At 71.0% G+C, this 49,503-nt stretch carries 40 protein-coding genes; 28 read left to right on the top strand and 12 right to left on the bottom strand.

The window, feature by feature from the left end; all coding sequences use genetic code 11:
* The first annotated feature begins 220 nt into the window (after nucleotides 1-220).
* The 21 genes from mqnC to AB0K10_RS26895 all read left to right on the top strand — a co-directional run bounded on the left by mqnC (nucleotide 221) and on the right by AB0K10_RS26895 (nucleotide 24,490).
* Nucleotides 221-1,411: a cyclic dehypoxanthinyl futalosine synthase gene (mqnC, locus tag AB0K10_RS26995; RefSeq protein ID WP_363687927.1), complete on the top strand. Its 1,191-nt coding sequence runs from the start codon at nucleotides 221-223 to the stop codon at nucleotides 1,409-1,411.
* Between the two features lie 297 nt (nucleotides 1,412-1,708).
* Nucleotides 1,709-2,896, top strand: a complete 1,188-nt coding sequence (locus tag AB0K10_RS26990; protein ID WP_363687926.1) for a cell wall anchor protein — start codon at nucleotides 1,709-1,711, stop codon at nucleotides 2,894-2,896.
* A 202-nt stretch (nucleotides 2,897-3,098) separates the two neighbouring features.
* Nucleotides 3,099-4,340: an LPXTG cell wall anchor domain-containing protein gene (locus tag AB0K10_RS26985; RefSeq protein ID WP_363687924.1), complete on the top strand. Its 1,242-nt coding sequence runs from the start codon at nucleotides 3,099-3,101 to the stop codon at nucleotides 4,338-4,340.
* Between the two features lie 135 nt (nucleotides 4,341-4,475).
* Complete coding sequence (locus tag AB0K10_RS26980) at nucleotides 4,476-5,186, top strand: demethylmenaquinone methyltransferase (protein ID WP_039907192.1); 711 nt, start codon at nucleotides 4,476-4,478, stop codon at nucleotides 5,184-5,186.
* A 58-nt stretch (nucleotides 5,187-5,244) separates the two neighbouring features.
* On the top strand, nucleotides 5,245-5,469 hold the full coding sequence (locus tag AB0K10_RS26975; RefSeq protein WP_363687922.1) for a hypothetical protein: 225 nt from the start codon (nucleotides 5,245-5,247) through the stop codon (nucleotides 5,467-5,469).
* Nucleotides 5,470-5,607: 138 nt separating this feature from the next.
* Nucleotides 5,608-6,885, top strand: coding sequence for a geranylgeranyl reductase family protein (locus AB0K10_RS26970; RefSeq protein WP_234584654.1), 1,278 nt, complete (start codon nucleotides 5,608-5,610; stop codon nucleotides 6,883-6,885).
* A 134-nt stretch (nucleotides 6,886-7,019) separates the two neighbouring features.
* Entirely contained in the window at nucleotides 7,020-7,385 is a 366-nt protein-coding gene (locus AB0K10_RS26965; protein ID WP_007454588.1) for an NADH-quinone oxidoreductase subunit A, read from the top strand.
* A gap of 14 nt (nucleotides 7,386-7,399) precedes the next feature.
* Nucleotides 7,400-8,077: an NADH-quinone oxidoreductase subunit B gene (locus AB0K10_RS26960; RefSeq protein WP_007454590.1), complete on the top strand. Its 678-nt coding sequence runs from the start codon at nucleotides 7,400-7,402 to the stop codon at nucleotides 8,075-8,077.
* Nucleotides 8,074-8,802, top strand: a complete 729-nt coding sequence (locus tag AB0K10_RS26955) for an NADH-quinone oxidoreductase subunit C (protein WP_363687920.1) — start codon at nucleotides 8,074-8,076, stop codon at nucleotides 8,800-8,802. The genes AB0K10_RS26960 and AB0K10_RS26955 overlap by 4 nt, the downstream gene beginning before the upstream one ends.
* Complete coding sequence (locus AB0K10_RS26950; RefSeq protein ID WP_363687918.1) at nucleotides 8,799-10,124, top strand: NADH-quinone oxidoreductase subunit D; 1,326 nt, start codon at nucleotides 8,799-8,801, stop codon at nucleotides 10,122-10,124. The genes AB0K10_RS26955 and AB0K10_RS26950 overlap by 4 nt, the downstream gene beginning before the upstream one ends.
* Entirely contained in the window at nucleotides 10,121-11,293 is a 1,173-nt protein-coding gene (nuoE, locus tag AB0K10_RS26945) for an NADH-quinone oxidoreductase subunit NuoE (RefSeq protein ID WP_363687916.1), read from the top strand. Before AB0K10_RS26950 ends, nuoE begins: the two co-directional genes overlap by 4 nt.
* Nucleotides 11,290-12,606 (top strand): NADH-quinone oxidoreductase subunit NuoF, encoded by a 1,317-nt coding sequence (gene nuoF, locus AB0K10_RS26940; RefSeq protein ID WP_363687914.1) that lies wholly within the window; start codon nucleotides 11,290-11,292, stop codon nucleotides 12,604-12,606. Before nuoE ends, nuoF begins: the two co-directional genes overlap by 4 nt.
* Complete coding sequence (locus AB0K10_RS26935) at nucleotides 12,606-15,113, top strand: NADH-quinone oxidoreductase subunit G (RefSeq protein ID WP_363687912.1); 2,508 nt, start codon at nucleotides 12,606-12,608, stop codon at nucleotides 15,111-15,113. The genes nuoF and AB0K10_RS26935 overlap by 1 nt, the downstream gene beginning before the upstream one ends.
* The gene (gene nuoH, locus AB0K10_RS26930) at nucleotides 15,110-16,462 is read left to right on the top strand and encodes an NADH-quinone oxidoreductase subunit NuoH (protein WP_363687910.1); all 1,353 of its coding nucleotides are present in this window, start codon (nucleotides 15,110-15,112) and stop codon (nucleotides 16,460-16,462) included. The genes AB0K10_RS26935 and nuoH overlap by 4 nt, the downstream gene beginning before the upstream one ends.
* A gap of 1 nt (nucleotide 16,463) precedes the next feature.
* Entirely contained in the window at nucleotides 16,464-17,105 is a 642-nt protein-coding gene (gene nuoI, locus AB0K10_RS26925; RefSeq protein WP_007454597.1) for an NADH-quinone oxidoreductase subunit NuoI, read from the top strand.
* The gene (locus AB0K10_RS26920; RefSeq protein ID WP_363687908.1) at nucleotides 17,102-17,872 is read left to right on the top strand and encodes an NADH-quinone oxidoreductase subunit J; all 771 of its coding nucleotides are present in this window, start codon (nucleotides 17,102-17,104) and stop codon (nucleotides 17,870-17,872) included. Before nuoI ends, AB0K10_RS26920 begins: the two co-directional genes overlap by 4 nt.
* Nucleotides 17,869-18,168, top strand: a complete 300-nt coding sequence (gene nuoK / locus AB0K10_RS26915) for an NADH-quinone oxidoreductase subunit NuoK (RefSeq protein ID WP_007454601.1) — start codon at nucleotides 17,869-17,871, stop codon at nucleotides 18,166-18,168. Before AB0K10_RS26920 ends, nuoK begins: the two co-directional genes overlap by 4 nt.
* Before the next feature lie 11 nt (nucleotides 18,169-18,179).
* Nucleotides 18,180-20,105: an NADH-quinone oxidoreductase subunit L gene (gene nuoL, locus AB0K10_RS26910; RefSeq protein ID WP_363687906.1), complete on the top strand. Its 1,926-nt coding sequence runs from the start codon at nucleotides 18,180-18,182 to the stop codon at nucleotides 20,103-20,105.
* Nucleotides 20,106-20,169: 64 nt separating this feature from the next.
* A complete protein-coding gene (locus tag AB0K10_RS26905) occupies nucleotides 20,170-21,705 on the top strand; it encodes an NADH-quinone oxidoreductase subunit M (RefSeq protein WP_363687904.1) in 1,536 nt (511 codons plus the stop codon).
* 55 nt (nucleotides 21,706-21,760) lie between these two features.
* A complete protein-coding gene (gene nuoN, locus AB0K10_RS26900; protein WP_363687902.1) occupies nucleotides 21,761-23,314 on the top strand; it encodes an NADH-quinone oxidoreductase subunit NuoN in 1,554 nt (517 codons plus the stop codon).
* A gap of 90 nt (nucleotides 23,315-23,404) precedes the next feature.
* Entirely contained in the window at nucleotides 23,405-24,490 is a 1,086-nt protein-coding gene (locus AB0K10_RS26895; protein WP_363687900.1) for a polyprenyl synthetase family protein, read from the top strand.
* 62 nt (nucleotides 24,491-24,552) lie between these two features.
* On the opposite strand, the gene AB0K10_RS26890 is transcribed toward AB0K10_RS26895, so the two are convergent.
* Entirely contained in the window at nucleotides 24,553-25,758 is a 1,206-nt protein-coding gene (locus AB0K10_RS26890; protein WP_363687898.1) for an MFS transporter, read from the bottom strand.
* A gap of 154 nt (nucleotides 25,759-25,912) precedes the next feature.
* Here AB0K10_RS26890 and AB0K10_RS26885 point away from each other — a divergent pair, with 154 nt between their 5' ends.
* Complete coding sequence (locus AB0K10_RS26885; protein ID WP_234584571.1) at nucleotides 25,913-26,695, top strand: IclR family transcriptional regulator C-terminal domain-containing protein; 783 nt, start codon at nucleotides 25,913-25,915, stop codon at nucleotides 26,693-26,695.
* A 106-nt stretch (nucleotides 26,696-26,801) separates the two neighbouring features.
* Here the strand turns inward: AB0K10_RS26885 and AB0K10_RS26880 are convergent, their stop codons facing one another.
* Nucleotides 26,802-28,928, bottom strand: a complete 2,127-nt coding sequence (locus AB0K10_RS26880) for a PhoX family phosphatase (RefSeq protein WP_363687895.1) — start codon at nucleotides 28,926-28,928, stop codon at nucleotides 26,802-26,804.
* Between the two features lie 227 nt (nucleotides 28,929-29,155).
* Between AB0K10_RS26880 and AB0K10_RS26875 the strand changes: the two genes are divergently transcribed.
* Both AB0K10_RS26875 and AB0K10_RS26870 read left to right on the top strand, forming a co-directional pair.
* Nucleotides 29,156-29,671, top strand: coding sequence for a sigma-70 family RNA polymerase sigma factor (locus tag AB0K10_RS26875; protein ID WP_266249813.1), 516 nt, complete (start codon nucleotides 29,156-29,158; stop codon nucleotides 29,669-29,671).
* Complete coding sequence (locus tag AB0K10_RS26870) at nucleotides 29,668-30,387, top strand: zf-HC2 domain-containing protein (RefSeq protein WP_363687893.1); 720 nt, start codon at nucleotides 29,668-29,670, stop codon at nucleotides 30,385-30,387. The genes AB0K10_RS26875 and AB0K10_RS26870 overlap by 4 nt, the downstream gene beginning before the upstream one ends.
* 8 nt (nucleotides 30,388-30,395) lie before the next feature.
* On the opposite strand, the gene rarD is transcribed toward AB0K10_RS26870, so the two are convergent.
* From rarD to eccE, 4 genes are all read right to left on the bottom strand, one after another.
* A complete protein-coding gene (gene rarD / locus AB0K10_RS26865) occupies nucleotides 30,396-31,322 on the bottom strand; it encodes an EamA family transporter RarD (protein ID WP_363687891.1) in 927 nt (308 codons plus the stop codon).
* Nucleotides 31,319-31,816 (bottom strand): GNAT family N-acetyltransferase, encoded by a 498-nt coding sequence (locus tag AB0K10_RS26860; protein WP_363687889.1) that lies wholly within the window; start codon nucleotides 31,814-31,816, stop codon nucleotides 31,319-31,321. The genes rarD and AB0K10_RS26860 overlap by 4 nt, the downstream gene beginning before the upstream one ends.
* Nucleotides 31,817-31,923: 107 nt before the next feature.
* The gene (locus tag AB0K10_RS26855; RefSeq protein WP_007454618.1) at nucleotides 31,924-32,310 is read right to left on the bottom strand and encodes a phage holin family protein; all 387 of its coding nucleotides are present in this window, start codon (nucleotides 32,308-32,310) and stop codon (nucleotides 31,924-31,926) included.
* An 89-nt stretch (nucleotides 32,311-32,399) separates the two neighbouring features.
* Nucleotides 32,400-34,409 carry a type VII secretion protein EccE gene (gene eccE, locus AB0K10_RS26850; protein WP_363687886.1) on the bottom strand — a complete coding sequence of 670 codons (2,010 nt, stop codon included), beginning with the start codon at nucleotides 34,407-34,409 and terminating at the stop codon, nucleotides 32,400-32,402.
* A gap of 289 nt (nucleotides 34,410-34,698) precedes the next feature.
* On the opposite strand from eccE, the gene AB0K10_RS26845 reads away from it, so the two are divergent.
* Nucleotides 34,699-35,019: a WXG100 family type VII secretion target gene (locus AB0K10_RS26845; protein ID WP_007454622.1), complete on the top strand. Its 321-nt coding sequence runs from the start codon at nucleotides 34,699-34,701 to the stop codon at nucleotides 35,017-35,019.
* Between the two features lie 21 nt (nucleotides 35,020-35,040).
* Nucleotides 35,041-35,334: a WXG100 family type VII secretion target gene (locus AB0K10_RS26840; RefSeq protein ID WP_363687884.1), complete on the top strand. Its 294-nt coding sequence runs from the start codon at nucleotides 35,041-35,043 to the stop codon at nucleotides 35,332-35,334.
* 85 nt (nucleotides 35,335-35,419) lie between these two features.
* Here AB0K10_RS26840 and mycP read toward each other — a convergent pair whose 3' ends face one another.
* Nucleotides 35,420-36,643 carry a type VII secretion-associated serine protease mycosin gene (gene mycP, locus AB0K10_RS26835; protein WP_363687882.1) on the bottom strand — a complete coding sequence of 408 codons (1,224 nt, stop codon included), beginning with the start codon at nucleotides 36,641-36,643 and terminating at the stop codon, nucleotides 35,420-35,422.
* Nucleotides 36,644-36,795: 152 nt separating this feature from the next.
* Between mycP and AB0K10_RS26830 the strand changes: the two genes are divergently transcribed.
* Both AB0K10_RS26830 and AB0K10_RS26825 read left to right on the top strand, forming a co-directional pair.
* Nucleotides 36,796-39,612 (top strand): SseB family protein, encoded by a 2,817-nt coding sequence (locus AB0K10_RS26830; protein WP_363687880.1) that lies wholly within the window; start codon nucleotides 36,796-36,798, stop codon nucleotides 39,610-39,612.
* The gene (locus tag AB0K10_RS26825) at nucleotides 39,609-39,974 is read left to right on the top strand and encodes a hypothetical protein (protein ID WP_344360983.1); all 366 of its coding nucleotides are present in this window, start codon (nucleotides 39,609-39,611) and stop codon (nucleotides 39,972-39,974) included. Before AB0K10_RS26830 ends, AB0K10_RS26825 begins: the two co-directional genes overlap by 4 nt.
* A 4-nt stretch (nucleotides 39,975-39,978) precedes the next feature.
* On the opposite strand, the gene AB0K10_RS26820 is transcribed toward AB0K10_RS26825, so the two are convergent.
* The 5 genes from AB0K10_RS26820 to acs form a co-directional block, all read right to left on the bottom strand.
* Entirely contained in the window at nucleotides 39,979-40,911 is a 933-nt protein-coding gene (locus AB0K10_RS26820) for an alpha/beta hydrolase (RefSeq protein WP_363687878.1), read from the bottom strand.
* Nucleotides 40,912-40,987: 76 nt separating this feature from the next.
* A complete protein-coding gene (locus AB0K10_RS26815) occupies nucleotides 40,988-41,389 on the bottom strand; it encodes a hypothetical protein (protein WP_363687876.1) in 402 nt (133 codons plus the stop codon).
* 203 nt (nucleotides 41,390-41,592) lie between these two features.
* Nucleotides 41,593-44,028, bottom strand: coding sequence for an immune inhibitor A domain-containing protein (locus AB0K10_RS26810; RefSeq protein ID WP_363687944.1), 2,436 nt, complete (start codon nucleotides 44,026-44,028; stop codon nucleotides 41,593-41,595).
* A 332-nt stretch (nucleotides 44,029-44,360) separates the two neighbouring features.
* Complete coding sequence (locus AB0K10_RS26805) at nucleotides 44,361-47,153, bottom strand: immune inhibitor A domain-containing protein (RefSeq protein ID WP_363687874.1); 2,793 nt, start codon at nucleotides 47,151-47,153, stop codon at nucleotides 44,361-44,363.
* A 241-nt stretch (nucleotides 47,154-47,394) separates the two neighbouring features.
* Nucleotides 47,395-49,359: an acetate--CoA ligase gene (gene acs, locus AB0K10_RS26800; RefSeq protein ID WP_363687872.1), complete on the bottom strand. Its 1,965-nt coding sequence runs from the start codon at nucleotides 49,357-49,359 to the stop codon at nucleotides 47,395-47,397.
* Between the last annotated feature and the right edge of the window lie 144 nt (nucleotides 49,360-49,503).

Below are 49,503 nucleotides of genomic sequence, written 5' to 3'. Positions count from 1 at the left end.
CAACGACCGCCCCCGTATGACCCTGGGCTGGGCCACCCCAGGTGAGAAGATGACCCAGCTCCTGAGTGTTGCAACCACCAGTTGAGCCCGCCGAGCTGACGGGAACTGTCCAAGATCTGGGCGCTGGACGGGGCAGCGTGGACTGACACCGCCCTGGGGCGCTCGTCACCGGTGACGGAGGGGCGTGCCGGCCGCTGAGCGGGCGACGTAGGCTCGGGACGTGACGGTGAGCCGGGAGATCGACGACATCCTGCAGCGTGGCGCGGACGGCGGGCGGATCACGCCCGAGGAGGCGCTGCTGCTCTACACCGAGGCGCCCTTCCACGCGCTGGGCGAGGCGGCGGACGCGGTGCGCCGGCGGCGCTACCCGGACAACATCGTCACCTACCTGATCGATCGCAACATCAACTACACGAACGTCTGCGTGACGGCGTGCAAGTTCTGCGCGTTCTACCGGGCGCCGAAGCATGCCGAGGGGTGGACCCACCCGACCGAGGAGATCCTGCGCCGGTGCGGCGAGGCGGTCGAGCTGGGCGCGACCCAGGTGATGCTCCAGGGCGGCCACCACCCGGACTACGGCGTCGAGTACTACGAGGAGCTGTTCTCCTCGGTCAAGCAGGCGTACCCGCAGCTGGTCATCCACTCGATCGGGCCGAGCGAGATCCTGCACATGGCCAAGGTCTCCGGCGTGAGCCTGGACGAGGCCATCGCCCGGATCAAGGCCGCCGGCCTGGACTCGATCGCCGGCGCCGGCGCGGAGATGCTGCCCGAGCGCCCCCGCAAGGCCATCGCCCCGCTCAAGGAGTCGGGGGAACGCTGGCTGGAGGTCATGGAGCTGGCCCACCGGCAGGGCGTCGAGTCGACCGCGACAATGATGATGGGCACGGGTGAGACGCACGCCGAGCGGATCGAGCACCTGCGCATGATCCGCGACGTGCAGGACCGCACCCGTGGTTTCCGGTCGTTCATCCCGTGGACGTACCAGCCGGAGAACAACCACCTCAAGGGCCGTACCCAGGCGACCACGCTCGAATACCTGCGCCTGGTCGCGGTGGCCCGGCTCTTCTTCGAGACCGTGCCGCACCTGCAGGCGTCCTGGCTGACCACCGGCAAGGACGTCGGGCAGTTGTCGCTGCACATGGGCGTGGACGACCTCGGCTCGATCATGCTGGAGGAGAACGTCATCTCCTCGGCCGGCGCCCGGCACCGCTCCAACCTGCACGAGCTGATCGGCATGATCCGCTCCGCGGACCGGATCCCGGCCCAGCGGGACACCCTCTACAACCGGCTCGCGGTGCACCACACGCCGGCCGACGATCCGACCGACGAGCGGGTGGTGTCGCACTTCTCCTCGATCGCGCTTCCCGGCGGCGGCGCCGGGAAGTCACTGCCACTGGTCGACGCCCGTTGACCGCCGGGCGGCCGCTGGCTGCCCGGTGTGAACGTCCGTTACACGGTGGGTGACGCTCGTCGTAGCCCGCCGACTCGTCCGAACGCTGACCGTCGTTGCCCGGACAGGCGGACTCTGCGGCACGGTTGTCGGAGCGTCACGCGAGTCATCAACGACAATCAGTGTCAATGCGGACAAGTCTGGGACGATCCCGACCCCGCAGCCCGGCCTGGCCGTTTGTGGGGGATAGCGCGGGTGATCGGCAGCCGATAACCTCCGCGGGTCCATCCATGAGCCAGGCACACGGGGGCACCTCAGATGAACGTACGCAGCCGGGTTTCTGCCCGGATCGGGGCGGCGGCGCTGCTCGCGGCCGGGGCGGTCGGGCTGGCCGGGGCGCCGGCCCAGGCCGCCGACACCAAGGCCGACCTGGAGATCTCGGTCGCCGGCACCAGGCTGGCCGAGGGTACCAAGGGCAAGATCGGCTTCATGAAGGTCAAGAACAACGGTCCGGGTACGCCGAGCGCCCTCACCGTCGGCGTCGACCTGTCCGGCATGCACGACGAGCGGATCATCTCCCTCCCGCTCGGGGAGAACTGCAAGGGCGGCCCGGGCTCGACCATCGAGTGCACCGTGCCCGCGGCGCAGATCCCGGGGCCGGGTGAGACGCTGGAATTCCCGATCTTCACGGCGAAGGCAGCCGTCGGCTACGACGGTGGCGACACGCAGGTCGGGTTCTTCCTCCGGTCGGCGGACGACACCACCCCGGACAACAACATCAAGCAGGTGAAGCTGGAGTTCGACGGCGAGCCGGGCGTCGACCTGGGTGTGGTCGCGCCGGACGTGAAGACCAGGCTCAGCCTCGAGGGCGGTGTGGTGTCGGAGCAGTCCCCGCTGTACCCGGGTGACCAGGCCGTCTTCGTCGGCGAGATCGTCAACCAGGGCGACACCATCGCCAAGGGCGTGGAGTTCACCGTCCAGCTGCCGAAGGGCGCCACCTTCAGCGAGCAGTACGACGGCTGCGAGTACTCCACTGACCTGCGCACCGCGACCTGCACCGACGAGGCCGACCTCATCGGTGCCGACCTGGGGCTGCTGATCACCTTCCCGATCAAGGTGGCGCCCGGCGTCAAGGCGCCGGTCGCTCTGCCGAACGGCTCGCTGGTCGCCGACGCCCTCGGCGTCGCGCCGGCCGGCACCCCGTTGCCCGGGGCGGGCCGCAAGGCGGGGATCGAGAACGTCCGGATGCTGGCCAAGGGTGAGCGCGTCACCGACGTGGACCCGACGGACAACAGGGACGATTTCGCGGTCATCGTCGCGGCCAAGGGCGGCTCTGGCGGTGGCACCGGCGGCGACGACGGCGGTCTGCCGGTGACGGGCGCCAAGGCGGGTCTCATCGGTGGCATCGGCGTGGCCGTGCTGCTCGCGGGTGGTGTGATGTTCCTGGTCGCCCGGCGGCGTCGGGTGGTCCTCGTGGCGCCGGCCGACGAGCGGCCGACCGCCTGAGAAAGTCCTCCATCGGCCCAGGCGGGCCGTTCATATAACGCACGGCGGTACGGGCGGGATGGGTGACCATTCCGCCCGTACCGTTTGGCCGGTCCAGTCCGGACGGTTGAAATCCGCCGCCCAGGCTGGCGCGGCAGATTGACCTTCGATAACGTCCGCTCGTTCCGCAACCCGTTCTTTCTTCCCTACCCCCGGGGGACCGATGACAGCGTTCCACCGCTCGGCCCTGGCCCGCGCCGGTGTCGTGGCCCTGCTCGCGGCCGGTGGTCTGGCCACCGTTGCCGCCCCGGCGCAGGCCGTCGACCAGGCCGATCTGGCCCTGGTGCCGATCAGCACCGAACTCGCCAAGGGCGTCAAGGCGGCCAAGGCCAAGCCGTTCAAGTTCCGGGTCGACAACAGCCGGAGCACGGTTGCCGCCACGGGTGTCAGCTACACCGTGAACACCAGCGCGCTGAAGAAGAACAAGGTCGGCGTCGTGGTGCCCGACGGCTGCCAGGTGAAGGGCAAGACGTTCACCTGCCCGCTCGGCGACCTGCCGGCCGGCACCCGCGAGGAGTTCGGCATCCCGCTGTTCTCCACCGGTGGCCGCGGTGACGCCGGCACGCTTGTGGTCAGCATCACCTCGACCGCCTCCGGCTCCACGCCGATCGACACGGTCGAGCACGACATCACCGTTGCCAAGCCCGGCTACGACCTGACCAGTTGGGTGCAGGACGTCCAGGCGAACGTCGTGGTGAACGGCGTCCAGGGCGACGACCCCGACCTGCGCCCGGTGCGGCGGGGCGAGACGGTCCCGTTGGACTGGGCGGTCTACAACGACGGCAGCCGCAAGGCGACGGGCATCTTCTACGGCCTGACCCTGCCGGTGGGCGTCACCTTCGCGCAGAAGCCGGAGGGCTGCCTCGAGCAGGTGTTCCAGGGCAAGCAGCAGCTGTTCTGCGAGGACGCCGGCGCGGTCGTGAAGCCCGGGCAGTACTACACCGCGGACGTCCAGGTGACGGTCGGCGAGGACGTGACCGAGCCGGTGCTGCACGAGGGCGACCTCTTCGCATTCGGGCTGGACGGCGCCGAGGGGCAGCCCGAGGAGGAGCCCGAGGTGGCCAGCTCGGCGCAGCGTAAGGCGTTCACCGAGGTCGACGAGCTGGACAACCACACCACCTTCGAGGCGTTCGTCGACCTGAGCGCGCAGCCGACGGCCACGCCGACCGCGACCCCGACCGCGACTCCGACGCCGGGGGGCACGACGACGCCGGGTGCGACCGCGTCGCCGACCGCCGGTGGCGGTGGCTCCGGTGGCGGTGGGCTGCCGGTGACCGGTGTGCAGGCCGGCCTGATCGGTGGCATCGGTGGTCTGATCCTGCTCGCGGGAGGGGCGCTGCTGGTGCTCTCCCGCCGCCGCAAGGTCGTCCTGGTCGCCCCCGGCGACGAGACCTCGACCGACTGACACCGGCACGATCCGACACCGGCACGACCCGAACAGGCACGACGCGAAGGGCGGGGTGGGCGACCACCTCGCCCTTTCGCGTGTCGAGCGGACCCAGCGGCCGAGGGCTTGAGCGTGGCTGGCAGAGTGGAGCGGGTGAGCCGTACCCCGCAGGGCCAGCGAGCCAGCCTGGACAAGCAGCCGCACGAGGTCGCCGCGATGTTCGACGGCGTGGCGGAGCGTTACGACCTGACCAACACGGTGATCTCCCTGGGGCAGGACCGCTCCTGGCGCCGGGCCACCCGTGCGGCGCTCGGGCTGCGGCCGGGCGAGCGCGTGCTGGACGTGGGCGCGGGCACCGGCGTCTCGACGCGCGAGCTGGCTCAGTCCGGGGCGTACGCGGTGGGCGCCGATCTGTCGCTGGGCATGCTGTACGCCGGCAAGCGGGCACGCCCCGAGGTGCCGCTGCTGGCCGGGGACGCGCTGCGACTGCCGTTCGCCGACGCGAGCTTCGACGCCGTGACCATCTCCTTCGCGCTGCGCAACGTCAACGACACCGACGCGGCCCTGCGCGAGCTGGCCCGGGTCACCCGACCGGGTGGCCGGCTGGTGGTGTGCGAGTTCAGCACCCCGGTCAACCCGGCCTTCCGGACGGTGTACCTGTCGTACCTGATGCGGTCGCTGCCGGTGGTCGCCCGTGCGGTGTCCAGTAACCCCGAGGCGTACGTCTACCTGGCCGAGTCGGTCCGCGCCTGGCCGGACCAGGCCGCCCTGGCCGGGCGGGTCGCCGCGGCCGGTTGGGGTCGGGTGGCGTGGCGCAACCTGACCGGTGGCGTGGTGGCGCTGCACCGGGGGATCCGCCAGTAGCACGGCGCGTTTCGGGAATTTACGGCTTAAGTCCACTTTGCCCCGTACGCTCGTTCGCATGACCGGAGTAGAGCCGGCGGACCCGGTGGCCGCCACCGACGACGACGCGGCCGAACTCATCGCGCAGCTTCGCGCGTTGGCCGGCGCCGATCCGACGGACGTCCGGCAGGTGGTCGCCGAGGTGCTGGCCGCGCTGGACCGGGCGGCCGGCGGCGCGCTGCGGGAGCACCTGCCGGAGGCGATCCGGGTCGACGCGGGGTTGGACGCCTCCCGATCGGCCTGACACCCGCTGCTGTGGACGGTCGCCGGCTGTCACATCGGCGAATTAGGTACCCCTGATCCTGCGCAGGTATGACGCCGGTCATACACTCGTCCCGTCTGGCTTGTGAAGCATTTCACGAGCGTGCGGGAGGAGGCGCGAATGACTGCGGTGGAGCATGACGCCGACGTCATCGTCGTTGGCGCCGGTCCCGGTGGGTCGGCGACTGCGTACCACCTGGCCCGGCACGGCGTACGGGTGCTGGTGTTGGAGAAGACCGAGTTCCCCCGGGAGAAGGTCTGCGGTGACGGGCTGACCCCGCGCGCGGTGCGCCAGCTCATCCGGATGGGCGTGGACACCTCGCCCGAGGCCGGTTGGCTGCACAACAAGGGCCTGCGGGTGATCGGCGGCGGCGTACGCCTGGAACTGGACTGGCCCGAGCTGGCCAGCTTCCCCAACTACGGCCTGGTCCGCACCCGACTGGACTTCGACGACCTGCTCGCCCAGCGGGCGGTCGCGGCCGGCGCCAAACTGCGGACCAACGTCAACGTGCTGGGCCCGGTGCTCGACGGCGACGGCCGGGTCACCGGTGTCGAGGCGGAGGTGGGGCCCGGCAAGGAGCCCGCCACCTTCCACGCCCCGCTGGTCGTGGCGGCCGACGGGGTCTCCGGTCGGTTCCCGCTCGCGCTCGGGCTGGCCAAGCGGGAGGACCGGCCGATCGGCGTGGCCGTCCGCCGCTACTACCACTCGCCCGTCAAGCACGACGACGACTACCTCGAGTCGTGGCTGGAGCTGCGCAGCAAGGACAGCGGCGACAACCTGCTGCCCGGGTACGGCTGGATCTTCGGGCTCGGTGACGGGCGGGTGAACGTCGGGCTCGGCGTGCTCAACTCGTCGTCCGCGTTCGGCAAGACCAACTACCGCCGGCTGCTCACCGACTGGCTGGCCAACACGCCCGCCGACTGGGGCATGACCGACGAGGCCAACGCCGACGGCCCGATCCTCGGCGCCGCGCTGCCGATGGGCTTCAACCGGGTGCCGCACTACACGCGCGGTGTTCTGCTCGTCGGCGACTCCGGCGGGATGGTCAACCCCTTCAACGGCGAGGGCATCGCGTACGCCATGGAGTCCGGCGAACTGGCCGCGGAGGTCGCGGTGCAGGCCCTCGCGCGTCCGGCCGGGCCGGAGCGGGAGCGCGCGCTGATGGCGTACCCGAACGAGCTGAAGGCCCGGCTCGGTGGCTACTACCGGCTGGGCGGCATCTTCGTGAAGCTGATCGGCCGTCCGGAGATCATGCGGATCGCCACCAAGCACGGCATGCCCCACCCGACGCTGATGCGCTTCGTCCTCAAGTTGCTGGCCAATCTGACCGACCCCCGAGGCGGGGACGCGATGGACCGGGTCATCAACGCGATGACGAAAGCCGCGCCAGCCGTTTAGAGCGACGGCATCGGTGCTGGTCACAGCCCCGACGCCGACAAAGATCGACCCCCGCCGGCAGCCACCGCGAGGGACGTGAATAGTGTGATTTTCGTCAAGCACCGAGGGCAGGGAAGGACGAGCAGGAGAAAACGATGTCGCTCTCGCCTTACGCACCGATCATCGGGCTGTTCGCCCTCGCCGCGGCGTTCTCGCTGTTCTCCGTCGGCGCCGCCCGCTTCGCCGGTCCACGTCGTTACAACAAGGCCAAACTCGAGGCTTACGAGTGCGGCATCGAGCCCAGCCCCCAGCCGGTCGGCGGCGGGCGGTTCCCGATCAAGTTCTACCTGACGGCGATGCTCTTCATCGTCTTCGACATCGAGATCATCTTCCTCTACCCCTGGGCGGTCTCGTTCGACGCTCTGCCGATCTTCGGCTTCGTGGAGATGGTCCTGTTCATCGTCGCGGTCTTCGTCGCGTACGCCTATGTGTGGCGGCGCGGCGGCCTGGACTGGGACTGAGGAAGGAACGTCAGATGGGCATCGAGGAGAAGCTCCCCGCCGGCGTCCTGCTCACCTCGGTGGAGAAGCTGGTCAACTGGTCCCGGAAGTCGTCCGTGTGGGGCGCCACCTTCGGCCTGGCCTGCTGCGCCATCGAGATGATGGCCGCCGGTGGTCCGCACTACGACATGGGCCGCTGGGGCATGGAGGTCTTCCGGGCCTCGCCCCGGCAGGCCGACCTGATGATCGTGGCCGGCCGGGTCAGCCAGAAGATGGCACCGGTGCTGCGCCAGATCTACGACCAGATGGCCGAGCCCCGCTGGGTGCTCTCCATGGGCGTCTGCGCCAGCAGCGGCGGCATGTTCAACAACTACGCGATCGTGCAGGGCGTCGACCACGTCGTACCTGTCGACATGTACCTGCCCGGCTGCCCGCCCCGGCCGGAGATGCTCATCGACGCGATCCTCAAGCTCCGCGAGAAGATCATGTATGAGCCGCTGGGTCCGAACGGTCGCAAGATGCTGGCGGCCCGCCAGGAGCGCGGCGACGTTCCGGTCGTGCCGTACGGCTCCATGCCGTCCTCGTACCGCAACGACAAGGCCCGGCGTGCCGAGTGGACCCAGGCGGTCCGCGAGGGGCGCGAGGAGCAGTTGCGGATCGAGAACTGGATGAACGCCCAGAACCACCTCCACCCGCAGGCAGGCCCCAAATGAGCGACAAGCCCAACGACGCCGGCGTACCGCTGCCGGTGGTGCCGGCCGGCGCCACCAGCGGCGCTCCGGCCGAGCAGCCGCCGGCCAGCCCGGCGGGGCGCGGCATGTTCGGTAACCAGGGCACCGGCGACGTGTCCGGCTACGGCGGCCTGGTCCGCCCGCGCCAGCCCGTCGAGGAGGCTTCCCGGCCGTACGGGGGCTACTTCGACGAGGTCCGCGACGCGTTGGAGGAGGCGTACCCGGCCTTCGCCGACGCGATCGAGAAGGTGGTCGTCGACCGGGGTGAGCTGACCCTGCACGTCCGCCCGGAGCGGATCGCCGAGGTCTGCCAGGTGCTGCGGGACGACCTGGCGCTGCGTTTCGAGCTGTGCTCCTCGGTGTCCGGGGTGGACTACCTCGGTGCCGACGAGCGCCGGCTGCACGCGGTCTACCTGCTGACCTCGATGACCTACCGGCGTCGGATCCGTCTGGAGGCCGCGGTCTCCGTCGAGTCGCCGCACCTGCCCAGCGTCACCGCCGTCTACCCGACGGCCGACTGGCAGGAGCGGGAGGCGTACGACATGTTCGGCATCGTCTTCGACGGCCACCCCAACCTCACCCGGATCCTCATGCCTGACGACTGGGAGGGCCACCCGCAGCGCAAGGACTACCCGCTCGGTGGCGTGCCCGTCGAGTACAAGGGCGCCGAGATCCCGCCGCCGGACCGCAGGAGGTCGTACCAGTGACCACGTCGAACTACGCGACCGAACGCGAGACCACCGAGGGCAGGGTCTTCACCGTCACCGGTGGAGACTGGGACACGGTCGTCTCGGGCACCGACCCGATCAACGACGAGCGGATCGTGGTCAACATGGGTCCGCAGCACCCGTCCACGCACGGGGTGCTGCGCCTGATCCTGGAGCTGGAGGGCGAGACGGTCCGCGAGGCCCGCTCGGTCGTCGGCTACCTGCACACAGGCATCGAGAAGAACCTCGAGTACCGCAACTGGGTCCAGGGTTCGACGTTCGTGACCCGGATGGACTACCTCGCCCCGATCTTCAACGAGACGGCGTACGCCCTGGCGGTCGAGAAGCTGCTCGGCATCACCGAGGACGTCACCGAGCGGGCCACCACCATCCGCGTGCTGATGATGGAGCTCAACCGGATCTCGTCGCACCTGGTCTGGCTGGCCACCACCGGCATGGAGCTGGGCGCGATCTCGATCATGCTGTACGGCTTCCGCGAGCGGGAGTACATCCTCGACATCTTCGAGACCATCACCGGCCTGCGGATGAACCACGCGTACGTCCGGCCGGGCGGTGTCGCGCAGGACGTGCCGGACGAGGCGATCGTCAAGATCCGCGAGTTCCTGAAGATGATGCCGAAGAAGCTCAAGGAGTACGAGGACCTGCTCTCCGGTCAGCCGATCTGGCTCGAACGGACGAAGAACGTCGCGGTGCTGGACGTGACCGGCTGCGTGGCGCTCGGCATCACCGGCCCGGTGCTGCGCTCGGCCGGGCTCGCCTGGGACCTGCGCAAGACCATGCCGTACTGCGGCTACGAGACGTACGAGTTCGACGTGCCGACCCACCCCGACGGTGACGTGTGGGGGCGCTACCAGGTGCGGCTCGCCGAGATCCGCGAGTCGATGAAGCTTGTCGAGCAGGCGTTGGACCGGCTGCGGCCGGGTCCGGTGATGGTCGCCGACCGCAAGATCGCGTGGCCCGCGCAGCTCGCCATCGGCGTCGACGGCATGGGTAACTCGCTGGAGCACGTCGCGAAGATCATGGGTCAGTCGATGGAGTCGCTGATCCACCACTTCAAGCTGGTGACCGAGGGCTTCCGGGTCCCGCCCGGCCAGGTGTACGTCGCCATCGAGGCGCCCCGCGGCGAGCTGGGCGTCCACGCGGTCTCCGACGGTGGCACCCGGCCGTACCGGGTGCACTACCGGGAACCGAGCTTCGTCAACCTCCAGGCCCTCCCGGCGATGGCCGAGGGCGGCCTCATCGCCGACGTGATCGCCGGCGGCGCCTCGCTGGACCCCGTGATGGGTGGTTGTGACCGATGACGACTTTCACTGACGAGACGCGGGAGCGGGCGCGCGAGATCATCGCCCGTTACCCGGCGGACCGGTCCCGCTCGGCGCTGCTGCCGCTGCTGCACCTGGTCCAGGCGGAGGAGGGGTACGTCTCCCCGGCCGGGGTCACGTTCTGCGCCGAGGTGCTCGGACTGAACAAGGCCCAGGTCGGCGCGGTGGCCACCTTCTACACCATGTACAAGCGCAAGCCCACGGGCGACTTCCTGGTAAGCGTCTGCACCAACACGATGTGCAACGTGCTGGGCGGCCAGGAGGTCTACGACACCCTCGTCGAGCACCTGGGAGTCGGGCACGACGAGACGACCGCTGACGGCACGATCACGCTGGAGCACGCCGAGTGCCTGGCGGCCTGCGACTACGGCCCGGTGATGACAGTCAACTACGACTTCTTCGACGGCGTGGACCCGTCCACCGCGGTCGGCGTGGTCGACGAGCTGCGCGCCGGTGGCCGGCCGATGCCGACGCGCGGCGCGCGGCTCTGCACGCTCAAGGAGATGGCGGTGCAGCTCGCCGGTTTCGCCGACGAGCGCGACGGAGCGGTCGCCGACGGCGGGCCGGGCGAGCCGACCCTGCGCGGTCTGCGGCTGGCGCAGGAGCACAACGTCTCGGTGCCGGGCTTCGACCCGAACACCCCGATCCGCAGCAAGGCCGAGGCCGACAAGGCCGCCGCCGAGGCGAAGGCGAAGGCGGAAGCCGCGAAGCCGGCACCCGCCGAGGCCAGCGCGGCACCGGTCAAGGGTGGTGACGGGGCGTCCGCCCCGACGCCCGGCAACGCCGGTGCCGGCGAGCCGGCTCCCGCGGCCGCCGCGAGCGGCAGTACCACGCGGGACGTGAAGGCACCCGACGACAAGTCGCCGCAGGTGCGTACCGCCGAGACCCGGCAGCCCGACGCGCAGACCGCCGTGCCGGACGCGCCCGGCACGAAGGTGCCTACGGACGGCACCGGCAGCGCGCCCGCGACTGGCGACGCGCGGTCGGCCGAGGCCGCCGGCGTGGCGGCCAACGAGCCGGCCGGCGACGGCAAGCCCGCCGGCGACGAGGCCGGGGCGCAGGAGCGCAACCTCACCGAAGCGAAGGCTGGCACGGACGCCGACGGCGCCGGACCGGCGGACGCGAGCGAAACGGGGGCCCAGAAGTGACCACTCCCCGCCCGGAGACGCTGGCCAAGCTGACGCCGGTGCTGACGAAGCGCTGGTTGTCACCGGACGCCTGGCGGATCGGCACCTACGAGCAGTTGGACGGCTATGCCGCGCTGCGCAAGGCCCTCAAGGCCCACCCGGACGACCTGATCCAGCTGATCAAGGACTCCGGGCTGCGTGGTCGGGGTGGCGCGGGCTTCCCCACCGGTCTCAAGTGGGGCTTCATCCCGCAGGGCGACGGCAAGCCGCACTACCTGGTGGTCAACGCCGACGAGGGCGAGCCGGGCACCTGCAAGGACCTGCCGCTGATGACCCACGACCCGCACGCACTGGTCGAGGGTGTGATCATCGCGTCGTACGCCATCCGGGCCGCCCGCGCCTACATCTACATCCGGGGCGAGGCGGTGCACGCCGCGCGTCGGCTACGCAACGCGGTCCAGGAGGCGTACGACAAGGGTTACCTCGGCCGCAACATCCTGCGCAGCGGCTACGACCTGGAGCTGGTGGTGCACTCCGGCGCCGGGGCGTACATCTGCGGCGAGGAGACGGCGCTGCTGGACTCGCTCGAGGGGTTCCGGGGTCAGCCCCGGCTGCGCCCGCCGTTCCCGGCCACCCACGGCCTGTACGCGAGCCCGACGGTGGTCAACAACGTCGGCACCATCGCCAGCGTTCCGCCGATCGTGCTCGGTGGGGCCGACTGGTGGAAGACCATGGGCACCGAGAAGTCCTCCGGGCCGATGATCTACTCGCTGTCCGGGCGGATCAACAACCCGGGCCAGTACGAGTGCTCGATGGGCGTCACGCTGCGCGACCTGCTGGAGCTGGCCGGGGGCATGCAGCCCGGCCACAACCTGAAGTTCTGGACCCCGGGCGGGTCGTCCACCCCGCTGCTCGCCGCCGAGCACCTGGACGTGCCGCTGGACTTCGAGGGGGTGGCGGCGGCCGGCTCGATCCTGGGCACCACGGCCACCCAGATCTTCTCCGACCAGGACTGCCCGGTCTACGCGACGTACCGGTGGCTGGAGTTCTACCACCACGAGTCGTGCGGCAAATGCACCCCGTGCCGCGAGGGCAACTACTGGATGGTCCGGGTCTACCGGCGGATCCTCGCCGGCCAGGGCACCCACGAGGACCTGGACACCCTTCTGGACACCTGCGACAACATCCTCGGCCGATCGTTCTGCGGCCTCGGTGACGGCGCGACCAGCTCGGTGACCTCGTCGCTGAAGTACTTCAAGCAGGACTACCTCGACTACATCGAGGGACGTACCGCGCCGAAGCTGTCGGACAAGCAGCTGGTGGGAGCCCACTAATGACCGACGTAGCCAAGCAGACCGAGACCGTCACCCTCACCATCGACGGCGTCGAGGTCACCGCCCCCAAGGGGGCGCTGCTGATCCGGGTCGCCGAGCAGATGGGCACCGAGATCCCCCGGTTCTGCGACCACCCGCTGCTGGCCCCGGCCGGCGCGTGCCGGCAGTGCCTGGTCGAGGTGGAGGGACAGCGCAAGCCGGTCGCCTCCTGCACCCAGACCGTCGCCGACGGCATGGTCGTCCGCACGCAGATCACCTCCCCGGTGGCCAAGAAGGCGCAGGAGGGGGTGATGGAGCTGCTGCTGCTCAACCACCCGCTGGACTGCCCGATGTGTGACAAGGGCGGCGAGTGCCCGCTCCAGAACCAGGCGATGTCCACCGGCCGCACCGACTCGCGCTTCCACGAGCACAAGCGGGAGTACGAGAAGCCGATGGCGATCAGCAGCCAGGTGCTGCTGGACCGCGAGCGCTGCGTGCTCTGCCAGCGGTGCACCCGGTTCTCCGAGGAGATCGCCGGCGACAAGTTCATCGACCTGATGGGCCGGTCGTCCGCCGAGGAGATCAACATCTACCGGGACGACGCGTACGGCGAAGAGGGCGACGCCGGCGACGTGCCGTTCAACTCCTACTTCTCCGGCAACACCGTGCAGATCTGCCCGGTGGGGGCGCTCACCGGCGCCCAGTACCGGTTCCGGGCCCGCCCGTTCGACCTGGTGTCCAGCCCGAGCGTCTGCGAGCACTGCTCCGCCGGCTGCGGGCAGCGCACCGACTGGCGACGCGGCAAGGTGCAGCGCCGGCTCGCCGGTGACGAGCCGGCGGTGAACGAGGAGTGGAACTGCGACAAGGGCCGCTGGGGCTTCCAGTACAGCCGAGCCGCCGACCGCCTGACCAACCCGCTGGTCCGCGACGAGCGCACCGGTGAGCTGCGGGAGGCGTCCTGGAGCGAGGCGCTGACCAGGGCCGCCGAGGGGCTGCACGCGGCCCGCGAGAGCGGCCAGGGCACGGCGGTGCTCACCGGCGGTCGGCTGACCGTCGAGGACGCGTACGCGTACGCGAAGTTCGCCCGGGTCGCACTGAACACCAACGACATCGACTTCCGCGCCCGGCCGGTTTCCCGCGAGGAGGCCGACTTCCTGGCCAGCTCGGTCGCCGGCGTCACCGACGTCACCTACACCGACGTGGAGAACGCGCCGGCGGTGGTGCTTGTCGGCCTGGAGCCGGAGGAGGAGTGCCCGATCCTCTTCCTGCGGCTGCGCAAGGCGTACCTGAAGAAGACCCTGACGGTGTACGCGCTGGCGCCGTTCGCCACTCGCGGCCTGGAGAAGCTCGGCGCCAAGCTGGCCCGGGTCGTGCCGGGCGAGGAGGCCAGCGTGCTCGCCGAGCACGCCACGGTCACCGAGGCGCTCAGCGCCCCGGGCGCGATCCTCATCGTCGGTGAGCGGCTGGCAGGTGTGCCGGGTGGGCTCTCCGCCGCGGCGGACGTGGCCCGGCGTACCGGCGCGAAGCTGGCCTGGGTTCCGCGGCGCGCGGGTGACCGCGGCGCGGTCGAGGCGGGCTGCCTGCCCAACCTGCTCCCCGGTGGCCGGCTGGTCACCGAGCCGGCCGCGCGGGCCGAGCTGGGCGAGGCGTGGGACATCCCGGCCGGGGTGATCCCGAGTCAGGCCGGTCGGGACACCGACGGCATCCTGGCGGCGGCAGCCAACGGGCAGCTCGGGGCACTGGTGGTGGGCGGGGTCGACCCGGCCGACCTGGCCGACCCCCGGCTGGCCGAGACCGCCCTGGACGCGGTGCCGTTCCTGGTCAGCCTGGAGCTGCGCGCCAGCGCGGTGACCCGGCGGGCCGACGTGGTGCTGCCGGTGGCCCCGGTGGTCGAGAAGGCCGGCAGCTTCCTGGACTGGGAGGGCCGGCTGCGCCCGTTCGAGGCGGTGCTGACCACCGCCGCGATGACCGACGGTCGGGTGCTCGACGCGCTGGCCGCGCTGCTCGACGTGCGGCTCGGCACCGCCGACGTGCCGAGTGTGCGTCGCGAGCTGGGTTCGCTGCCGACCACGCGCATGTCCCGGCCGGCGGCTCCGTCGGTGTCGCCGGGGGCGGTGCCGCACCCGCGTGCCGGTGAGGCCGTGCTGGCGACCTGGCACCAGCTCATCGACCTCGGCACCCTGACCGACGGCGACGAGCACCTCGCCGGCACCGCCCGCCCGGCTGTCGTCCGGCTGGGCAAGGGCACCGCCGAGGCGCTGGGTGTGGCCGACGGGGACGCGGTCACGGTCGGCACCGACCGCGGGGCGCTGACCCTGCCGGCGGAGCTGACCGAGATGCCTGACGGCGTCGTCTGGCTGCCGACCAACTCGCCCGGTTCGACAGTGCGGCGCAGCCTCGGGGCGACGTCCGGCACTGTCGTCCGGATCTCCGTTCCCGCACCGAGCGCGGCCGTCCCGGCCGGGCGGGTCGCGGCGGACGAGGCCGGTCTCCCGGGTCCGCTCCTCAATACTGGGGGTAACCAGTGACACCGTCACTCCTGGCCCAGGATCCGACGCTCGCCGACTTCGGTCGGGATCCGTGGTGGCTGGTCCTCGGCAAGATCGTCTTCGCGTTCGCCTTCGGCCTGCTGGCCACCCTGCTCGGCGTCTGGTTCGAGCGCCGCGTGGTGGGTTACATGCAGGTGCGGCCCGGCCCCAACCAGGTCGGCCCGTTCGGCCTGCTGCAGACCCTCGCCGACGGCCTGAAGATGGCCTTCAAGGAGGACATCCTGCCGAAGGCGGCCGACAAGGTCGTCTACTTCTTCGCCCCGACGATCTCGGTGATCTGCGCGGTGACCGCGCTGTCGGTGGTGCCGTTCGGCCCGATGGTGAGCATCGCCGGCCACCACACGCCGTTGCAGGTCACCGACGTGCCGGTGGCCGTGCTGCTGCTGCTGGCCTGCTCCTCGATGGGCGTCTACGGCATCGTGCTGGGCGGCTGGGCCTCCGGCTCGACGTACCCGCTCCTCGGCGGTCTGCGGTCGAGCGCCCAGATGATCTCCTACGAGGTCGCCATGGGGCTCTCCATCGTGGCCGTCTTCATGACCGCCGGCACGATGAGCACCAGCGGGATCGTCGCCGCACAGGGCGACGCGACCCGGCTGACCCTCTTCGGCACCGAGATCCCGGCCCCCGGCTGGTACGCGATCCTGCTGCTGCCCAGCTTCGTCATCTTCTTCATCGCGACCGTCGGCGAGACCAACCGGGCGCCGTTCGACCTGCCCGAGGCCGAGTCCGAGCTGGTCGCCGGCTTCATGACCGAATACAGCTCGCTGAAGTTCGCGCTCTTCATGCTCAGCGAGTACGTCGCGATGGTGACCATGTCCGCGGTCACCACCACGCTGTTCCTCGGCGGCTGGCGGGCGCCGTGGCCGATCACGCTCTGGGAGGGCGCCAACTCCGGTTGGTGGCCGATGCTCTGGTTCTTCGGCAAGGTGATCGCGCTGGTCTTCGTCTTCGTGTGGCTGCGCGGCACGCTGCCCCGGCTGCGCTACGACCAGTTCATGCGCTTCGGCTGGAAGGTGCTGCTGCCGATCAACCTGGTCTGGATCCTGGTCCTGTCGGGCCTGCGCTCCATCGAGGACTGGGACTCGCAGGGCAAGCTGATCGCTGTCGGCATCCCGGCCGGCGTGCTGCTGATCGCCACCCTGTTCTGGCCGAACCGTCGACCGCAGCCGAAGCCGACCGCGCAGGAGCAGGTGGACAGCCGCCCGTACGGGAGCTTCCCGCTGCCACCGATGGATCTACAGGTACCACCGAGCCCGCGTATCACGCGCGTGGTCGCCGAGCGGGAGCCGGCCAACATCGTCGCCGGCTCGGACTCCAGGGAGGTGTGACGTGGGCGCGATCACCGGAACGTTCAAGGGATTCGGTGTCACCTTCTCGCACATGTTCAGGAAGGTCGTCACCACCGACTATCCGTTCAAGCCGCCGGTTTCGGCGCCGCGCTACCACGGGCGGCACATCCTCAACCGGCACCCGGACGGCCTGGAGAAGTGCATCGGCTGCGAGCTGTGCGCCTGGGCCTGCCCGGCGGACGCGATCTACGTCGAGGGCGGCGACAACACCGACGAGCAGCGTTTCTCGCCCGGTGAGCGGTACGCCAGCACCTACCAGATCAACTACGCCCGGTGCATCTTCTGTGGGCTCTGCATCGAGGCCTGCCCGACCCGTTCGCTGACCATGAGCAACGAGTACGAGCTGGCCCGGGACAACCGGCAAGACCTGATCTTCACGAAGGAGCAGCTGCTCGCCCCGCTGCTTGAGGGCATGGAGCAGCCGCCGCACCCGATGCGGCTGGGCGACAGCGAGAAGGACTACTACGTCGGCGCGCTGGACAACCCGGGCACCTCAGCCGGTGCCGAGACGTCCCCGATGGGCCCCGGCCGCTACCAGGTCGAGGAGCACCCCGGCGTGACGTTCCCGGGCGCCGAGCAGGCCGCCCAGCGCGCGGCGGCCGGCAAGGGAGAGGGAGCATGACCACGTCTACTCTGCTGGCCGCGGCGGGTGGGGTGTCCGGCGGCGAGGAGGTCACCTTCTGGATCCTCGCGCCGCTCGCGCTCATCGGCGCGATCGGGATGGTGGCGGCCCGCAACGCGGTGCACTCGGCGCTCTGGCTGGTGCTCACGATGCTCTGCCTGGGCGTGTTCTACATCCTCCAGGCCGGGCCGTTCATCGGCATGGTGCAGATCATCGTCTACACCGGCGCGATCATGATGCTCTTCCTGTTCGTGCTGATGCTTGTCGGCCGGGACGCCTCGGACTCGCTGATCGAGACGCTGCGCGGTCAGCGCGTCGCCGCGATCCTGCTGGGGCTGGGCTTCGCCGGCCTGGTCGGCAGCGCTATCTACAACGCCATGGACAAGACCACGGCGGTCGGCCTGGACCAGGCCAACGCCGAGGGCAACGTGCAGGGCATCGCCCGGCTGCTGTTCACCAAGTACGTCTTCGCGTTCGAGCTGACCTCGGCGCTGCTGATCACCGCGGCGGTCGGCGCGATGGTGCTCGCGCACGTCGAGCGGCGTAAGCAGGACAAGATCGACCAGGTGTCGACCATGAAGGCGCGCTTCGCGCCGGGCAACTACCCCGGCCCCAAGCCGGGCCCCGGCGTCTTCGCCACCTCCTCCTCGGTGGCCACCCCGGCGCGGCTGCCGGACGGCCGGCTCACCGACCGGAGTACGCCGGACATCCTGCCGGTACGCGAGCTGACCGCGCAGGAGACCACGCTGAAGGGGACCGACCAGTGACGCCCAATCATTACCTCGTGCTGGCGGCGGTGCTGTTCACCATCGGCGCGTCCGGGGTGCTCATCCGGCGCAACGCGATCGTGCTGTTCATGTGCGTCGAGTTGATGCTCAACGCGGCCAACCTGACGCTTGTCACCTTCAGCCGGATCAACGGTGACCTCAACGGCCAGATCATGGCGTTCTTCGTGATGGTGGTGGCCGCGGCCGAGGTCGTCGTCGGCCTCGCGATCATCATGTCCATCTTCCGGACCCGGCGCTCGGCGAGTGTCGACGACGCCAACCTGCTCAAGTACTAAGGGGCAAGCGAGTGGAAGAGACTGTGCAGTACGCAGAGGCCACGGGCTTGCTCGGCAGCGTCTGGCTGCTGGTGGCGATCCCGCTGGTCAGCGCGGCCATCCTGCTGCTGCTCGGCCGGCGGGCCGACCGCTGGGGGCACTGGTTGGGCGTCGCGGCCATCGGAGCCGCGTTCGTGCTCGGGCTGGCGTCCTTCTTCCAGCTGCGCGGCTTGGAAAACAAGTCGGTCGAGCTGAGCCTCTGGGACTTCATCACGGTCGGTGACCTGAGGGTCGACTTCGGCCTGCTGTTCGACCCGCTGGCCGCGGTCTTCGTCCTCCTGATCACCGGCGTCGGATTCCTGATCCACCTGTACGCCGTCGAGTACATGGCGCACGACGGGGGTCGCCGCCGGTTCTTCGCGTACTTCAACCTGTTCGTCGCGGCCATGCTGCTGCTGGTGCTCGGCAACAACTACGTGATGCTGTACTTCGGCTGGGAGGGCGTCGGTCTGGCGTCGTACCTGCTGATCTCCTTCTGGTACGGGCGGCCGAGCGCCGCGACGGCCGGCAAGAAGGCGTTCCTGATGAACCGGGTCGGCGACACCGGCCTCGCCATCGGGATCTTCATCATGTTCGCGACCCTGGGCACCACCCAGTACGACGAGGTGTTCAACGGTGTCGGCGCGCTGACCGGCACCACAGTGCTGGTGCTCGGCCTGCTGCTGCTGCTCGGCGCTGCCGGCAAGTCCGGTCAGTTCCCGCTGCAGGCGTGGCTGCCGGACGCGATGGAGGGCCCCACCCCGGTGTCGGCGCTCATCCACGCCGCCACCATGGTCACCGCAGGTGTCTACCTGATCGCCAGGTCCAACCCGATCTTCTCCGCGAACTCGACGCTCCAACTCGTGGTGGTAAGCGTCGGCGCGCTCACCCTGCTGATGGGCTGCGTCATCGGCGCGGCGAAGGACGACATCAAGCGGGTGCTGGCCTGGTCGACGGTGAGCCAGATCGGCTACATGTTCCTCGGCGTCGGCCTGGGCGGTGGCGCGTACGCGCTGGCCATCGTGCACCTGCTGGCGCACGGCTTCTTCAAGGCCAACATGTTCCTGGGCGCCGGCTCGGTCATGCACGGGATGAAGGACCAGGTCGACATCCGCCGCTTCGGCGGGCTGTCCACGTACATGAAGGTCACCTGGTTGACGTTCATGATGGGCTGGCTGGCCATCATCGGCATGTTCCCGTTCTCCGGCTTCTTCTCCAAGGAGCCGATCATCGTGGCCGCCTTCGAGCGGGAGGACTGGACCGCCTGGCTCTTCGGCGGGGCGGCGCTGCTCGGCGCAGGGCTGACCGCGTTCTACATGACCCGGCTGTTCGTGCTCACCTTCCACGGGCCGAAGCGGTGGACCGAGGACATCGAGCAGCCGCACGAGTCACCGCGGCTGATGACCATCCCGCTGATCCTGCTGGCGGTCGGCTCGGTCGGCGCCGGTTTCCTGCTCTCCACGTCCGTCCCGGACTGGCTGACGGCGACCGCGGGGCTGGGCGGCGAGCACGCGGAGCACGAGGCGGTTCTCCCGCACGCCGTGCTCACAGCGCTCTCGCTTGTGGTCACCGTGCTCGGCGCCGGGCTGGCCTGGTTCCTGTTCCGCACCGGTACGGCCACCGCGCCGCAGCCGGCCGGGGTGCTGGTCACCGCCGCTCGGCGCAACCTCTACACCGACGCGGTGAACGAGGCGGTCTTCGAGAAGCCGGGTATCTTCCTCACCCGGGCGCTGGTCTTCCTCGACAACCGGGGCATCGACGGGCTGGTCAACGGGCTCGCCGCGGGTGTCGGCGGCGGTTCGGGTCGGCTCCGGCGGCTGCAGACCGGCTTCGTCCGCTCGTACGCCACCTCGATCCTGGCCGGTGCGCTGCTGGTGATGGCGGCGTTCCTGGCGGTGCAGGCGGGGTGGTTGGCGTGACCGACCTGAATACGCCCGCCCCCGCCGGCGGACCACGCATCCACGACGGAGGTAAGGCCGCATAATGTCCAACTTCCCGTTCCTCTCGGTGCTCACCGTGGCGCCGCTGGTGGGCGCCCTGGTGGTGGCCTTCCTGCCGCGCCACCGGCCGGAGCTGGCCAAGCAGGTGGCGTTCGTCTGGTCGCTGCTGGTGCTGGTGCTCTCGGTGGTGATGTGGATCAGCTTCAACGCGGGTGGCGACCGGTTCCAGTTCCGCGAGTCGTACTCGTGGATCCCGAACTGGGGCGTCAGCTTCACCTTCGCCGCCGACGGCATCGCGCTGGTGATGCTCATGCTGATCGCGGTGCTGGTGCCGCTGGTGATCCTGGCGTCCTGGCACGACGCCGAGTCGTCGAAGCGGTCCATCCCGGTCTACTTCGCGCTGCTGCTCATCCTCGAGAGCACGATGATCGGCGTCTTCGCCGCCGCCGACGTCTTCCTGTTCTACGTGTTCTTCGAGGTCATGCTGGTGCCGATGTACTTCCTGATCGGCAGCTACGGCGGCCACCAGCGGCAGTACGCGGCGGTGAAGTTCTTCCTCTACTCGCTTGTCGGCGGTCTGTTCATGCTGGCCGCGGTGATCGGTCTCTGGGTGGTCGGCGGGAAGACCTTCGACTGGCAGGCGCTGTCGCAGGTCGACATCAGCACCGGCACCGAGCGGTGGCTGTTCCTCGGCTTCTTCCTCGCGTTCGCCATCAAGGCACCGTTCTTCCCGTTCCACACCTGGCTGCCGGACGCCGGTGGCGCCGCTCCGGCGGGTGCCGCCGCGCTGCTGGTAGGTGTGCTGGACAAGGTCGGTACGTTCGGCATCCTGCGCTACTGCCTTCCGCTGTTCCCCGAGGCGTCGAAGTGGTTCGCGCCGTGGGCGCTGGCGCTGGGCGTCATCGGCATCATCTACGCGGCGCTGCTGGCGGTCGGCCAGAACGACCTCAAGCGGCTCGTGTCGTACACGTCGATAGCGCACTTCGGGTTCATCGGGGTGGGCATCTTCGCGTTCACCACGCAGGCCGGCACGGGCGCGGTGCTCTACATGCTCAACCACGGTCTGGCCACCGGCCTGCTGTTCCTGGTGGTCGGCATGTTGATCTCCCGACGTGGCTCGTCGCTGATCAGTGACTTCGGCGGCGCCGGCAAGCTGGTCCCGGTACTCGCCGGTGTGCTGTTCTTCGCCGGTCTCGCCTCGCTCGCGCTGCCCGGCACCGCGCCGTTCATCTCCGAGTTCCTGGTGCTGATCGGGACGTTCACCGTGAACAAGCCGGTGGCGGTGATCGCCACGCTCGGCATCATCCTGGCGGCGGCGTACGTGCTGTGGATGGTGCAGCGCACCACGCAGGGCACGCTCAATCCGACGCTGACCGAGGTCGACGGGATGCGCCGGGACCTCAACCTGCGCGAGAAGGTAGTGGTCGCGCCGCTGGTCGCGCTGATCGTGCTGCTCGGCTTCTATCCCAAGCCGGTCACTGACGTGATCAACCCGGCCGTCCAGGCGACCATGGACGACATCGGCAGAACCGACCCGGCCCCGTCCGTGGGCGGCACCGTCCAGGAGGCAGGCCGGTGAGCGCGAGGAGTGCAGCGCAGCGGAGCCCCGCAGTCGCGAACGAAAGGTCGGCAAAGTGACCGAGTTGAAATTGCCGTCGCTCGACTACGCGGCACTCGCCCCGATCATGATCATGCTGGGCACCGCGTTGCTCGGTGTGCTGGTCGAGGCGTTCGTGCCCCGGCGCTCGCGGCACGTGGTGCAGTTGACGGTGGCGCTGCTGGCCGTCCTCGCCGCGCTGACCATGGTGGTGTTCAACGCCGACGACCGGCTCATCACTGCCGGCCAGTCCATCGCGGTGGACGGGCCGACGCTCTTCCTCCAGGGCGCCATCCTGGTGCTGGCCGCGATGGCGCTGCTGCTGATCGGTGACCGCTCCGTCGAGCGGGGCGGCGCGTTCGTCGCCCAGGCCGCGGTGACCGCCGAGTCGGCCGACGACCGGAAGCAGGCCGAGGGGCGCAACGGGCTCACCGAGGTGTACCCGCTCGTCACGTTCGCGATCGGCGGCATGCTGATCTTCGTGGCGGCGAACGACCTGCTGACCATGTTCATCGCGCTGGAGGTCTTCTCCCTTCCGCTCTACCTGCTCTGCGCGCTGGCCCGCCGCCGGCGTCTGCTGAGCCAGGAGGCGGCGATGAAGTACTTCCTGCTCGGCGCGTACGCCTCGGCGTTCTTCCTGTTCGGTGTGGCCCTGATCTACGGCTTCACCGCTGGCGTCCCCGGCCGCTCGGCAGGGGTCGACTTCGCCACCGTCAACGCGGCGGTGACCGAGTCGCCGGCCAGCCCGGTGCTGCTCTTCGCCGGCATGGCGCTGCTCGCCATCGGTCTGCTCTTCAAGGCCGCGGCGGCCCCGTTCCACGTGTGGACGCCGGACGTCTACCAGGGCGCGCCGACCCCGGTCACCGGCTTCATGGCCGCCTGCACCAAGGTCGCCGCGTTCGGCGCGCTGCTGCGCGTCTTCCACGTCGCGTTCGAGGGCGGGGGCTGGGACTTCACGCCGGTGCTCGGTGCGGTGGCGGTGCTGACCATGCTTGTCGGCGCGGTGCTCGCGGTCACCCAGACGGACATCAAGCGGCTGCTCGCGTACTCCTCGATCGCCAACGCCGGCTACCTGCTGGTCGGTGTGCTGGCACCGAGCAAGGATGGGCTCTCCGGCACGATGTTCTACCTGGTCGCGTACGGCTTCTCGGTGCTGGCCGCGTTCGCGGTGGTGACCCTGGTGCGTGACGCCGACGGTGAGGCCACCCACCTGTCCCGCTGGGCGGGTCTGGGGCGCCGCTCGCCGTTCTACGCCGCGCTGTTCACGTTCATCCTGCTGGCGTTCGCCGGTATCCCGCTGACCAGCGGCTTCACCAGCAAGTTCGCGGTCTTCGGGCCGGCGCTGGACGGCGGCCAGGCGTGGCTCGTCATCGCGGGCGTGCTGACCAGCATGGTGCTGGCGTTCCCGTACCTGCGGGTCGTGGTGATGATGTGGCTGTCCGAGCCGGGCGAGTCCACCCCGACGGTCACCGTGCCGGGCGGGCTCACCTCCGCCGCGCTGATGATCGGCGTGGTGGCCACCCTGGCGCTGGGTGTCGCCCCCGCTCCACTGCTCGACCTGGCTACCGGAGCCGCAGAATTCGTGCGGTGAGACGTACCCCGGACAGCGGGGGCCGGCGCGTGACCGCGTGCCGGCCCCCGCTGCGTATCCCCGACCCGGAGCAGGTCGAACGGGTGTGGCATGGTTGATGGTGTGGTGATTCCGGCTGGCGAGCGTTCAGGTGCCACCGGTTCCGGCGGTCGCCGGGGTCGGGCGAGCACGAGTCAGTTCGGCGCGCTCGGCCTTCATCTTGCCGATCCCCGCGTCGAGGCGTCCGTGCTGGGTCTGCTGGACGAGGTCGAGGTCGAGCTGCGCGCGAGTGTGGCCAGCGCCGACCCGTTCGTCAGCGAGGCGGCCCGGCACCTTCTGGAGGCCGGCGGAAAGCGGTTCCGGCCGCTGCTGGTGGCGCTCGGCGCCCAGTTCGGTGACCCGACCGGCGCGCAGGTGGTCCCGGCTGCCGTGGTGATGGAGCTCACCCACCTGGCCACCCTCTACCACGACGACGTGATGGACGAGGCAGTCGTGCGGCGGGGCGCTCCGAGCGCCAACTCGCGCTGGACCAACTCGGTCGCCATCCTGGTCGGTGACTACCTCTTCGCCCGCGCCGCGGACATCGCGGCCGACCTGGGCCCCGAGGCGGTCCGGTTGCAGGCGCGTACCTTCGCCCGCCTGGTGCACGGCCAGATCGCCGAGACGGTGGGTCCGCGCCCCGGGGAGGACCCGGTCGCGCACTACCTGAGCGTGATCGCTGAGAAGACCGGATCGCTTATCGCCACGTCGATTCGGTTCGGCGGCATGTTCGGGGGCGCCCCCGCCGAGCAGGTCGAGGCCCTCGGCGGCTATGGCGAGACGATCGGTGTCGCGTTCCAGCTCACCGACGACCTGCTGGACATCGCGTCCGAGTCGGTGCAGTCGGGCAAGACGCCCGGCACGGACCTGCGCGAGGGTGTCCCGACGCTGCCGGTGCTCTACGCCCGTGCGGCCGACGACTCCGACGCCTCGTCGGTGCGGCTCCGGGAGATCCTGGCGACCGGCCCGTTGACCGACGACGCGCTGCACGCCGAGGCCCTGGGGCTGCTGCGGGACAGTCCGGCGCTCAAGCGGGCCCGGGAGACCGTGCGCAGCTACGCCGAGGACGCCCGCGCCCGTCTGGCCCCGCTCCCGGCGAGCGCGCCCCGCCAGGCGCTGGAGTCCCTCTGCGACTACATAGCCGACCGCACCAGCTGACCGTCGGTCGATCATGAAGTTATTGCCACGACACGCCGTTTGAGCGGGCAATAACTTCATGATCACGCGGGGTCAGGTGTGGGGTTGGCGTGGGACTGCAGGAGGCGGCTGCCGGCCAGCATCAGGGCTGCTGCCACCAGCATCGCCACCGCTGCTGCGGTCCACATCGTGGGGTAGCCCAGGTGGGCGGCCAGCGGGCCGAGGCTCAGGGGGCCGAGGCAGCCGCCCGCGTACACCCCGGTCTGTGTGATCGAGGTGGCGGCGGCCGGGGCCTGCGGGTGCAGCCGGACCACCGCGAAGTTCATGAGGCCGGGCCACGCCCAGCCCAGGCCGAAGCCGAGCACCACGCCGGCGACAAGCGGCACCGGGCCGGCCACCGCGAGCAGACCGAGCCCGGCCGCCCCGACCACAAGCATCGCGGCGATGAGCGCGACGTGACCGTTGGCCCGCCGGTCGGCCAGCCCGCCGGCGCCCACCCGGGCGGCCACGCAGACCGCGCTGCCCAGGGTCAGGGTGAGGCCGGCCAGGCCCGGCGAGAGCCCCCGGGCGGCGGCCGAGTCCACCAGGAAGGTGCCCAGCGCGTTGGCAGCGCTCGCCGCCAACGTCGCCGCCGCGCCGATCACCACCAGGGCCGTCGTGGCCCGGCCCGCGCGCGTCGCGTCGGCCCGTCGGCCCCGGCCGAGCACCTGCCGGGGTACGGCCGGCAGCGTCGTCAGCGCCGCGACGGCTGCGGCCACGAACGCCCAGCGCCAGCCGGCGGTGAGCGCGATCGTGGGGACCGCCGCGCCGGCCAGCAGGGTGGAGACCGGAATGGCCGCCTGCTTGACACCGAACGACAGCCCCTGCCGGTGGGGTGGCACGTGCTGGGCCAGCGCGGCGTTGCTGGACAGCTGGCCGAGGGCGTTCGCGGCGGCGCTGAGCGCCAGCAGGGCGAGCAGCACCCCGTACGAGCGGGCGAGCGCCGCCACGGCCAGCATCGACCCGGCGGCCAGCACGATGCCGCTGCGGGCCACCACGGCCGGCCCGTAGCGCTCGACGAGCCGGCCGGAGGGCACCGAGGCCAGCGCGCTCACGCCGAAGTAGACGGAGACGGCCAGGCCCAGCCCGGCCGGGGAGAACCCGAGGTCCGCCCCCATCTGCACGGCGAGGCCGCCGAGCAGGAACACGGGGAGTACGCAGGCCACGGTGGTGGCGACGGCACCGGCGCTGGCCCGGATCGGGCGGGTCCGGGCGCGGCCTTCGGCGGGGGTGAGGGCGGTGTCGGTCATCGTCCGGCAAACCTACGCGAGTCAGGCTCAGAGCACTCCCGGTGACCGGTGCCCTACGAGGAGTGGATGGTGATCTGGCATCCTCGACCCGAACAGGCATTTCGCACCCGGCCTGTTTTTCATATGGTGTAAGTCCCCGGCGGCGGAGGTGGTTGTGCGCGACCCCTTGGCAGAACCTTCGGACCTGATCCGCAGCGTGTCCCGAGCACTGCGGGTGCTCGAGTCGGTCGGTCGCGCCCCGAAGGGCCTGACCGTCAAGCAGATCGCCCGCCGGTGCGAGCTGACCGTGGCCACCACGTACCACCTGGTTCGCACACTCGCGTACGAGGGCTACGTGATCCGTCGGGAGGACGGCACGTACATCGTGGGGCTGGAGGTGGCCGACCGCTACCGCGAGCTGGTGACCGCGTTCCGGGGCCCGCCGGTGGTCGGTGAGACGTTGCGCCGGGCCGCAGTGGACACGGGCTACAGCCATTACCTGGGCCGCTTCGTCGGCGGTCAGGTCGCCATCACGGCGGTGGCCGAGGGGCACCGCTCGCCCTACCTGGAGGACCTGGTCCCCGGCTTCGACGAGGGCGCGCACGCGACGGCCCTCGGCAAGTCCCTGCTCGCCACCCTCACGACCGAGCAGCGTTTCCGCTACCTGCGCGAGTACGGCATGCGCCCGTTCACCACCGCCACGCTCACCACCACCGAGGCGTTCGAGGCCGACCTGGCCGCCGGCGACCGGCGCGGGATGCAACTGGAGCTGGGCCAGTTCCGTCAGGGAGTGGCCTGCGCCGCGGTGCTCGTCACGCCGGACAAGGACATGGAACGTCGGGTCGTGCTGGCCTGTGCGTTGCCGGCGAGCGAGATGATGACCTCGGCGCGAGTCGTCCGGGCCAAGCTGCTCACCGTCGCCCGTACGGTCGCCGACGGCATCGCCAGCGACCATTGAGCCGTACGACGCCGAGAGGCCCTCTCCCGGGCTGGGAGAGGGCCTCTCGGGGCGGCCGAGCGCCGGACCGCCGGGGGATAACGTCAGCGAGCCGTCCGGGGCACCGTCAGCTGCCCACCGGGCCGCCGTCGAGGCGCCAGGTGACCACCACGCCCGGCTTGGCGTAGTCGCCGTCCGGCCAGTTCGAGGCCGGGTTCTCCACCGACGCGCCGGTGATCTCACCCGGGTGTTGGACGGCCACGAAGACCGAGCGGTTGTCGCCGGTGATGAACGGGCCGCAGGTCTCGGCGCCGATCGGCACGGTGAGGAACTGCTTGAGGTGGCCCCGCTCCGGGCCCTGGACGGCCGTCGCGAAGAGGCCATCGTTGCTGCCCAGCGCGTTGCCGTCGGTGGAGATCCACAGGTTGCCGGTGGCGTCGAAGGCGACATTGTCGGGGCAGGAGATCGGGGAGACCTTTGTCTTGTCGTACCCGGCGAAGAAGGTCGACGGGTCGGTCGGGTCGCCGCAGACGATCGGCAGCGACCAGGCGAAGGTCTCCGCGGTGTTGTCGTTGCGGTCCTCGACCAGCTCCAGGATCTGCCCGTGCTTGTTGGCGTTGCGCGGGTTGGCCTCGTCCGCGGGCGCCTTGTCGGCCTTGCCTCGATCGGTGTTGTTGGTAAGGGCCACGTACACCTTGCCGGTGAGCAGGCTCGGCTCGACGTCCTCGGGGCGGTCCATCTTGGTCGCGCCGACCTTGTCGCCGGCGAGCCGGGTGAAGGTGAGCACGTCCGCGGCGGTCATCCCGTCGACGAACGAACGGTTGCCGCTGACCAGCTTGATCCAGCGACCCCGGCCGTTGAACGCGCCGTCGGTGGGGAGCGTGCCCGAGCCGTCGATCTCGCCGGCGCTGGTCTGGTCCAGCTTCGCGACGTAGAGCGTGCCGGACTCCAGCAGGGTCAGGTTGTGCTTGCGGGCAGCCCAGGAGTTGCCCTTCAGGAACTTCTTGTCGGAGACGAACTTGTAGAGGTAGTCGAACCGCTCGTCGTCGCCCATGTACGCGACCACGTGCCCGTCCCTGGCGACGATCACGTTCGCGCCCTCGTGCTTGAACCGGCCCATCGCGGTGTGCTTGCGCGGCCGGCTCTCCGGGTCGAACGGGTCGATCTCGACGACCCAGCCGAACCGGTGCGCCTCGTTCGGGTGCTTGGCCAGGTCGAAGCGCTCGTCGACGCGTTCCCACTTGCGGCTGCCGCTGGGGTAGCGAGCGGTGGTGGTGATGCCGTAGCGGTCGAACTTCGGCTTCAGCTCGGCCGGCGCGCCGTCGGCGCCCACGAAGTACTGGTTGAAGTTCTCCTCGCCGGACAGCACCGTGCCCCAGGGGGTCACGCCACCGGAGCAGTTGTTGAGCGTGCCGACGACCGTACGGCCCTTCGGGTCGGCGGCGGTCTTCAGCCACGCGGAGCCGGCGGCCGGGCCGGTCAGGTCGAACTTGGTGCTGAGCGCGGTGACCCGTCGGTTGTACGGCCGGCGGCCGTTGTCCACCGGCTTCCACTGCCCGGTGCCGGCGACCCGCTCCAGTTCCACCACGGACATGCCGTGCGCGGCCATCGCGGTGCGCAGCTGCTCCACCGAGAGCCCGTCCAGGCCGGGGAAGCCGGGGAACATCAGGTCCTCGTTCGTGTACTCGTGGTTGACCACGAGCAGTGCCCGCCTGCCCTGCTTGTCCAGCGGAAGCACGCCCACGAAGTCGTTGTTGTAGCCGAACTGCTTCGACTGGGCGGCGGCGGTCTGGCCGTGCAGGTCGAACTCCGGCGCGCCCGGCAGCACCGGGTCACCCCACTTGATGACCACGGCGTGGTCGTAGCCGTTCGGCACGACCAGGGAGTCCAGCTTGTTCGGCGGGATCGGCTTGAAGGTCAGCGCGCCACTGCCGACACCGGTGCCCGGACGGCCGAAGCCGAAGCCCTCGGGGACGTCCGGGTTGGTGGGTGCCGCTGCGGCCGGAGCAGCTCCGGCCAGCGCGCCGGCGGCCGCGCCACCGAAGCCGAGGACCAGGGCGCCAACCGCGCCGGCCCGGACCACGCCGCGCCGGGAGACCTCCGCGTTCACGACGTCACCGAAGTACGCGTTGTCGGACGTGTTCGGAACCGGGTGGTCACAGGCGTTGCCGCAGCGGTACAGACAGGTCATGGCGTCGCGGGTGCCATGGCGGTTACCGGTCAGCAGGGGGAGCAGCCGGGGACGGTCGCTCATGGGGGTGGCCTCCAGGAAAGTCGGTGGCACGACAGGCGGCGTACCAGCCGGACGCTAGGAGGACGTGGTGAGCGGTCGTCGGCCGCAGTGTGAACCAGGCGTGAACACCTGCGCGGGCAGCGACCGCCGCGCGGCCGGTCTGACATCGCACTGAACCGATCGGTGTGACAGCACGTATTCCCGAGCGGACACACCGCCGGACGCGCGCCGGAAGTGAGGAGACCGCCATCAGCGACCATGACGCCCAACTGTTGCGGGCGCTGCACGACGAGCACGCGGAGGCGCTGTACGCACACGCCCTGCGGCTGGTCAACGGCGACCGGCAGCGGGCCGAGGACCTGGTGCAGGAGACGCTGCTGCGGGCCTGGCGGCACCCCGAGTCCCTCGACCCGCGCCGCGGCTCCGTACGCGCCTGGCTGTTCACCACGGCCCGTAACCTGGCCATCGACGCTTGGCGGCGACGGTCCACCCGGGTCGGTGAGGTCTTCACCGACGAGTTGCCCGAGCCGCCCGAGGTGGTCGACGAGGCCGAGCGCGCGGTGGAGGCGTGGACCGTCGCCGAGGCGCTGAACCGGCTCAGCCCCACCCACCGCGAGGTGCTTGTCGAGTGCTTCTACCAGGGGCGGTCGGTGGCCGAGGCGGCGTCGAGGCTGGGCGTGCCGCCGGGCACCGTGAAGTCGCGCACCCACTACGCCCTGCGCTCACTACGGTTGGTCCTGGCCGAGATGGGGGTGACGGGATGACGCGGTGCGAGTTCGCGCACGACGACGGCGCGTACGTGCTGGGTGCCCTGGCCCCCGCCGAGCGGGCGGCCTACGAGCGGCACCTCGCCGGCTGCGCCTCCTGCCGGGACGCGGTCGCCGAGATCGCCGTCCTACCCGGACTGCTCGGCCGCCTCGACCCGGCGGGTCTGGAGCAGTTCCTGCCGCCGCCGTCCCCACCCCGGGCGCCCGCGCTGATCGAGGAGGCCCGGGGCCGCCGGCGCCGCGAGCGCGCCGCGACCCGTCGGCGGTACGCCCTGACCGCGCTCACCGCCGCAGCGCTCGCCCTGGTGGTGGGCGTCGGCACAGCCGCGATCCTGCCCCGACCGGCCGCCCCGCCGGTCCCCCCGGGGGCGCAGGGCACCCGCCCTGGCTCGCAGGTGTCGATGGTCGCCATGCGGCCGGTGGCCACCGCCGGGCCGGTGCACGCCGAGATCGGGTTGGCCGGCAGCAAGTCGGGCACCGAGGTGACCATGCACTGCGGGTACGACGCGCGGACGAGCTACGGCAAGGCGTACCCGTTCCGGCTGGTGGCGCACGGTCCGAATGGCAGCAGCGAGCAGATCGGCTCCTGGCTGGCCGCACCCGGCGACGACCTCAGCTTCACCGGCGTCACCCGCTTCACCGACGCCGAGCTGGTAAGCGTGGAACTCCAACGATCCGACGGCACGCCCCTGCTGACGTACGCGGTCCCGTAGCCCTCTCATCAGGGGGTGGAGACGGGCGCCTCGGTCGCGCGCGTGTGCGCGCGGGTGCGGGTGCGGCGGGACTGGTCGACGGCGTCGGCGGTGAAGACGATCAGGGCCAGCCAGACCAGTGCGAAACCGGCGAGGCGGGCCGGCGGCATCGGCTCGTGGAAGATCAGCACGCCGCAGGCGAGCTGGAGGATCGGCGCCAGGTACTGGATCATGCCGAGGCCGGTCAGGGGCAGCCGGTTGGCAGCCCCGGCGAAGAGCAGCAGCGGGATCGCGGTGGCCGCGCCGGCCAGCACCAGCAGCGTGGTGTGCCCGGCCGAGACGTGCCCGAAGGTCAGCTCGGCATGTCGGCTCAGCCAGGCGAGATAGCCCAGCGCGGGCAGTGCCAGCACCGCCGACTCGACGAAGAGCCCCTCGGCGGCGGGCAGCCCGAGCCGCTTCTTGATCAGGCCGTAGCCGGCGAAGCTGAACGCCAGGGTCAGTGCCAGCCAGGGCAGCCGGCCGTAGTCGACGGCGAGCACCGCGACGGCCGCCCCGCCGATGCCCAGCGCGATCCACTGCGCCGGGCGCAGCCGTTCGCGCAGCACCGTCACCCCGAGCAGCACCACCACGAGCGGGTTGATGAAGTAGCCGAGCGCCGTCTCCACGACACGGTCGGAGCTGACCCCGTAGATGTAGGTGCCCCAGTTGACGGCGATCAGCGCGGCGGCGGCGACGATTCCGGCCACCGTCCAGGGCCGGCGCAGCAGCGCCCGCAGGAAGCCGACGTTGCGCAGCGCGCCGAGCAGCAGGGCCACGAAGAGCACCGACCAGACGATCCGGTGGGCCAGGATCTCCAGCGGGCCGGTGGGTCGCAGCAGCTTGAAGTAGAGCGGGAAGAAACCCCAGAGGAGGTACGCGCCGATGCCGTAGAGGTATCCCAGGCGGAGTGGCGTCACGCCTCCACCGTAAGGGGTGAATCTCCGCTTTGTTCCTTTCCGGTGATCGGGGTCACGGGCGGCCGGCGGTCGAGCTGCATCCACCGCTGGGGAGCGTCCAACGGGGTGAAGCCGGCCCGCGCGTACACCTCGTGCGCGTCGTTGGTGGCCAGCAGGATCCGGCGTACGCCCAGCTCGGCAAGGTGGTCGCGGACCGTGCGGGCCAGCCAGCCGCCCAGCCCGAGGCCCCGGGAGGCCCGGTCGACGTACACGTCGCAGAGCCAGGCGAAGGTGACGCCGTCGGTGACCGCCCGGGCCACCGCCACCTGACGGCCGTCCCCGGGCCGGTAGACGCCGAACGGAAGCGACCCGGCGAACGCCCGCACGACCGTCTCCCGGTCACGCCCCAGCGCCCAGTACGCGTCGGTGGACAGCCAGTGGTGTATCAGGTCCAGGTCGAGCCGGGCGGGGTCGGTGCAGATCAGGTGGCCGTCGGCGCGGGTCAGCGAGAACACGTCTGCGAGGCTAGCCAACCCGACCGGCTCGCCGGCCGGCCAATTCCCGAACTCTGGTCACCGGACCGCCCGGCCCATCGGGGGCCGGGCGGCGCGGGCGGTCGTGGTCAGTCCCGGTCGAGAACGGCGCCGAGGATCCAGGTCACGATGCTGACGAACAGGGCGCCGAGCACGGCGGCCGGCCAGAAACCGTCCACCGAGAACGGCAGCCCGGCCTGGTCGGCGATCCAGCTGGTGAGCAGGAACAGCAGCCCGTTCACCACAAGCGCGATGAGCCCCAGGGTGAGCAGGTAGAAGCCGCAGCCGACGGTCTTGATGACCGGTTGGAGCACCGCGTTGACGACGCCGAAGATCACCGCCACCAGGATCAGCGTGGTGACCGTCTGCACCGCCGAGGTCGACTCCAGGTCGATGCCCGGGATGAGCAGTGTGGCCAACCAGAAGGCCAGCGCCGTGGTGGCCAGCCGAATCAGCAACCCCTTCAGAAAACCCATGGCCGGGATCGTGCCACGGACCACTCACCGGCGTAACCCACCGGTTGACCATCCCGGGACGACGCGACTCGGGTCGACGCCCCGCCGGCTCAGCCGCGCGCCGGGTGGCCGATCAACTGCGCCTCGATCGGAGTGGGGGAGAGTAGCGCCCACCGCAGGGCTCGGCGGTTCACCACTGCCACCATGTCGTCCCGGATCCGGGTGAGCCAGTCGGCCGACCCACCCAGCCCCAACGCCGCGCCGGCCAGCACGGCCTCGGCCGCGTGCAAGGGTTGCAGCACCGCCAGGTCGGCGCGGCTCAACGCGTCCACGTCGGCCGAGGTCAGCTCATCGCGCACCACGAGGGTGGCCCGCCACGCCGGACCAGGCTCGGTCTCGGCCGGCATCGGCCCGGCGTCGACCACCAGCAGCAGCGGCTGGAGCGCGGTGCCCACCGACCCGGCGACCTGTCGACCCGGCGGGAGCAGCGGGATCGTTCCACCCGGCGCGCCCACACCTCGCACGAACGGCTCCCACACCCGCGGTCGCGCCGTCTGCACCACCACGAGCGCGCCCAGGGCCATCGCGCGCAGCGCCACCAACTGCGCGACGCGTACCCCGCCCACCAGCAACACCCGGGTGCTCTCCGGGCGGAACAACCGCACGGTCACCGCGCCCCCGTGCCGGTTGGTGCCGACCATCATCCCCGCCTCGCCCAGGGTCAGCTCCCAGTCGTCCAGCGCCGCCCTCGGCTGCGCCCCGGAGATGCTGAGCGCCAGCGGCAGCGTGCCCGCCAGCCCGGTCAGGTGCGCGCCGTCGAGTCTGCGCAGCTCCCCGCCCACGCCACTGACCAGTTTGCCAAGCGCGTCGACGGCCACCGTCAGTTCGGCTGTCGACGCGGCAGCCAGGCGTACGGCCAGCTCGGTGGGTGCCGCGCCGGTGCCCCCGCCCGGCGGCGACCCCACGCAGAGCGACACCGTCGTCGCGGTCGCCGGCAGCGCGAGCAGCCGGGGCACCAGTCGCCGCGCGGCCGGGGCGCCGGTCTGCGGCCAGTGGACCAGCCGGAACGTGGCCTGGACCAGGGTGCCCGAGCGGAGCAGCGGCCACGACTCCCGTACCGGCTGGCCGTCGTGGTGGGCCAACTCGCCCAGCACGCGCAGTGCCGCCGGTACGCCGAGCGGCCGGGCGGTCAGCGGCCCGAGTCGGCGGACGATCCGGCGTACCGTGCCGGCGAGCGCCCGACGCAGGGCCTCAGGCGTCCACCCGTCCGCCCGCAGCACCCGGACCGCCAGCACCGCCCGCTCGCGCCCGGTGAGTCGGCCGTCGGTGAGCTGCCGGTACGACGTGCCGACAGTGCCACCCGCCGCCGGGACGGGTGCCGGCGTCCCGCTGAGGAGCAGTTGGATGCGCAGCGGCGGGACGTCCGGACCGGGCGTCGGCAGCAGCGCGGACGGGGTGGGGATCGCCCGGGACGCGTCGCCGAGCAGGTCGCCGGGGTCGCCGAGCTCCAGCAGCACCACCATGCCGCCGATGTCCTCGAGCACCGCCGCCGGCCCGCCGGGCAGCTCCGTCGAGTGGACCACGGCACCGGGGGCGACCAGGTCGAGCAACCCGGCCGGACTGGTCTGCTCGCCCAGCGCCCGGCGTCGGGTCACATGCCCGGCGGCGGTGCCGAGCCACTCGAAGAGCCACCGGCCATGGACCCGGACGCCGGCGGCCGCCACGAGAAGCGCTGCCACCAGCAGTGCGGCGACGGTGACCGGAGCGCCCCTGCCCAACGCCGCGAGGACGACCGCGACGGCTACCTGCCCGGTGACCAGTTGACCCACGCGCAACCCCGCGCCGCGCCTACCGAGAGCGGCCCACCGGTCGCGAGGTCCTCGACCGCGTACGCCGTCCCGAGCCGCCCCCGGCCCGGCGAGGCCGAGCGCGGTCGGGGCGGCGCTGGGCGCTGCGGTCGCGGTTGCTCCGGTGTCGATACCCGGTGCGGTGTCGACGGACGTGATCGCGCCGGCGGCGGTGGGAATGCCCGGCCCGGCTGTCGCGGCGCCGGCGGACGGGGCCGGGCCCCAACCGGGCCGGCTCGCCGGCTGCGGGCCTCCGGTGGTGATCGGCGACACCGCGCCTCCTCGACCAGTGTGGACGTGCCGGGCGGCCGACCGCCCCGGGTTGCCCGTCACGCGCCGCGACGTGGCTGCCGCACATCGTAAGCGACCGATGGCCGCCGTGGTTGTCCACAGGGGAGGCGCGCGGGGTAGCAGAACGGCTACCGGGCCGCTACCGTCAGCCACGAAGTTCATCGCTGACCCGCGTCCACCCTTGCTCGTCGACCGGGCCACGCGATCGGTGCGCTCCCACGGTGGGCGCATCGCCGGCCAGGCACAACCGAGGAGACGAGGTGATGTCCGGGTGTCCCAGACCCAGGCAGAAGCGGCGGTGATGCGGCATACCGCCGCGAAGTTCGAGCAGGTGGACCAGTCGTTGCAATCCATGCTGACCGGCCTGCTGGCCGAGCTGGAGGTGTTGCAGCAGGCCTGGCGCGGCGCCGGTGGGCGGTCGTTCGAGCAGGTCAAGCGGCAGTGGTCACAGGATCAGGCGGCGTTGCACCGAGCCCTGCGGGAGACCGCCGGGGCCATCCGCACCGCCGGCCGACAGTACGACGTCTCGGACGACGAGGCGGCCAGCCGGGTGGCCGGCACCAACCGCGGCGGCATCCAACTGCCGCTCTGACCGCCCCGGGAGGGAGTTCCGATGGACAACGGTGTGCTGGTCGTCAACTTCGCCGCGCTGCAACAGGCCGGCGTGGACATTCAACGGGCGCTGAACACGCTCGACTCGCAGCTCGGCCAGCTCGAACGCGACGCCGCGCCGCTGGTGTCGGCCTGGGAGGGTGACGCCCGACAGGCGTACGAGCAGCGCCAGGCGCGGTGGCGGTCCGCCTCGCAGGACCTGCAGGCGATGCTGCGCGCCATCAAGTTGGCGGTGGACGACTCCGCGGCCGACTATCTGGACACGGAGAAGAAGAACACCGGGCTGTTCCAGTGACGCCGGTGGGCCGGGAGCGCTGACGGTGCCCGCGTCGGCGCCCCGGCCACCCTCCGACGAGGGGTGCTCAGGCGGCGGGGTCGGGTCAGGCCGACTCGGCCGGTCGCCAACGCCGGCGCGCGCCACGGGGCAGCACGAGGGCGAGCATCACGACGGCGACAGCCGTCACGCCGATCATCGCGCCGGCCACCAGAGCACGGTCCCGTGCGGTCGCGCGGCGGGCCTGGCGGGCGAGCACCGCCGGATCGGGCCGGTCGTCGACGAGTGCGGCGACCGGCTGCGGGCCGGCCGGCAGGCCGCCGCCGGTCTCGGTGACAGCGCGGTACGGGTTCAGCACGCCGGCGCCGTACCCGCCGCCGTGCCCCGTCCCCGGCGCCGGATCCACGGTGGCGACGATCCGCTCCGCCACCTCGGTGGCGGTCAACTCGGGTCGGTACGCGCGCAGCAGCGCCGCCGTGGCGGCCACGAACGGCACCGCGTAACTGGTGCCCTCGACCTGCTGGTGACCCTGCGCCGGCGCGGCGACCAGCACCGCGCTGCCCGGGGCGACCAGATCGACGTACGAGCCGGTCTGGGAGAAGGCCGCCCGTGCCCCGTCCACCCCGATCGCGCCCACACCGAGCACCCCGTCGTACGCGGCCGGGAACGGGATCGGGTCGCCGCTGTCGTGCAGGTTGCCCACGGCGGCCACCAGCACCACGTCCCGCTCGACGGCGTAGCGCACGGCCGAGCGGACCTCCGGGTCGTCGGCGTACAGGACGACAGAGAAGTTGACCACGTCGGCGTCGTGGTCGGCGGCCCAGCGGATGGCGCGGGCGAACTCGTCGGCGCTGACCGTGCGCCCCGACTCCCGGCCCTGCACCACCTGCTGCTCACTCACCCGTATCGGCAGGATCCGGGCGGCCGGAGCCAGGCCGTGGAAGGCGACACCGGGCCGGGGCACCGCTGCGATGATGCTCGCCACGCCTGTGCCGTGCCCGGCGCAGTCCCGGCCGCCGTCCCCACCCGGGTCGAGCAGGTCCGCGCCGGCCAGCACCCGTCCGGTCAGCTGGGGGTGCGCCCGGTCGACTCCGGAGTCGACCACCGCGACCGTCACCCCGGCGCCGGTGGTCAGCGGCGCGAGCCGCGCGGGTTCGTACCGCTGCTGGGGCCAGGGTGTGGCCTCGACCGGCCGGACGGGCGCCAGTGGGGTCGCGCAGGCCGGGGCCATCCGGAGCGCGGCGCTGGCGGCGACGGCCGGACCGGTCGCGCCGGTCAGCAGGGCGGCGGCCAGACCTGCCAGGACGGGGCGCGCGATCGATCGGGACATCGACAGCCTCCGTATCGTGTCGGCGTCGGAACGGGATGTTATCGCCTCGCCGCCGCCCCGGCGCACCGCCGCCCGCCAGCCGTTGTGATCGTGATACCACCTTGTAGGTTGTACGCGATACCTGTGGCCTGTTCTCGGAAGGAGAGGTGGCCGTGACCGAATGGGAGCCGGCCACGGAGGCCGAGGTGGCGATGTGGGACGCGCTGCGCGCCAACGACCAGGAGCTCTACTTCCGCCTCCTGTCCCGCACCGATCTGCTGTTGCCGGTCTCCACGCCGGCGCCGTCCGGGCAGGCGTCCGCCGGCTGGGGCACCTGGACGACCGGTGGCCGGACTCACGTGCTGGCCTTCACCTCCGCCGCGGCGCTGCGGGCCTGCCTCGGTGAGCACGCCGGCACCAATCGACGCGTCCCGTTCACCGACCTCGCTCTCGGCTGGCCCAATCACGAGTGGTGGCTCGCGGTCAACCCCGGGTTGCCCGTCGAGGGCTACCTGCCCGCCTGGTTCGTCTCCCAGCTCTCCCGTGGTGACGTCCGGCTGCCGGGCCGCGCCATGGGCGCCCGCGCCCGGCTAGAGCGGGCCGAGACGCTGGCCCGGTCGAGAGCCGGCACGACCGGCCGGGAAGCCCCACCCACCACCGGGTTCGTGCCGCCCCCGCCGCCCGTGTCGGATCCGGCACCGCCGGGACGACCCGCGCCGAGGACCGCGGTGCCGCCGGTGGCTGTGCCCCCGGCCTCGGGCATCCCGACCCGGGCCTCCGGCCTGGGTGATCTGTCGCGGCGGCCCGGCTCGGAGGACCTGCCCGCCGCCGGTGAGCGGCAGCCGAGCGCCCCGCCCCGACCGGCTCGCCCCGGCGCCGTTCCGGGCTCGGGCCGCACCGTCGCATCCCGGTACGTGCCGCTGGCCTCCACCGACCGCGCCCAGGTCGCGCCTGCCGACCAGCCCGACCCCAACGCCGGCCGGCCGTCTGCGAGCCGCCCGGCGGGCGACGGCGACGTGCCCGCCGCCGGCGACGGCAGCACCCAGGGTGGCCGACGTTCTTTCTTCGAACCGACGTCCGGTCGGGTGTCCGGTCCGGTCTCCGGCGACGGTCGGCCGGGCGACCGCGCAGTGCCGCCGTCCCGATTCGGGCGGGGCAGTCAGCCCTTCCCGCGCCGCCGTCCCGCGGACGCGCCGGGTGGTGACAGCGCGACGCCGGCCTTCCCGATGCCGGCACCGGACGCCACCCGACCGCTGCGGCCCTCGGCCGGCGACCTGGGCGCGTCCCGGGTCGTACGAGCGCCGGCGACCGACTACGAGGCCACACAACCTCTGCCGCCGCGACGGCCCAGCCCGTTGGCCGAGGAACCCACCCATGCGTTCCGGGTGCCCGGCTCAGCGGGGGAGGAGCCGTCGCCGATCCGCATGCGAGGTCCCGTCTCCTCGGCGGACGAGACCCAGGCGATCCCGCGGGGCCGGCCCGCTGAGCGGCAGCGCTTCGAGCCGGTGGAGGAGCTGTCCCCGTCGGTCGCGGAGCCGGTCTCCGGCCCACCCGCCCCGCGGCGCGGCTTCACGCCCATCGTCATCGAGGGCACCATCATCGAGTCCCGGGATCTCGTCGACCCGACCGAGGTCGGCCCGGCGTTCGACGAGCCCCGGCGACCCGGCCCGACCACCACCGCCCCACCGGCGGCGGCCCCGCCCGTGCCCGGCCCGTCGACGTTCGACCCGCCCGTGCCCGGCGCGTCGACGTTCGACCCGCCCGTGCCCGGCGCGTCGACGTTCGACCCGCCCGTGCCCGGCCCGTCGACGTTCGACCCGTCTATGCCCGACCCGTCCGGCGCTGACCTGGGCGGCGGTGACCTGAGCGGCGGCCCGGCCGGCCTGGACGGCAGTGGGACGGCGCCCCGATCCCCGGGGGGCTTTGCGCCGGAGGCGGCACGCACCGACAACGCCTCCACCGGAGAACCCGCGGCAGCGGACGGCCAACGGGCGATGGTCGACGAGCCGGCGTCGGTGCCGTTCGAGCCGGCCAACACCGTCGAGGAGGACCTGCTCGGCGCGGCCGGTGCCGGCAGCACCGACACGTTCCTGTCCACCCTGCTGCTGGCCCGGGTCCTGCTTCCAGCGGCGACGGACTCGGTGCGCGGCAGCCGTCCCGGCGACCCGGGCTTCGTCTGGCAGACCGCGCAGCTGGACGGCGAGACGTACGTGGTGGTCTACACGTCGCCGGAGCGCCTCGCCGACCACGTCGAGGGTGACGTCGACACGGTCCGGGTGAAGTTCGCCCAGCTGATCCGGCGGTGGCCCGATGAGGACTGGTCGTTCGCCGTCAACCCGGGCACGCCGGTCGGCGCGAAGCTGCCCGGCGACCAGATCGTCGCGTTGGCCAACTGGGCCGCCGAGGTGGGGCTCGGCGACGACCTGGAGGTCGACCCGCAGGAACCGGCGGTCGAGGCGGAACCCGCGGCCCGCATCCGGTACGCCCCCGGGGCGGTCGATCCGGCCCGACCGACGGTGATGCAGAAGGCGATAGCACCCAGTCAGCTCGCGTACTACCTGGAGCGGGGGTACGACCGGGTCTCCGGTTTCGTGCACCGGGCCGGCGAGTTGGCACACCTGACCACGCCGGCCGAGCTGCACAACGCGCTGGGTCTCAGCTACCCGGGTTCGCCGTTCGTGCGGGACGCCGAGGAGATCTACGTGCTGCGCTGGCCGGCGCACCGCCCCAGCCTCTACCGCATTCCGTACGGCGGCCAGAACGAGCCGGCGATGCGGGCCATGGAGGGCTGGGTCATCGAGCGCCCCCCGTTCCGGGGCAACGGCTTCGCCCCGGGCGAGAGCAGTGACGTGGTGGCCGAGTTCAAGGTGGACAGCGCCCGCCTCCCGCACGGCGCGCAACTCCTGCGCATCGGCGGGGACGGTACCGAGCGGGTGGTCGCGGTGCTCGACACCGACGCGGTGGTCTGGCGACGGGTCGGGGAGGCGTGATGCGCGACGGCTACGTGGCGCGTTGGCAGGGCCGCGAGTACCAGGCGAGCCCGGACGGCGACGACATCCGGCTCTACCAGCCGGAGCCGGGTGAGGGCTTCGAGGAGGTCCGCCCCGGCCGGTACGTGCGGGTGCTGCCGGCGAGCGAGATCGAGGACCTGGCGTACGTGCGGACCACCTGCACGTGGCAGGGACAGCCGTTCATCGTGCTCGGGAAGCACGACGCCTGGCTGCGCGTGGAGTACACGGGCGGGCGCTGGCCGGTGGCCGAGGCGATGCGGCTGGAGGTCTTCGACTTCGGCGTCTACCAGGGTTGGGCACCGGCCGCCGAGGTCACCGACCTGCGGGAGCAGCGGGTCTGACGGGTCAGGACTTGGCCCAGCGCAGAATCTCGCCGAGCACCAGCTCGGGGGCTTCCAGGTGGGGGAAGTGCCCCACCCCGTCGAGCAGGCGCCACTCGTACGGCGCCACGACGTACCGGCCGGACCCCAGGGCGGTCCGTGGCAGGGCGGCGACGTCCTGTGCGCCGTGCAGTTGCAGCGTCGGGGTGACCAGCGGCTTCTGCATGAGGCGGACGAACCGGTAGCCGTGCAGCCGCAGCACCGAGCGGAAGGCCCAGCGGTAGCCCTCCAGCGCACAGAAGGCGGCCTGCGGAACGCGCATGGCCTCCCGGCACCGCTCGGCGTACGCCTCGAAGCCCGGGCTGGCCGCCCAGCGTGGCCCGGCCCAGCGGCGCAGGATCTCTCCGACGGCCGCCCCGCCGTCCCTCGTGAGCACGTGCTCGTAGCGGGGGAGCTGAAACTTCAACGCCGGGGTGGAGGCGGCGAACTGCCCGCGCGGGTCGGCGAAGATGGCGGCGCGTAGGCGCAGCGGGTGGGGTGCTCCGAGCACCACCAGCCGGCGGACCAGGGCGGGGTGGAACGACGCGACAGTCCAGGCCACCATGCCGCCGACGCCGCTGCCGACGAGCGTCGCCGACCGTTCACCGAGGGCCCGGATCAGGCCGGCGATGTCGGCGGCGAGGGTGTAGCCGTCGTACCCCCGGGGTGGTTTGTCGCTGGCGCCGTAACCGCGCAGGTCCACGGCGACCGCGCGGAAGCCGGCGTCGGCGACCGCCGGGAGCATCTGGTGCCAGGCCCACCAGTGCTCGGGGAAGCCGTGCAGGAAGAGCACCATCGGCCCGGTGCCGGCCTCGACCACGTGGAATCGGGTGCCGTTGGCGCCGACGAAACGGTGCGTCCACGGCCCCTCGGTGAGGACGCAGGACTCGTCGACGACTCCGCCGCGCTGGTCGGTCATGGTTGACAGCCTAGGACCCCGTCCAGAGGCAGCCGTTTCGCCGGCCCGTGTGTGGCCCGGGAGCGCCGGGCGGCGGTCAGACGACCGGGCTGATGTCGACGATGGTGGCCGGGGTGCCCGGGCCGCAGTCGACGGTCGGGTCGGGTGGGCCGACGGTCACCCGGACGGTGGTGCCGACGGCGAAGGTGCCCCTGCCGGTGCCGTGCAACGCGTACTGCCTGCCGTCGTCGGTGACCAGGCCGTAGCAGGGACCGTCGCCGCCCCGGTTGATCCGTCCGGCCAGCACATTGGCTCTGCGGGCGTCGGTCGGTTTGCGCGGCGGGCCGGTCGGCGGGCGCAGGGTGGGGGGCAGTGGGACGCGTGAGCGCGCCGGACGGCCGGAGGGGGACGACGGAGTCGGATCGGTGGGCCCGGTCGGGGCGGCGGACGCCGGTGCGCTGGGCGACGGGGTGCCGGAGGGGGTCTGCTCGGCGGACACGGGGTCTCCTTCGTTCCGCGTTCCGGCGCAGCCGGTGAGCGCCAGCAGGACGGCCAGGCCGGCGCCGGTCAGGGTGGTGCGGGTTCGCGGTTGCACGGGTGATCGGACGCGCTGGGCTGCGTCGGGGTTCCCGGAACGGGCGATGCCCGGGCAGGTGACCTGCCCGGGCATCGCCGTGGTGCGGGTGTCGCCTGATCCGAGGATCAGAAGAAGCGGACGTTCGTGTAGATGCCGTCCTGCGACAGAACCTTGATCTTCCGGCCGGTCGCCGGGAGCTTGACGCCGTGGTTCGGCAGCTCCGGGTACCAGTACTGCTGGGTGTCGTCGAACAGCGGCTGCGCAGCCTGGCCGCGGACGTACTGCGCCTGGCTGTCGATGTGCAGCGTGAACGAGTCGGCCTTCTTCAGGCTGAACGGCGCGTCGTAGACCTGGACGCGGGCCCGCCAGGGGGCGCCGGTCAGGTTGTAGAGCGGCCGCGGGTGCGCGTCGATGATCATGTTCCGACCCTCACCCGGGTGCTCGAACGTGTCGTTGTCCGCCCACCGCAGGTTCCAGTAGGAGATCAGCAGACCCTCCTGGTACGCGTAGTGGTCCACGTAGTCCGGGCGGGTGTTCGCGTAGCCGAAGTAGTACGGGCCGGTCTTGAGGTACTTGTCGTACGAGGTGTACGACCGGGTGCCGGCGATGTAGTAGTTCGCGAACTTCTTGGTGTAGGTGGCCGCCGCGATCTCGAACTTCCCGGCGAACGTCCAGCCGTTGGCGCCCGTCTCGGCGCCGTCGGTGAACACGACCTGACCGTCGGCGGTCACGGTGATCGCGTCACCGTAGAAGCCACCCTTGGACAGGCCCCCGTCGGTCTGGTAGCGCAGCCGGAACTGCACGACCTTGCCCGCCACGGAGTTCATCGGGATGTTGACGTCGACCCACTTGCCGGCGCTGGAGCCGTCCAGGGCGAAGCGCCCGGGGGAGATCTCCTTCAGCGGATTGCCGTTGACGGTACCGGGCAGGGTCGCCCAGGTCTTGCCACCGTCGACCGAGGCCTCGAAGAACAGGTAGTCGAACCCGGCCTCGATGTTGTAGCGGCCCTTCATGGTGAGGGCGGCCGACGACTTCCCGGTGAGGTCAAGCGTCCGGGTCATCGTGCTGTTCAGGTTGTCCTCGTTGCCGGTGAAGAACTGCTTGCTGCCCTCGAACGGCGCGCCGTTCGAGAAGGTGTAGTCACGCGGCGGGAGGTTGACCACCGCGGCCTGCGCCTCCGGCGAGTTGTACTCCTGCGGGCCGAGCTTCACGGTGCGCTTCTCGTTCGGCCCGAGCGTGTCGTGGTCGAGCCAGCCGAGCTGGAGCTTGTTCCACGCGCCGAGGTCGCCACCGCGGTCACCGATGGCCGGGTCGTTCTTGGCGCCCAGCCGGCTCTGGGCCATCAGGGTCCAGTGCTCGTTGTTGTTGTCCCCACCGTTGACCACGTTGTAGTCGTCCGGCAGACCGAGGTCGTGACCGTACTCGTGGTAGAAGACGCTGCGGCCACCGTTCTCCGGCTGGATCGTGTAGTCACCGATCCAGACGCCGGTGTTACCGATCTGGGTGCCGCCGCCGGGGAAGGTCTCCGGGCCGGTGTTGCCCTGGTCGGACGCGTACGCGTACCAGCGGTGGCTCCAGATGGCGTCCTCACCCTGGATCGGGTCACCGTCGGCCTGGTCGCCGCCGGAGTGGACGATCTGGAAGTGGTCGATGTAGCCGTCCGACTCGTTGAAGTCGCCGTCGCCGTCGTAGTCGTACCTGTCGTACTCGTCCATCGACTTGACGTCGGCGGCGATCTGCGCGTCGGTGCGACCGGCGGCCTTCTGGTCGGCGACCCACTGGTTGGCGGCGTCGCGGACCAGATCCCACGTGTTGTCGCAGACGTTGCTGTCGCAGACCGCCGGGTCGTTGGCCGGGTTCTCGAGGTCGTCGTCGGCGATCGGGTCGTCGGACCGGCCGTAGCGGGCCTCGTTGTACTTGACCTTGACCCAGTCGGTGACCTCGCCCTGGACGCTGTAGCGACCCGAGGACTGGGCCTCGTAGTACTGCTTCAGCGACTCGTCGCCGGGGTTGGTGCCGAAGTAGAGCTGCCGGTAGTGGTCGGCGTTGAAGTCCGGCTGCCAGACGGTGGAGTTGTCCACCGCCCGGTTGGGCGCCGGGATCTGGTTGTGCAGCGGCCCGTCGAACTTGGTCGGCCCCGCGGTGTCGGGGCTGGTGTTCTTGTCCGGGAAGTCCGGGTGCCGCTCGTTGCCGAACTCGGCGAGGATCACGAAGATCTTGTCGGTCCGCTCGCGGGAGAGTTCGACGTACTGGTCTTCCGTCTGGGCCGTGCCCGTCCCGGTGGTGCGGGCGGTGGCCCCGTCGGACTGGGTCTTACCGACCTTGACGACGGTGCTGCCGTTGATCTTCTGTGCTTTGGCCTTGCCGGACAGGACCTCGCTGAGGCCCTCCTGGCGCAGCGCTCGCCGCTTGTTTTCCAGCGGGTTCGGCAGGTCGTGGTCGGCAAGGGCGGGCTCGGCGACCGACGGAGCGGCCGTCGGCAACTTCGGCTGCGGCGCGGCACTGGCGGACGGTCCGAACGCCAGCCCCGTCGCCGTCAGTGAGAGCCCGAGCAGACCCACTGCGACTTTGCGCACGTGGTACCTCCGGTGTGAGGGAACCGGCCCAACGGGGGTGAGGCCGGCGATAGATCGATCCCACTAGTGGGACCAATGGTGAACATAGACACTGCCGGGACGGGTGGGAAGATGTGCGCGTCGATTTGTTGCAAGATTTTGTTGGGAATGCTTTCCACCGTCACACCCCCGCGCTTCATCAGCACACGAGCCGGCGCGGTCGGGGCGCAGACGCTCCTACAACGACATATTTCGATCAACAAGATCGGGCGTACGACAGTGGGGCCGGCGGCGTTCCCGCCACCGGCCCCACCATCAGTTCCTGATCCGTAAAAGTGTTACTTCTTCGCCGGCGTCACGAAGATCGTGGCGGACGAGTTGTCCCGCGCGGCCTTCTTGATGGTCAGCGAGACGCCGTAGTTCACGCCCGCGTCGCCGGGGTTACCGGTGCCGAGAACGATCGCGCCACCGCCCAGCGTCACGCCGTAGAACTCCGGTGCCGGGCTGCCATCCGGGTGGGTGACCCGGGTGGTGTACGGCGCGTTGCCCCGCGACGGCAGCACCACGGAGGCGTCGTTGTCCCGCGCGTACGGAGCACCGTCACGCATCTCGATGCCCGGGTACCAGCCCTTGGCGTCGGTGAAGGACTTCACCGGCGCCTGCGCCTTGAACTTCGTGCAGTACGCGCTGTACGGCTCGCCCTCGGCCTCCAGGCACTCCGTGAAGGGGTACGTCTTCTGGAGGGTGAACGCCGCGTTTGCCGACTGCGGACGGCTGGGCAGGTTGTCCGTCACCGACGGGTCCTTCTCCGCCGCCTTGCCGGTACGCCGGAGCGGGTCGAAGTGCGAGTCCACGATGAGCAGCCCGCCCTTCGCGCCGTAGCTGGGCAGCGAGGTCATCTGCGCGGTGACGTGGTTGACGTCGCCGAGCGCCGAGTCCCGGTACCACACCAGCATGCCCGGAGCGTTGTACGACAGCCGGTCGACCTTCCACGCCTCGTGGGAGTAGATGGTGTCGTACGCGTACTTCAGGCCCTTGTCGAAGCCGTCGAAGTTGCGCCACTCGGCCAGGTAGAACTGCGCGTGGGTCTCGGTGCCGCTGGAGACCTTCCAGCCCCCGCCGGTGGTGTCGACGAAGGTGCCGCCGGTGGCCGTCCAGCCGTTGGCGCCGCCCTCCACGTCGTCACTCCAGGTGGTCGCGCCGCCGCCGGTGACCGAGAAGTCGTCGGCGAACCAGTTGCGCTCCTCGAACGCCTCGTCGGTGGCCTGGCGCAGCCGCAGCTGCACCGTCTTGCCCGCGTACGCCGACAGGTCGACGTAGTCGTGCCGCCAGCCGTCGGTGCTGCCGGTCAGGCCGTACTTCTTGCCGCCGAAGTCGTTCATCCGGCCGTTCGGGTCCTGGTAGTCGTCCGGGGTGGTGACCACGGCGCCGCCCTCGGCGTACACCTTCTGCTCGGTCCAGGTCGTCCCGCCGTCCGTCGAGAGCTCGACGAAGCCGTAGTCCCAGTCCTCCTCGATGATGTAGTTGTTCCACATCCAGAACTTGGCGTCCGCGGCGTTGGGCACCTCGACCGAGCGGCTGAGCTTGACGTCGGCCCACTCCTGGTCGTTGTTGCTGTGCCACATCTTCGTGCCGCTGTGCGGCGTGGCCAGGACCGTCACCTTGTCCGGCAGGTCGACCTTGATGCCGTCCTCGGAGTCGATAGGCGTCCGCGACGTCTGCCCGAGCTTCACCTCACGCGGGTTGGAGCCGGGGCGGATGGTCAGCGGGTCGGCCCAGCCGAGCACCCACTTGTCCCAGATGCCCATGTGCGTCGGCAGCGCCTGGAAGACCTCACCCGAGTGCGAGCCCGAGGCCATCAGGTCCCAGAAGTCGATGTCGGAGTCGGCGTTGCCGGACGTGTCGTAGAGGTCCGGCAGACCGAGGTCGTGACCGAACTCGTGGGCGAAGACGCCGACGCCGGCGTCCTCGGGCTGCACGATGTAGTTCGACACCTTGAGGTTGGTGCCCGGGATGCTGTAGCCGCCGGCCACCGTCGAGGAGTGCGCCCAGACGGCGTACACGCCCTGGTCGCCGCCGCCACGCGACTTGCCCTGGCCGGCGTGCACCAGCACGAGGTGGTCGATCACACCGTCCGGCTCGAAGAGGTTGCCGTCACCGTCGCGGTCGGCCTGGTCCTCCTTGTCGTAGTCGGCCCACGGGAAGCTCGGGTCCTTGGCGGCGAGCGCGTCGATCGCGTCGGTCGCCAGGCGGCCCGCGCCGGCCGGGTTGTCCGGGTGACCGTTCATCGACTGCTCACGGCCGGGAACCCAGTTGCCGTTCTCGTCCTTGGTGCAGCGGTTGGCGGCGTACCAACCCTCCGAGTGCGGCACGCTGATCCACGGGCTGGCCTGCCCGTCCACCGTGTACGCGTTCTTGGACATCTCCAGGTACATGTTGTGCATGGTGCGCCCGGAGATGTCGATGCCCTTCTTACCGTCCGGGCCCTTCAGGTCCTTGCGAACCCGCTCGGTGATGCCCTTCTTGGTGTAGAGCATTTTGTCGTAGTGCTGCGGCGAGAAGTCCGGCACCCACATCGAGTTGTTGTCCTCGTAACCCAGCGTCGCCGGGTTCGCGATGGTGTTGTGCTTCGGGCCGTTCTGCACGGTGCCCGGCACGCAGGTGCGGTCCTCGAACACCGTCTTCGGGACCATCACGCCTGTGAAGTCGTCGTTCGCCTGGTCGTTGAACTCCACAAGCAGCGTCAGCAGCTTCGCCGTCTGCGTGGTCGGCGCCTGCTTGATCTTGCGGGGGTTCTTGCCCGTCTGGATCGACTTGGCCTCGATCTTGGCCAGCTGCCGGGCGGCGACCGGGTTGCCCCGCGCATGCTTCTGGTCGAACGCGCGCGCGTCATCCACAGCCGGGGCGTAGACGCCACCCTTGCCCTTGACCTCGCGGCCGGTGGTGTCCGTCTGCACCTCGGGCTCGGCGTAGTTGATGTAGTACTCGTCGGCCCCGATCACCGCCCGGGGGGTGGTGGACGGCTGCGCCGACGCACTGCCACTCACGGTCAGTGAGGTGGCCGCGAGGGCGATGACGGGCAGCGCGACGAGTAGTCGTCGACGCGACCCCGGATGGGAGTTTCTGTTCATGCCGCTCCGTTTCTCGGGCATGGGCGGAGGAAGCCGACCGGCTCCGGGCGCGCGGAGACGCATCGAGGCCAGCCGACCTCGTGAAACTAAATGAGAAAAACGCCGAACGGCGGGAACGTGATGGAGGCGTTATTCGTCCAACCACTCGCGGCGGCCGCCGGCTGTGGGCGTACCTCCACAAAAGACGCCGATGGGTGACGGTCCGGACGGACCGTCACCCATCGCTCGTGTACGTCTGTCGTCAGTCCTCGTCGGACTTCGCGCCGCTCATCCCAGAGGAGATCAACTCCATCACCGAGGAGTCCTGAAGCGTGGTGACGTCGCCGAGCGACCGGTTCTCGGCCACGTCCCGCAGCAACCGGCGCATGATCTTGCCAGAGCGGGTCTTCGGCAGCTCCGCCACCAGCATGATCTGCCGCGGCTTGGCGATCGGGCCGAGCGTCTTCGCCACGTGGTTGCGCAGGTCGGCGATGAGCTGCTCACCCGCCTCGCCGGCGATGTCCGTGCTGCCACGCGGGATGGCGAACGCCACGATCGCCTGGCCGGTGGTCGGGTCGGTCGCGCCCACCACCGCCGCCTCGGCCACCGACGGGTGCGACACCAGCGCCGACTCCACCTCGGTCGTGGAGATGTTGTGCCCGGACACCAACATCACGTCGTCGACCCGACCCAGCAGCCAGATGTGCCCGTCGTCGTCCTTCTTCGCACCGTCACCGGCGAAGTACATGCCCTCGAACCGCGACCAGTACGTCTCGATGAACCGGTTGTCGTCACCCCAGATGGTGCGCAGCATCGACGGCCACGGCTCGCGCAGCACCAGGTAACCGCCACCGCCGTTGGGCACCGACTGGCCCTGGTCGTCGACCACGTCGGCGACGATACCCGGCAGCGGCGTCATCGCCGAACCCGGCTTGGCCGCCGTCACCCCCGGCAGCGGGGAGATCATGATGGCGCCCGTCTCGGTCTGCCACCAGGTGTCCACGATGGGCAGCTCGCCGCCGCCGACGTGCTGCCTGTACCACATCCACGCCTCGGGGTTGATCGGCTCACCGACGCTGCCCAGCAGCCGCAGCGACGACAGGTCGAAGCCGGCGGGAATGTCCTCGCCCCACTTCATCATCGTCCGGATCAGGGTGGGCGCGGTGTAGAGGATGGTCACGCCGTAGCGGTCGACGATCTCCCAGAAGCGACCCTTGTGCGGGGTGTCCGGGGTGCCCTCGTACATGACCTGCGTGGCGCCGTTGGAGAGCGGGCCGTAGACGATGTAGGAGTGGCCGGTCACCCAGCCGATGTCGGCGGTGCACCAGTAGACGTCCGTGTCCGGCTTCAGGTCGAACACCGCGTGCGTCGTGTACGACGCCTGGGTGAGGTAACCGCCTGTGGTGTGCAGGATGCCCTTCGGTCGGGCCGTCGTGCCACTGGTGTAGAGGATGAACAGCGGGTGCTCGGCGTCGAACGGCTGCGCCGTGTGCTCGGCCGACGCCGTCTCCACCGTCTCGTGCCACCAGTGGTCCTTCTCCGACCACGCCACGTCCTCACCGGTACGGCGGACCACAAGCACGTGCTCCACCGACGGGCTGTTCGCGACCGCCTCGTCCACCGTGGGCTTCAACGCCGACGGCTTGCCCCGCCGGTAACCACCGTCCGCGGTGATCACCACCTTGGCGTTGGCGTCCTGGATGCGGTTGCTCAACGAGTCCGCGGAGAAGCCACCGAAGACCACGCTGTGCGCCGCGCCGATCCGGGCGCAGGCCAGCATCGCGACCGCCGCCTCCGGGATCATCGGCAGGTAGATCGCCACCCGGTCGCCCGCCGTGACCCCCAGGTCGGTGAGCGCGTTCGCCGCCCGGCAGGTCAACTCGTGCAGGTCGGCGTACGTGAGGGTGCGCGTGTCGCCCGGCTCGCCCTCCCAGTGGATCGCCACCTTGTCGCCCCGGCCCGCCTCGACGTGCCGGTCCAGACAGTTGTACGCCACGTTGAGCTGCCCACCAACGAACCACTTCGCGAACGGCGGGTTCGACCAGTCGAGCACCTCGTCCCACTTCTTCGACCAGGCCAGCCGGTCGGCCTGCTTCGCCCAGAAGGCGAGCCGGTCGGCCTGCGCCTCGGCGTACGCGTCGACGGTGACGTTGGCGTGCGCGGCGAGTTCGGCCGGCGGGGGGAACTGGCGCGTCTCGTTCAGCAGATTGGCCAATGCCTCGCTCATGCCGTGACTCCTCGTCCTCGGGGTGACCTGCGTCTCGCTGGGCCTGAGGGTAGTCGCGGGGTCCCCGGCCGGCGACCGCTGCCCACCCCGTCGCGCCGAGCGGCCCCCGCCACGCGCCCGACGGCCCGGCCCCGCCCCGCCCGG

The organism is Micromonospora sp. NPDC049274 (genome assembly GCF_040678875.1).
In the GTDB taxonomy this organism is placed as follows: domain Bacteria; phylum Actinomycetota; class Actinomycetes; order Mycobacteriales; family Micromonosporaceae; genus Micromonospora.
Note: the sequence above shows the minus strand (reverse complement) of the source record. Positions and strands in the feature narration are given on the sequence as shown.

What these genes read in the sequence shown, in the direction of transcription:
- AB0K10_RS26905 (WP_363687904.1), top strand. Translation starts at nt 20,170, where the DNA reads ATGTCCAACTTCCCGTTCCTCTCGGTGCTCACCGTGGCGCCGCTGGTG.
- AB0K10_RS26895 (WP_363687900.1), top strand. Translation starts at nt 23,405, where the DNA reads ATGGTTGATGGTGTGGTGATTCCGGCTGGCGAGCGTTCAGGTGCCACC.
- nuoE (WP_363687916.1), top strand. Translation starts at nt 10,121, where the DNA reads ATGACGACTTTCACTGACGAGACGCGGGAGCGGGCGCGCGAGATCATC.
- mycP (WP_363687882.1), bottom strand. Translation starts at nt 36,643, where the DNA reads ATGTCCCGATCGATCGCGCGCCCCGTCCTGGCAGGTCTGGCCGCCGCC.
- AB0K10_RS26920 (WP_363687908.1), top strand. Translation starts at nt 17,102, where the DNA reads ATGACCACGTCTACTCTGCTGGCCGCGGCGGGTGGGGTGTCCGGCGGC.
- AB0K10_RS26870 (WP_363687893.1), top strand. Translation starts at nt 29,668, where the DNA reads ATGACGCGGTGCGAGTTCGCGCACGACGACGGCGCGTACGTGCTGGGT.
- acs (WP_363687872.1), bottom strand. Translation starts at nt 49,359, where the DNA reads ATGAGCGAGGCATTGGCCAATCTGCTGAACGAGACGCGCCAGTTCCCC.
- AB0K10_RS26855 (WP_007454618.1), bottom strand. Translation starts at nt 32,310, where the DNA reads ATGGGTTTTCTGAAGGGGTTGCTGATTCGGCTGGCCACCACGGCGCTG.
- AB0K10_RS26820 (WP_363687878.1), bottom strand. Translation starts at nt 40,911, where the DNA reads ATGACCGACCAGCGCGGCGGAGTCGTCGACGAGTCCTGCGTCCTCACC.
- AB0K10_RS26975 (WP_363687922.1), top strand. Translation starts at nt 5,245, where the DNA reads ATGACCGGAGTAGAGCCGGCGGACCCGGTGGCCGCCACCGACGACGAC.
- AB0K10_RS26840 (WP_363687884.1), top strand. Translation starts at nt 35,041, where the DNA reads ATGGACAACGGTGTGCTGGTCGTCAACTTCGCCGCGCTGCAACAGGCC.
- AB0K10_RS26955 (WP_363687920.1), top strand. Translation starts at nt 8,074, where the DNA reads ATGAGCGACAAGCCCAACGACGCCGGCGTACCGCTGCCGGTGGTGCCG.
- AB0K10_RS26805 (WP_363687874.1), bottom strand. Translation starts at nt 47,153, where the DNA reads ATGAACAGAAACTCCCATCCGGGGTCGCGTCGACGACTACTCGTCGCG.
- AB0K10_RS26965 (WP_007454588.1), top strand. Translation starts at nt 7,020, where the DNA reads ATGTCGCTCTCGCCTTACGCACCGATCATCGGGCTGTTCGCCCTCGCC.
- AB0K10_RS26990 (WP_363687926.1), top strand. Translation starts at nt 1,709, where the DNA reads ATGAACGTACGCAGCCGGGTTTCTGCCCGGATCGGGGCGGCGGCGCTG.
- AB0K10_RS26935 (WP_363687912.1), top strand. Translation starts at nt 12,606, where the DNA reads ATGACCGACGTAGCCAAGCAGACCGAGACCGTCACCCTCACCATCGAC.
- AB0K10_RS26890 (WP_363687898.1), bottom strand. Translation starts at nt 25,758, where the DNA reads ATGACCGACACCGCCCTCACCCCCGCCGAAGGCCGCGCCCGGACCCGC.
- AB0K10_RS26985 (WP_363687924.1), top strand. Translation starts at nt 3,099, where the DNA reads ATGACAGCGTTCCACCGCTCGGCCCTGGCCCGCGCCGGTGTCGTGGCC.
- AB0K10_RS26880 (WP_363687895.1), bottom strand. Translation starts at nt 28,928, where the DNA reads ATGAGCGACCGTCCCCGGCTGCTCCCCCTGCTGACCGGTAACCGCCAT.
- AB0K10_RS26970 (WP_234584654.1), top strand. Translation starts at nt 5,608, where the DNA reads ATGACTGCGGTGGAGCATGACGCCGACGTCATCGTCGTTGGCGCCGGT.
- AB0K10_RS26960 (WP_007454590.1), top strand. Translation starts at nt 7,400, where the DNA reads ATGGGCATCGAGGAGAAGCTCCCCGCCGGCGTCCTGCTCACCTCGGTG.